Origin of the sequence: Virgibacillus sp. CM-4 (genome assembly GCF_000445495.1) — a bacterium.
In the GTDB taxonomy this organism is placed as follows: Bacteria; Bacillota; Bacilli; order Bacillales; family Amphibacillaceae; genus Virgibacillus; species Virgibacillus salexigens.
On record NZ_AUQA01000003.1, the window covers coordinates 115,343 to 173,013 of the forward strand.

The following is a 57,671-nucleotide window of genomic DNA, read 5'->3' on the forward strand; positions in this document are numbered from 1 at the left end:
TCCGCTTGGAAGACAATATTGTCTGGTTGATTTGTAACGGAAAAAGAGAAGGTCGGCTTTGGGTTCATTGTAGGTTTTTCTATTCGCTTGATTTTATGCAACTTTTTCTCGCGACTTTTTGCTTGCTTGGCAGTAGAAGCTCGAGCTTTATTTTTTCGAATATACGTTTCAAGTTTTGTAATTTCTTCCTGTTGCTTCTGGTATTCCAAGTGTATTTGTCTTCTTCGTAAATCATAGGCTTCTAAAAATTGTTCATAATTACCGGTATATTTAGTTACCTTCTTATGTTCCAAATGATAAATAATTTGCACCACATGATTCATAAAAGTCGTATTGTGTGTAATTAAGATGAATGCATTTGGATAGTCGGTTAGATATAAAGTCAACCAGTCAATATGTGAAACATCTAGATAGTTCGTCGGTTCATCAAGTAATAATACATCTGGCTGCTGTAATAGTAGTTTTGCCAGTAATAGTTTTGTCCTTTGCCCACCACTTAATTTACTTACATCTGTATCTAAGCCTAATTGCGTAATTCCAAGTCCTGCAGCCACTTCTTCAATTTTTGCTGGGATACGATAAAAATCATGGCGGTCCAGTTTTGCTTGTAATTGACTGTAGTGATGTAATAATTGTTCAAGATCTTCTGTGGATGTACGCATTTTTTCGGTTAATATCATCATTTCGTTTTCGGTATCAAATAAATCATGAAAAGCCCCTTGAAGAAATTCCAGTATCGTCTTTCCTTGACTTAATTGAATATGTTGATCTAATGTTCCAATTCGTGCCTTAGGATGCCAGGTTATTTCCCCTTCATCTGGTACGAGCTTTCCAGATAGGATTTGAAAAAGTGTCGATTTTCCAGCACCATTTGCACCGACAAGTCCGATATGTTCGCCTTTTAACAAACGAAATGAAAGATCACGTAAAACAACTTTATCACCAAAAGCATGGGATACATGGTGAACGTCTAAAATACTCATCTTTATTCTCTCCTTTAACCCGAAAATCGTCCTTTTGCCTACAAGTACAAGGAGAGCAAACACCTTTTACCTTTTTAAGGTATAAAAAGAGCAGAGCGCAACGCCCTGCTCCACCAATTAGATGTTGACATAAATCTGCCATCCATATTTTATGAGTTCAGGTGTTAATCCGCTGCTTGTAACTTGCATAGGCTTGTTAAAAATGGACAGACTTCTCCCATTCTTAAGCACAAACAAGTTGAAGCAGAACAGATAAAAACATGGATCACCTTCACTCCTTTTGATGTTAGAATAATCAATCTTATTTATGAATATACCATGTAATCGCTCGTAAAGCAAATGAGTAAACATAAGAAATAAATTGTATGTTATAGTAAGTAAAATATTTGCTAGAAAATATCACACTACTGTTGATTGAAAAGAATGACATGCTAAAATAAATACATTTATTCGTGAGTAGACGTTTATGTAAACATAATTGAGAAAAAGGCAAAGAATGAAATGATTGGAGGCTGAAGGAATGAGTGATAAAACATTTATTAATAAAATTCAGGTATCTTCTGGGCGGGAGCTTGCTGATATTGTGATAAAAAATGGAAAAATCGTCAATGTTTTTAGCTCAGAGATCATGGAAGGCGATCTAGCAATAAAGGATGGCTATATTGTAGGTATAGGTGAATACGAAGGAAAAAAAGTAATTGATGCAAATCATCGTTATATATCACCAGCGTTTATTGATGGACATGTTCACATTGAGTCTTCTATGGTAACTCCCAGTGAATTTGCTAAGGTTCAACTCGTTCATGGGGTAACTACAATGATTTGTGATCCGCATGAAATAGCGAATGTGGCAGGAGTTAAAGGCATTGAATATATGCTGAAAAGTGTACTTGATTTGCCATTTGATTATTATTTTATGCTGCCATCCTGTGTGCCAGCAACACCGTTTGAACATGCAGGTGCAACCGTTACATCAGAGGAGCTGCTTCCTCTATATGATTATGATCATGTACTTGGCTTAGCTGAAGTAATGAATTTCCCTGGGGTGGAAAATGCCGACAAAGATATGATTGATAAATTAGTTACTGCTAAAAATCGAGGGAAGAAAATTGATGGTCATGCAGCAGGGCTTTTTGGAAAACAGTTAGATGTATATATGACTGCTGGAATTCGCACGGATCATGAAGGTACAACAGTTGATGAAGCTAACGAACGCTTGCAAAAAGGAATGTATGTCATGATTAGAGAAGGGACTGCAGCAAAGGATTTTAGGCAATTAATACAAGTAGTAAATGAAAGAAATGCACGGCGCTTTTTGTTTGTAACAGATGATAGACATTTGGATGACATTATAAAAGAAGGAAGTATCGATCATATGGCAAGAATGACGATTGAAGAAGGGATAGATCCTATTACTTCCATTCAAATGGCTACGTTAAATGCTGCTGAATGCTTTGGTCTTAATGAGCATGGAGCAATAGCACCTGGTTATAAAGCAAATTTCCTGTTTCTTGATGATTTATCAAGTTTACACATATCTTCCGTTTATAAGGATGGGATATGCGTGGTTAACAATGGGGAAATTAAAGTAGACCTAGAATCGGTATCTCCACCTTCTGAATTAATGGATAGTATAAACTTTCATCCTATAAAAGAAGCAGATCTATCTATTCCATTGCTGGGAGAATCGGCTAATGTCATTGAACTTATCCCAAATAGCATTGCAACAAATCACCTGATTGAGTCTGTCCCTACTAATAATGAGCAACATTTTATTCCCTCCATAGAAAGAGATTTATTGAAATTAGCGGTTGTTGAGAGACATGATGCAACTGGAAACATTGGGTTAGGTATCTTAAAAGGACTAGGTTTACAGGCTGGAGCAATTGCTACCACCGTTGCTCATGATTCTCATAATTTAATTATTGCGGGAGCGAATGACCCAGATATGGTACTTGCTGCTAAAACAATTCAAACAATACAAGGTGGATTAGTAGTTGTAAATGCTGGAGAAGTAATAGCAACAATTGCATTACCGGTTGCGGGATTAATGTCATTGGATTCGTATGAACAAGTAAATACCAAGCTGGAAGAGATCTCCCTTGCCTTACAATGGATAGGTGTAAAAAAAGACTTTAACCCTTTCTTAACGTTAAGCTTTTTAGCATTACCAGTGATACCAGAATTGAAGCTGACAGACCAAGGGTTATTTGATAATCGTAAATTCAAACATATATCGGTTGATGTATTAAATCATCCGATCGAGTAGTCTATAATAAAGAGGGTGGCTTATTTAAAAGGCCATCCTCTTTATTTCGAAAGTATCATTATCTATTCAAATTTAAAAGAAAGCAGGATATAAGGAGGAAAAAGGATGCGGACAGAAAGTGAAATGCTGGATTTGATCTTACGCTTAGCTAAAGAAGATGAACGGGTACGGGCTGTCGGTATGAATGGATCTAGAATAAATCCAAATGCACCTGTAGACCCATTCCAAGACTTCGATATTGTTTATTTAGTAAATCATATGCAATCATTTATTGAAGACCCAGAATGGGTTGATGTGTTTGGAGATCGATTAATAATGCAGACACCAGAAGCAATGGCGTTATTCCCTTCTGAACTTGGGGAGAGGTTTTCATATTTAATGTTGTTTACAGATGGAAATAGACTTGATCTGATACTCGCCCCAATTCAAGAAAAAGATATGTATGAAAAGGAAGATTCATTAACGATCCTATTACTAGATAAAGATGATCTACTCCCAGAAACATCCGCTCCAACAGATCAAGATTATTGGGTGAGCGAACCAACCGGCATTCTTTTTGACAATTGCTGTAATGAATTTTGGTGGGTATCAACATATGTAGCAAAAGGTTTATGGAGGAAGGAAATTCTTTATGCGTTGGATCATATCAACTTGGTTCGTAACATGCTAATAAAAATGCTAGAGTGGCGCGTTGGATTCGAAACAGATTATAGCGTCAGTATTGGAAAAAATGCAAAGTATTTAGAACAATTTGTTGATAAACAAACATGGTTAACATTGTTGTCCACCTATCCACCGGGAGAATATGAAGCGATTTGGGGATCTTTATTTAAATTATGTGAATTATTCATTGAAACAGCAACATATGTTGCAAATTCGTTACATTTTGACTATCCATACAGTACCGAAAGGAATGTAATGCAGTATTTACGCCATATTAAAGATTTGCCTTCGGATGCTACTGTTATTTAAAATCAATTGTGGAATTAGAAAAGAGTTATCATACTCTTTAAAAAATGAATATCTTTAGACCTAAGGACAATCAGATCATTTAATTCAGAATATTGATAATTATATTGACAAATTAAATGGTGTATTGTAATGTCAAGAATGAAGAATAATTCCAGGAAAATATAAAAATTTGAAGATTTATTTCTTCATTAGAATTTATTTCGAATGGAGGGGGTTTCTATGTTCCAGTACACAAAACATAGAAAAGTATCATTAATTTATTTAATCCTATTACTATGTTTCATACTAGTAAGTATAAGTCCCCAGGTGTACGCTACAGAGAACGAAACAAACATATCCGTGTACCCAACGCCCAAAAATATGGATGTCAAAAAAGGCTTAAGATTTCCATTAACACCAAAAGTCGGTGTTGTTGTTCCTAATGAATATGATCCAACGGTTTTAAAAGAATTAGAACAAGTACTGAAATCCTTCAATGTGAAGAAAATACAGAAATTCACTCCTCATGATAAAGTAACCACACCAGTAACTATTTATTTAAGCAGTAATTTGAAAGCCCCATACATTGTTACCCAATTAAACACATTAGATATAGAACCCCAAAGTTATCCTGCAGAGGGTTATCTCTTGGCATCAGGAAAAGGAAATGATGGAAAGAAAAAAATAATAATTGCAGGCGAAGATTGGGATGGAACTTATTATGGAGTGAAAACCCTTAAGCAGATTATAGAACAAAATTCTGGACGGGCCAGTGTTCCTGAACTAGTAGTAGAAGATTATCCAGAAATGGAATATAGAGGAGTAATTGAAGGGTTTTACGGTACGCCTTGGTCACATGAAGAGCGGGTTGATCAACTAAAATTTTATGGTGATAATAAGATGAATACTTACGTCTATGCTCCAAAGGACGATCCTTATCATCGGGATGCATGGAGAGAGCCTTACCCCACTGGTAAACTGAATGAATTGGCGGAGTTAGTGGACATTGCTAAAAAAAATCATATTGATTTTGTATTCACAATTTCTCCTGGTTTAGACATTTGCTACTCGGATAATCAAGACTTTAACTTGCTTTTTGAAAAAGCGCAAGCATTATATGATGTAGGTGTTCGTGATTTTGCTATTTTATTCGATGATATTTTCATGGAGATGAGTTGCAAGATGGACGAGAAAATGTTTGGAGATGAACCTAGTCCTACAGCAGCAGCACAAGCATTCTTACTTAATAAATTTCAAGATAAATTTATTGAAAAAAATGAAGGTACAAACCGTTTAATAACTGTACCGACCGAATATTACCAAGAGGGCACTAGTCCCTATAGAGAGCAATTTGCAGACTTGGTAGATTCCAGTGTTCTTGTTTATTGGACGGGTATTGGAATTACAACTGACACTATTACAAACGAGGATGCACAAAGGATTTCAGATATATTTAAGCATGATTTATTAATTTGGGATAATTATCCTGTTAATGACTTCTCTGAATACCGAATTTTTTTAGGTCCGTTAACCGGAAGAGATGCAGGCCTAACAGAACATGGTGTTCATGGTTTAACTGCAAATCCAATGGAACATGCAGAAGCATCAAAAATTCCGTTATTTACTATTGCAGATTATACATGGAATCCAAAAGACTATACTTCTAAAGATTCATGGGATGCTAGTATTAATGATTTCACAGGATCTTATACGGAAGAGGTAACAACCTTTGCGGAAAATGTATTATCTTCACCCTTAAACCAAAGTGAATCGAGAACGATAAAACCAATAATTGATAAGTTTTGGGAAGGTTTTAATGGAAGAAATGATTTTCAGGAGATTGCAAGTAACTTATATAATGAGTTTTTCATACTTGAAAATTCTGCTGACACTTTAGAAGAAGATTTTACAAATAGGGGATTCATAAAAGAGATGAACCCATGGATAGATAAAATGAGACATTACGGCATAATTGGAAAGTTAGCAGTACAAATGGTACGTGCAAATTATAATGGTGATACGGAATTAGCCGAAAAATATAAAAATCTGCTTGAATATGAGCTAGAACATGATACAACGGATGTTGTCTATAGAGAAGATCAAATAGCTTCAAGGCAACTCGATGGGATTAATAAGGAGAGGGGCTGGGCTGAGTTCGTAATGTACACTCCGGAATATGGAGAAAGCACGCAAACAAATCAGTGGGGATTTGAAATCAAAGTGATAGATGGAGAGGTTACCGATGTGGGAGGAAATAATTCAACTATCCCATCTGATGGCTATGTCCTAAGTTTACATTCTGGTGGAGATGGTGACTGGTTAGCTAATAACTCAATCGTTGGTGCAAGCTCTTCTATTAGTGAAAACATTGTTACATTAGAAATTGAAAAAGGTGAATATGATATACCTAATGAAGCGAAATATGGATTTAATGTTTTTGAACCATTTATTAATCAAGCACTAAAAGTGGTTGATTAGAAGTCGTTTGTAGTTTTACCACTAATAGAAATTAAACAAAGTTTGTCAGATGAAACATTTGACAAGAGGGCTTTGTGAAAGCAGTAGGATTAATGAAAAAGACGAGTAAGGATGATCTTAAAAATGACGAAGCCGATAAAAGAAATCATCAATCGTTCCTTTCCAATATTAACAAATTCCGAAAAAAAAGTAGCAGCATTTGTATTAAAGAATTTAGAAAATGTAATATATTATTCGATAACTGATCTAGCAGACAAAGCTGGCGTTGGTGAAACAACGGTTCTACGATTCTGCAGAAAAATTGGTTTAAAAGGATATCAAGAATTTAAACTTACTATTGCGCAAAATATACCAGAGGATAATGCGAAAGAAAATTCTGGGTCTATAAATCTTATTCAATCCATCTTAGTAAATACTACAAAAGCCTTAGAGAATACCACCACAATGATAAACGATGAGAAACTAAATAATGCAATTGAGTTACTCCATCATGCGCGTTCGATACACTTTTTCGGAGTTGGAACCTCAGGTTTAACAGCTCAAGATGCAAAAAGTAGGTTATTGAGAATTGGAATCATTTCAGAAGCAATTACAGATCCACATCTACAAGCAATGTCAGCTGCAACATTAACGAGTGAGGATGTTATTGTAGCACTTAGTGTATCTGGTAGCACAAGAGATACATTAGAGTCCCTTGAAATAGCCAAGAAATCAGGAGCAAAAATTATTGCGATAACTTATTATCACCGATCACCAATTACACAGTTTGCAGATGTCGTTTTACCAGGGGGTGCTATGGAATCCCCACTAGAAGGGGGGTCATTAACGGCTAAAATCTCTCAGCTTTTTGTAATTGATTTACTATACACAGGATTAGCTTTAATGAAGAAGGATAAAGCGCTTGAAATGAAAAAGAAAACAGCAGAAGCAGTTGTAAATAAAATCTATTAAATTAAAGGAGGTGAATTACAATTTCTGTAAGAGATAGACAACTATATTATTAGTAATAGGGTGTTATAGAAGAAAATAGTATAAAAATATGGAGGGACAGTAATGAAAAAGTGGCTTCATATCCTACTGACAGTAATTATTGTTATGACAATGACAACTCCAATTCAAGCTGCATCAGACAAAGGCCGAGAACAGGTACTATCAAATTTAGTTAAAAATAAAAATATGAAAGGCCGAGTACTTTGGTATGATCTATCAGCAAATATTCACAATCTAAATACACCCGAAAAAGTTTCAGAAGTTGTCCAAAAAACAGCGAATGCAAATATTGACACGATTGTATTAGATGTAAAAAATTACACAGGTTTCGTAGGTTATAATAGTGAGATCGCTCCTCATATGAGTGAAGCAAATATCTCTAATTACAGTGATTTTCCAGCTGGATATGATTTATTAGCTACTGTTATTGAGGAAGCAGATAAGCATGGGCTTGAGGTTCTTGCCAATGTAAACGTATTTTCTGAAGGGAATAATACTTACAAAGATGGTCCTGCTTTCGACCATCCCGAGTGGCAATCTCAATTTTATACAGCTATTAGGGTAGTAGAAGCAGTAAATGGTGAGTCAACAGAAATTGACGGTATCAATACAGATAGAGGTAAGGACCAGCTTGTTCTTTATACGCCAGATCAATATGATCAATCTCCTTCTAATAGATGGGGCGTGGAGATTCAAGTTGTTAATGGAGAAATTACTGCGATTGAAGATAGATCGATAACTGGAGCTGACCCATTAGAAGTTCCTGAAAATGGGGTGTTGTTATCTGCTCATGGAGAGTCGCGTAATTGGGTATTAGAGAATTTGAGAATTGGAGATAAGATTGACCATGAGAAGACAGAACAAAATTTTATTCCAGCATCTGAATACCCAGCTTCATCGGTGTTCATTAACCCAATTAGAGAAGATGTTCAAGAATATGAACTCAGTATCATTGAGGAGATTATTACAAATTATGAGGTTGATGGTATTGTATTAGATCGAGCAAGATATGCAAATGAGCATGCAGACTTCAGTAATTTAAGTCGTGAAAAATTTGAGGAATACATTGGCGAACCAGTATCGAATTGGCCAGAGGATATTTATGAAATTCAATTAGACGGGTCAGAGAAAACAATTGAGGAAGGTCCACAATACAAAGAATGGATTGAATTTAGAGCGCATAATATACAGTCTTTCTTTACAGAAGCTGAAAATCTGATCCATTCTTATGAAGAGGATTTGATATTCACTACTTATGTCGGCTCCTGGTACCCACTTTATTACAATGAAGGGGTAAATTGGGGAAGTCAAACATATCAGCCTGATTACGATTGGGCAAGTGAAGATTATCATAAGACTGGCTATGCAGAATACCTTGATTTTTTAATGACAGGCAATTATTACTATGAAGTAACTGAAGAGGAATTAGAAGGATCTGGACTGCCGTATTGGTATAGTGTGGAAGGCTCAGCTCAATTGGCAATGGAGGTGGTCAATTATGCGACACCATTATATGGCTCCCTTTATCTTGCGCAATATCAGGATGATCCCGAACAGTTTAGAAAAGCAATAAGAGCCGTAGAGGATAATACTCATGGAACGATGCTATTCGATTTGGTGTATTTAGAAAACTATGACTGGTGGTCTATTTTGGAAGAGGAATTTGCCAATAATACAAACGCTCCTCATCAAAATCCTGGAATATTGAAAATGATTAGAGAAGACAACTAGCATATACGAATAATTAATTATCTTTATTTTATGGACTGGGTAATCCAGTCCATTTTTTAATAACGGATTAACTCGCTGTAATGGCATGAAAGTAATTCATTTTAATATTAATAAGTTTAAAAATTATTTTTAAAATTAAAAATAAAACAAAAATATTTTTTAAAAAGCATTGATATATGTTGATTGACCAATTAAGATATACATAAGAAAGCGTTTTCTTGTGTGTATCAAGCTGACTATTAATGAAAGGGAGGAAAGGGAAAATGGGGGAAAGTGTCAAAAAGATCACATTAGCTTTACTTACGGTATTACTTTCTATCGGGTTAGTAGCTTGTAGTGACGGAGAGGAAGATGCAGGGGCGGCATCCGATTCTGGTTCATCGAATGAGCTATCAGGAGAAGTCACGATGTGGACCGCATCTTTATCAGGGGAACCGTTTGATAGTTATTTTGCTGATTTGGAGCAACAGTTTGAAAAAATCCATCCAAACTTAGACGTGATAATTGAAGATATCCCACAAGGGGAAATTGAACAAAAGGTATTAACTTCTCTTACTACAGATGATGTCCCCGATCTTGTTAACTTAGCACCCCGATATATGGTTAGTATTGCAGCTCAAGGCGGTCTTTTGGAATTAGATGATTTAGTTAGTGAAGGAACAAAGCGCTCTTTCTTAGAAGGTCCTTTTGAATCAGGGTATTTTGATGATCATTTATACGCTCTTCCATGGTACTTAACAACAACTGTTAGTTGGTATAATGACAATCACTTCGAACAGGCCAATGTAACTAAACCTCCTCAATCTACTAAAGAAATTTACGATACAGCAAAAACAATTACAGAAGCAACTGGAAACCCTTCTTACTATCAAATTATTAATGAAGGAGACACGGTTATTCAAAAGATGATTACACTTGCAAATGGGGAACCAATTGTAGAAGAAGGTAAAACAGTGTTAGCAGATAATGAAGCTATTGTAGAGTTCTTTACTTTAACACAACAAATGTACGAAGAAGGTATTATGCCTCAAGAAAATGCCGAAGGTTCGTTCTCTACTGCACAAGAATTATATATGGCAGGTAATCTATCTTTGCTTGAGAGCGGTGTTACTTTCCTAGGTCCGATTGAATCTGGTGCACCAGAAACCTATGAAGTCTCAAAAGCTGGGCAACCGTTAAATGATCCAAATGCACCAGTTAATGTTGCTGTAATGAACTTCTCTATCCCTGCGAAAACAAAAAATCCAGATGCAGCAGTTGCATTAGCAGAATATGTAACAAATGCTGAGAATCAGCTAGAATTTGCAAAAGTTGCAGGAACCGTACTGCCTTCAACTAAAGAATCATTAGAAGCTGATTATTTTACAGATCCAGGTGATTCACCAAAAGCATTGGGAATGCTTGAAGCGTCAAAGACGCTTGAACGGTCAAAAGTATTAATTCCACCACTTGAAAATAGTGCAGAACTACGTGAAATCGTAAAGATGGCTTTTGTTAAAAACTTACAAGGGGAAGTAACATCGGAAGAAGCCTTAAAAGAAATCGCTGAAAAATGGGATACATCTTTTGAAGAAACGGGTATTGCACCGACATTTTAATGTGGAAAAGATGAGACTAGCAATATTGCTAGTCTCTATATATAGGAGTGAATACGATGAGTAAAATCACCTTTTCGCTAACAAAAAAGAGAATGATAAAAAACATCACCCCATGGTTGTTTTTACTTCCATCCATTGTGATTCTGGTGACATTTTTAATTATACCAATTGTTGAAGCTTTTCAATGGAGTTTTTTAGATTATAAGATTATTGCTGGTACAAGCGAATTTGTAGGATTTTCTAATTTTAAGGAAATATTTTCAGATGAATTATTTTGGAAAGCACTGGTTAATACAGTTTTATATGTGGCTATTGTTTTACCCTTAAATGTATTTCTTCCAATGATCTTAGCCGATTTAGTCAATCAAAAGGTGCGCGCAGTAGGATTGTTTCGTGTGCTTTATTATTTACCAGTTGTTACTCCAATCGTTGTCGCTGCTTTGATGTGGAAAATGTTGTACTCACAAGACGGGGCTTTATCAAACTTCTTAGTAGGGATCGGGATCATTGATGATCCAATTAATTTTCTTACTAATTCAACAACTGCATTAATGGTTGTCGCTTTTATCACAGTTTGGAAAGGTCTTGGATATTATATGATTATTTACTTAGCCAATCTACAGTCCATTCCAAATCAATTATATGAGTCTGCCAGTATCGATGGGGCAAATAGTATTCAAAAATTCACAAAAATTACAATGCCAATGATGGTACCTTCAATGACGTTGGTTTCGGTTTTAACAATTATAAATGGACTGAAAGTGTTTGAAGAAATTGCATTAACTACTAATGGTGGTCCAGCTGGGGCAACGACAACGCTTGTTATGTATATATATGATAAATTTATGAATCTGGAAGTTTCGATTGCTTCTGCTGCTGGCTTGGTGTTATTGGTATTAGCTATTGTGGCATCTTTACTCCAAATGAGGTTAACTAGCAAACGTGAAGATGATTTGAGGGCATAAAGGAGCTGGAAAAATTGGGTTCTACGAAGTGGAGAAAACTATTGGTTTACAGCTTGATGATTTTTATTACTGTTATTACGGTAGGTCCTTTTCTATACACTTTATTTATTGCTTTGAAGTCTTCAGGTCAAGGAATATATGATGGGATACTACCAACTGATCCGACCTTTACGAATTTCGTCTATGCGTTTAATCAAACCGATTTTCTGCAATATTTATGGAATACCGTAATTGTTACTGCAATTGCAGTTCCATTCAACCTGTTATTTAGTAGTATGGCTGGTTATGCACTTGCTCGAATTGACTTCAAAGGAAGAAGTATTGTACTAACCATTATTATCTCTACTATGACAGTACCATTTCAACTTTATATGGCACCACTCTTTCAAAGTGCTGGGGAATTAGGTTTACGGAATACTCATGTTGGACTAACAATCTTACAAATTTCAACAGCCTTTGGTATATATTTTATGCGACAAGCATTCTTAAATGTTCCGAAAGATTTAGAGGAATCTGCTTATTTGGATGGAGCTAATCGTTTCCAAGTTTGGTTCAATGTTGCTATACCGCTTGTGAAACCAACACTAATTTCTCTCGCAATCTATACCTTTACTTTTACTTGGGGGGATTACTTATGGCCATTAATTAATACAACTGAAAGTAGCATGTATACCCTGTCCATTGGGTTAGCTCAGATGTCACAGAACTTTAATGGTGGGAATTTGAAATTAATTAGTGCAGCATCTATTTTAACCACCATACCAAGTTTATTAATATTTGTATGGTTACAAAAGTACTTTATTTCAGGTCAGACAGATGGTGCATTAAAGGGATAATGGAAGATTGTACGTTGTCTAAAAAACTACTTTTAATGAATAATAAATACATAGGACTAGACTCCCTATTCTTAACTTAATATAGGAATGATAGGGTCCATTTTTAAGGAGAGGTAGCATGAGAAAATTCCTAGCAATAGATATTGGGGGTACGTTTATTAAATATGGTGTACTTACTGAAATGGGTAACCTTATTAACAAAAATGAAATACTAACAGATGCTCATCTAGGGGGAGCAGGAGTATTAAGAAAAGTAAAAAAAATAGGTAAACAATCTTTGGAAGAGCATGATCTAAGAGGAATTTGCATTAGTACAGCTGGTCAAGTGGATTCTAAGAAAGGGGTGATCTTGTATGCTTCGTCCCTTATCCCTGATTACACAGGTATGTCAATTAAGAAAGAGTTAGAAAGTTATTTTGGCTTGCCTGTAGAGGTTGAAAATGATGTGAATTGTGTTGGATTAGCAGAATCATGGGTTGGAAAAGGAAAAGACGTAAAAAGCTTGTTTTGTCTAACTATTGGAACAGGAATCGGTGGGAGCTATATTATTGATAATAAGCTACATAGTGGTCATAGCTTTAGTGGAGGGGAAATTGGTTATATTCCAATAGAAGGAAGCCAATTTGAAGAACTTGCATCTACAAGAACACTTATTAAAAATGTAGCCATTAAAAAAGGCATACCTGAAAAGGCAATTGATGGGAAGCAGATCTTTGAGTTAGCAAGAGATGGAGATGAAATTTGTAGTCAGGAAATAGAAAAACTGGTTTATTTTTTATCGAAAGGAATTTCTACTATTGCTTATATGATGAATCCAGAAATGATTGTTATTGGAGGAGGAATAACCCATCAAAAAGATTATTTGTATCCATTAATCATGGAAGAATTAGAGAAAGATCTTATTCCTTCCATTCTCCGTAAAACAAAAATAGAAATTGCAGGTAACCTTAATGATGCAGGAATGATTGGAGCATTACGTCACTTTCTAATACAGGAATCAATGAAACCATTTAATCGAATTACAACGTTAATTGAATCAAATAAACATAAACTCACAAAAGGAGAAGGAAGAATAGCAAAGTATGTCATGATGAATCTTAGTGATGTGCCAAGTAAAACAATCTCAGAAATGGCTGATAAGATAGAGGTTTCTGAATCGATGATAACCCGATTTTGTAAAAAATTAGAAATTGGTTCATTTAATCATCTTCGTTTAATGGCTAAGGAAGCAATTGTAGGTACACGAATACATGACAAAACGGAAACAAGTAGTTTAATGGAGATAAAGCAAAAGTATATTAATGTACTAAATAAACTCGAAACATTAAATCAACCAAAGGATATCTCAAAGTTGAAAAACCAGTTTCTAATAGCAAAACAAATATTAATATATGGTTCAGAAGGAATGGAGTTTGTTATTAACCAAATAAAATACAAATTAATGCAATTTGGAATTCCTGTGGACGCTTTTTCGACTAAGTTTCAAATGGAGATGTCAACGCATTTAATGCAACCAGAATCTATTGTTATTGGGATTAGTATATCGGGATTTGATTCAAATATTATAAACATACTACAAAGCGCGGAAAGTAAAAATGCAATTACAATTGGTGTTACGAGTCAACGTGATTCCCCAATTTCAGAGGGGGCCGATATTTCGTTTCTAATTCCATCGTCAAACGATTTGGAAGCGGATGTATGCTCAATTCATGAGGTATCGGTATTTTATTTACTGGATATTTTTTTAAAAGAATTTCAACGTAAAATTCAGAAAGAGGTGATATAAGATATTGTTCATAAGGCTATGTGGTAATTGTTAAAATTAAATAAGAGGGTGAGAGCCTGTGAGAATTATCTATATTCCAATAGATGAAAGACCTTGTAATACGGAAATTGTTAAAAGAATAGCGAATTCAACACCTGAAATTAAACTAATTTTACCGCCAAATGAATTTTTTGGAAACAAAAAATCTCCCGCACATACCGAGGAGCTATGGGAATGGCTGAACGTGGAGGCAAAGAATTGTCACGCACTTATCCTTAGCATCGATATGCTCATATATGGCGGGTTGATACCATCCCGTCTACATTATTTGTCTGAAGATACAGGTATGAGATGGTTGAACAGATTGCGTTCATTCCATAGAAACCATGCTAACTTACCCATTTATGCATTTAATTTAATTATGCGCACACCAAGTTATAGTTCAAGTGATGAAGAGCCGGATTATTATGAGGATTGGGGGCGTGAGATATTTTTAAACTCGTATTTGCATAACAAGAGTAAGCACGAAGATTTATCTCAGAAGGAATTAATTCAATTACATGATGTGCAACTTCGATTACCAGAAAAGTATGTTGAGGACTATGAAACTAGAAGGGAATATAATCTTCATATTAATGAATCGATGCTTGAACTAGCGAATGAAGGGGTTTTCACCTTTTTAGCTATTCCTCAAGATGATAGTTCGGAATATGGCTATACAGCAAAGGACCAAAGAGTGATTCTATCTAAACGAGAATCCTTACATTTATATGAGAAGGTATTAATTTATCCAGGAGCAGATGAGGCAGGTGCCACATTACTGGCACGTGTATATAACGATTTAAAAGATTGTTGTCCTAAAATATTCCCAATATGGAGTAGTATACATGGACCACAAATCACCCCCATGTACGAGGATCGAACATTTGAAGAGAGCATGAAATTCCATATACGAGCTGCTGGCTGCTTACTGGTAGATGATGCTAATAGTGCAGATCTAATCCTTGCTTATAATACACCTGGACTTGTAATGCAGGAATCTTGTGATCAGTATAATAAGGATGCAACTTATACTAGTTTTCGAGATATGAAGGAATTTGTTAGCCAAATGAAGCGTTATATTCTTCATGGGAGAAAGATAATTGTAGCGGACTCGGCTTATGCAAACGGGGGGGATTTTGATTTAATAACGCTAATGGATGAAGAAGGGATTCTCGATAAAATAGTATCTTATAAAGGGTGGAATACAAACTGCAATACGTTAGGTACGACACTTTCACAAGGGGTTATCGGACAGAATGGATATTCAGTGCGGTTACAGGAAAATATAATATATCATTTATTAGATGATTACTTCTATCAAGCTGAAATTCGTAAGGAATTGACAACTAAATTCCTGCCAAATCATAATTTGAGTTATTTTGATCTAAAAAATAAAGCTGATTTAGTAAACAAGGAAAGAGATAGACGAATGATTTGCTATTTTACAGAAAAGATTAAAAATAGTTTTCCTCAGATTAATATTGAGGAGTTGTACACATACGCCCCATGGAATAGAATGTTCGAATGTGGCGTTCGATTGAAAGTAAAGTTTCTAAGATAGTATGAATAATGTACTGCTCAAAAACATTTTGGATTGAATTAAAAATAGAAACGAGGGAGATCGTTTTGTTGACTCAAGATAGTGCTGACGTAATTATTGTAGGTGGAAGTCTGGGGGGCTGTATGGCCTCTTTAGCAATTGCTAAAATGGGATTAAATGTCATCATGACTGAAGAAACAAATTGGATTGGTGGTCAGCTTACAAGTCAAGCAGTACCTCCAGATGAACATCAGTGGATCGAAAAATTTGGTTGTACTTCTACATACCTGGAATTTAGAAATCGAGTTCGTAACTATTACAAATCTAACTATCCGCTAACGAAATCTGCAAGGGATAATGAGTTGATAAACCCTGGAAACGGATGGGTTAGTCGATTGACCCATGAACCAAAGGTTGCGTTACAGGTAATTGAAGATATGCTATCCCCTTATCTTAATAGTGGCAGAATTCAGATACGCTTAAACTTCAAACCAGTAGATGCCAGCATGATTAAAGATAACATTACTTCTGTTATTGTTCAACATGTATATAATCATATAAAGGTAGAATTAACAGGTAAATACTTTTTAGACGCAACGGAATTAGGGGATCTTTTACCATTAGTAGGTGCCGAGTATGTAACGGGAGCAGAGTCCCAAAAAGATACTGGAGAACCTCATGCATTAGAAGAAGCGAATCCATTTGATACACAATCGATTACACATGTTTTTGCTGTTGATTACGTAGAAGGTGGGAATTTTACAATAGAGGAACCTGAGCAATATAATTTTTGGAAGAAATTTGTCCCTGAATTTTCTGATATGCCGCTATTAAGTTGGTATACCGTAAATACAAAAGATACAACAAAACTAAGAGAATTTACTTTACTCCCGAATGATAAAGGTATTCCTTCTTTATTTACCTATCGCAGAATACTAGATGTGATGAATTTAAAAGAAAATCTATATGAAGGCGATATTTCGCTCATTAATTGGGCACAAAATGATTACTTTTTAGGTTCAATTATTGACGTTTCTACAGAAGAAAAGGAAAAAAACTTAAAGAATGCGAAACAACTTAGTCTCTCTCTTTTATATTGGCTACAAACCGAAGCTCCTCGTTTAGACGGAGGAAATGGATATCCAGGATTACGACTGAGGAAGGATGTCCTAGGTACAGAAGACGGTCTAGCTAAATCACCATACATTCGTGAATCACGCAGGATTAAAGCCGTGTACACGATTACAGAACATAATGTAAGTCGTGAGTTAATAGGTAATAAAGGGATACATAGCTACTTTGACAGTGTGGGAGTAGGAAGTTATCATTTAGACTTACATCATACGACAATAACAAATCGAGCGTTTTATATTCCCTGTTATCCTTACGAAATCCCATTGGGGGCATTCCTGCCGATTCGAATTAAAAATCTATTACCAGCATGTAAAAATATCGGGACGACTCAAATCACCAATAGTTGCTATCGCTTGCATCCAACAGAGTGGAATATTGGAGAGTCTTCTGGGTATCTAGCAGCTTATTCAATCCTTAATAATATAGATGCCCATGTAGTCCGGCAAGATCAGAGTCATTTATCAAAATATCAAAATCTATTAAACAAATTTGGCATCCAAATCCACTGGCCAGAAAGTTTAGATTTGTCCGGGTTAACAGAGGAAGTAAAGACTCATAACTCACCTTAAACAAAAAAGAAAAAAGGTGTGGGAATCATTCTGTAAGAGGCCTATACTTATTGAAAATACTTTTAAAAAAACGGGTTGGGAAAGGGATTTTGATGTTGTGAAGAAATTTGAAAAGGTATTTTATAGTGAATTTCTAAACAAGAATTTTGATTACTATCTCTTAACATCCGATGATACAGTTAATGCATATGTTTTGTATATGCAAGATGGCAAAGATTATTTAGAATTAGGAGGATTAGAGAACACCGTAGAGAATATAATAGAATCCTATCCTGAATTAGCTAAAAAGCTTGTTTTTGTTTTAATACACCCTGGAGATTCCCTTGAGAGATGGCATTCCTACCATCATAGTGGCAACAATTTTTGTATGTATATTCAGTTCATGAACGATGAGTTCATTCCTGAAATTGAGGCTTCGTTAAAAAGGAATGTTGTAAAACGGGGGATTCTTGGGAGTTCACTAGGTGGGAACGTCTCGTTAAATATTGCGATAAAGGAACCTAGTAATTGGACACATCTGTTACTCCAATCTGCAGCAATTTCAAAGAAAGACATTGCTGTTATAAACAATGTCGCGACACTAAATTGGAATATTTATCAAACCGTGGGGATAGACGAGGAACAGTTTGTTTCTCCCATTACCAAAGAAAATCTATATATTCTAACGAGAAATCGTGAGTTATATCATACGTTTCTTAAGCAAGAAGCAACAGTCCAGTATAAAGAACAAAAGGAAAGACATGAATGGGCGTTTTGGGAAAAGGATTTAACTAGTGTTTTAGATTTTTTTATAAATACCCCGTAATGAGTTATAGCAGAGCCAAGCAGTTTATTAACTGCTATAAGGTTATATAGCATAAAAACTAAATTTTGTAATGTATCTAGTAGCTTCTAAAAATAAAAAAGTAGTAAAAAACCTCCATAAACATTTAATGGAGGTCTTTTACTACTGGGTTTGTTTTTCTTTGATAAAAGGTAATTATTACCTATCAAAAAAGTTGTCATTAATTAGCCCAACCATGAAAGCGCTAAGAAGGTTAGTATATTGCTAATAAGTCATTTTATCCCAATTTTTACTACCTATATTCTGCCATATTTTATTCATTAAATGTTCATTTTTTGTATGATAAAACTTGAACATTTTCTGACATCCAACACATCAATATTGTTTTTCAATGGTTATGGTATTAATATTGATGATGGATTTTGTGAAGTGTGTAACAAAAGTATTTCAATATATTTTCATTTAAACAACATGCAGGGGAGGGTATCTCTTATGAAAATGAAATGGGTGATGCTAGCATCGTTATTCACATTATTAGCGGTTCTTACTGGTTGTGAGCCATTATTAGTATTAGACCCTGAAGGTCCGCAGGCTCAAACCCAGGCGAATGTCATCTGGATATCAATTGCTATTATGTCTGTTATTGTAATTGTGGTATTTGCTATGTTGGCTTATATCCTATATAAATACCGCGCATCAAAACAATCAGACTCATATGAGCCACCGTATATAAAAGGGAATGTTATAGTTGAATCACTTATTGTAGGGATTCCGGTACTTATCGTAATCGTACTATCTGTAATTTCAGTTCAAAGTAACTATAAAGTAGAAGCTACTCCAGAAGGATATGAGAATGATGAGCCACTAGTGGTTTATGCTTCTTCTTCAGATTGGAAATGGCATTTTAGTTATCCTGAACAAGATATTGAAACGGTTAACTATCTTTATGTTCCAACTGATAGACCACTAGAGTTTAGACTTTATTCTTATGGACCAATTACAAGCTTTTGGATACCGCAACTGGGCGGTCAAAAATACGCAATGTCCGATATGATAACTACGCTGCATTTAGCCGCAGATAATGCTGGAGAATTTATGGGTAGAAATGCGAACTTTAGTGGGGAAGGTTTCGCTGAGAATACATTCAGCGTAGAAGCAATGCCGCAACAAGAATTTAATGATTGGGTGAAAGAAGTCAAACAAACAGCAGATCCACTAACGGAGGATAAATTTAATGAATTGCTTGAGCCCGGTCATCTTGGTCAATTAACCTTTACAGGCACACACTTAGAATTCAACCCTCCACCACAAGGGCATCATGAAGGTCATGGTGCTGGTTCGGAAGGTGAACATAATGATGAATCTAGTTCAGAACACGATGCACATGGTGAACATGAATCAGATTCCGGTCATGCAGATGAAACAGAGGAAAACACAGAGCATCAACATTAAGAATTAGTACATCTGGGTTATCCGGAAAGGAGAAATAAGAATGGACTTTTTTGAACGATTTCTAATTCCGCATCCGAGTCCAATTATTTACGCATCGATGGCTGCTATTGTTCTTACTACAATAGCAATCATCGTCGGTCTTACCTATTTTAAAAAATGGGGATATCTATGGCGTGAATGGCTTACAACGGTTGATCATAAGAAAATAGGAATTATGTATTTAATCTCTGCCTTGCTCATGTTGTTTAGAGGTGGAGTAGACGCTATCATGATGAGGGCGCAAACATCCATGCCAGAGAATACGTTATTGGATGCACAGCACTATAATGAAATATTCTCTACGCACGGTGTTGTAATGATCTTCTTTATGGCAATGGGATTCATTATTGCTTTAATGAACTTTGTTATTCCTTTACAAATTGGTGCAAGGGATGTAGCATACCCACGGTTAAATGCTGTTAGTTTCTGGCTGTATTTTATGGGAGCAATGTTATTTAACTTGTCATTTGTAATTGGAGGTTCTCCTAGTTCTGGTTGGACGTCCTATTTTCCACTGGCGGGTAGTGAATTATCGCCTTCGGTCGGAACGAATTATTATATGCTTGCACTACAAATTTCTGGTCTAGGTACGTTAATGACGGGTATTAACTTTATTGTTACCATCCTAAAAATGCGTGCCCCTGGCATGACCTTAATGAAAATGCCGATGTTCACATGGTCAGGACTAATTACAAATATTATTATTGTATTTGCTTTCCCAGTCTTAACCGTAGCATTAGCGATGGGAACGATGGACCGTTTGTTTGGAACCAATTTCTTTACAACCACAGACGGTGGTATGGATATGCTTTGGGCTAACCTATTCTGGGTTTGGGGACACCCTGAGGTCTATATTCTAATTTTACCGGCCTTCGGAATTTATAGTGAGGTTATCTCTACCTTTGCTAAAAGGAATCTGTATGGATATAATTCCATGGTCGCTTCGATGGTCGTTATTTCCTTGTTATCCTTTGTTGTATGGGTTCACCATTTCTTTACAATGGGGCAAGGAGCAATGGTAAATAGTATTTTCTCTATTACAACGATGGCAATTGCCATTCCAACAGGAATTAAGATCTTCAACTGGCTCTTGACCCTTTGGAAAGGAAAAATCGTGTTCACGGTGCCGATGCTCTATTCATTAGCATTTATCCCGATCTTTACGATTGGTGGAGTTACCGGTGTGATGCTTGGAATGTCAGCAGCAGACTATCAATATCATAATACGATGTTCTTAGTGGCTCATTTCCACTTAGTAATCATACCAGGTGTTGTATTTGCAATGCTTGCAGGTCTAACTTACTGGTGGCCGAAAATGTTTGGGTTTATGCTTAATGAGCGTATTGGTAAATGGGCGTTTAGTTTCATTTCAATCGGAACTTGTGTAGCATTCTTCCCAATGTTTATTTCTGGATTAGATGGGCAAGCCCGTCGTATGTACACGTACTCTGAATCGACTGGTTTTGGTATCTGGAATATGATTTCCTTTATTGGTGCAATCGGTCTGGCCATTGGATTTATCCTAATCGTATACAATATCTACTATAGTACGCGTTATGCTTCTAGAGATGTTGGAGACGACCCTTGGGATGCACGTTCCCTTGAGTGGGCAACGCATAATCCAGTACCTGAATACAACTTTGCAATTACACCACATGTTAATTCTAGTCAAGCATTGTGGGATTCGAAGAAAAATGGTCATACGTTATTTAGAGATGGACTGAAAGAAATCCATATGCCAAACAATAGTGGTGTCCCATTTGTTATGAGTGTCTTCTTCTTTATCTTTGGATTTTCATTTATCTTTAGTATGTGGATCACAGTCATAGCTTCTCTAATTGGTATTTTTGCTTGCATGCTTCATCGTTCGTTTGAGAATGATCATGGGCATCATATTTCCGTAGAGGAAATTAAAAGAACAGAATCGGAAGTGCGGGGTGCTAAAAATGAATAATAATAATACGCAACCGCTTGAATACAGTACAGAGCAAGGACGTATGAATATACTTGGTTTCTGGATCTTTATTGGAGCAGAAATCATGCTGTTTGGAACGTTATTCGCTTCGTATTTCACATTAGAAACCCGTACAGGATCGGGACCAGCTGGTGCGGAGATTTTTGAACTGCCACCAGTTCTTGCGGAAACACTTTTATTATTAACGAGTAGTTTCATTATTGGTTTAGGTATCCATGCAATGCGGCTCGGCAGAAAAAAGGCAATGATGACATTTTTCATCATTACGCTTATTCTAGGAGCAGCCTTCTTAGGTTTTGAGATATATGAATTCATTCACTATGTTCATGAAGGTGCTAGTCTACAAACAAGTGCTTTCACGTCCATCTTGTTAACAACCTTAGGAACGCATGGGTTGCACGTTACGTTTGGCTTAGCGTGGGGGATCGTTATTCTAATTCAAGTAATTAAACGAGGATTAACTCCGCAAACAGCCAATAAGTCATTCATATTCTCTCTTTACTGGCATTTCTTAGATGTTGTTTGGATCTTTATTTTCAGCTTCATCTATTTGAAAGGAATGATGTAAATGAAAGAATTATTCCCAGCTAAACACGTCATGGGCTTTATATTTTCACTAGTGTTAACTGGTGTTGCACTATCTGTGTATTTCTTCGATATGTCATTTTTCATGGGAATGACTATTCTGCTTGTTACAGCATTTGCCCAAGCTGCATTGCAGTTAGTGCTGTTCATGCATGCCGGTGAATCTGAAGATAAGAATACGATTTACACCAGTGTATATTATGGGATCATTATAGCTGTCATCACTGTACTAGGTACGATGCTAGCAATGATCTGGGGTTATGTATAAAATAAAAAAGCAATCGGCGAGAAATATTGTCGATTGCTTTTTTATGTTTTTTGATCACAGCACAAGTGACACATTTCTTTTGTTTGCTTCATTTTTATTTATGAAAGGGTTCTTCCATTTTCTTATTACGCTTTTCTAGCATTTCCTCTGTAGCAACAAAGAATATTCCCATTAGAAAGATAAACACTGCCCCCATGATTGTACCAATGCCAATGCCGGTAATTGTGCTGTATCCGCTTACAAAAAATCCATATAAAAACAATGCAATTCCGATCAATAATACAGTTGCCCCTACATACGTAACAGCATGAAGCATTTTATCATTCTTTTTCATCTCGCTCATCCTCCTTATACATATATTATTCACATTGTTCACAAAGTTGTCAAATACTTTACAAAAAATTGTTAAAAAATCCAATTGACATAATTAGTTCACTCTCATAGACTATAATCAAACAATCAAATAATTATTTGACTGAGGTGACGGTATTGATGAAAGACAATGTTCAAATGAAAAATGATACATGTGAAACATTCTGTTTTGATGAAGATAAAGTAAATCGAATTCAACCGAAGATAAATAAAGTAGAAGGTGTTGAACAGATCTTTAAAGCACTTTCAGATGCAACTCGTTTAAAAATCGCCTATGCACTCACACTAGAGAAAGAACTATGTGTTTGTGATGTAGCTAATATAATCGGTTCTACAAAAGCCACAGCATCCCACCACCTTAGACTTTTGAGGAATATGGGTTTGGCAAAATATCGAAAAGAAGGGAAGCTGGTTTTTTATTCGTTAGAAGATGAACACATTCATCAATTAGTAACGATAGCTACTGTTCATGCTAAAGAGGGTGTAGCAAGTGAAGGAAAATAAACAAGTTTATCGTTTAGAAGGCCTATCATGTACAAATTGTGCTGCGAAGTTTGAAAAGAATATTCGCGCTATCGATGCAGTTGAAGATGTTCAGTTGAATTTTGGGGCATCCAAAATAACGGTTCAAGGGGAAGCGACCATTGATCAACTTGAAGAAGCTGGTGCTTTTGACGGAATTAAAGTTTATCCAGAACGTCAACGAATGGCTCCGAAGAAACCTTTTTGGAAGAAACGTGAAAATATAACGGTAATGGTTTCGCTATTATTAACAATGGTTGGGTATGGTTTTTACTTCCAGATAGGAGAAGTCAGTCCGATAACGATTGGTATATTTGCTGCAGCGATTCTAATTGGTGGTTATGATTTATTTAAAGTTGGATTTCAAAACCTTATTAAGTTGCAGTTTGATATGAAAACACTAATGACGATTGCTATCATTGGAGCTGCTATTATAGGTGAATGGGCAGAAGGTGCAGTTGTCGTATTTCTCTTTGCCTTAAGTGAAGCATTGGAAGGGTTTTCGATGGATAAAGCAAGACAATCCATCCGCTCCTTAATGGATTTAGCACCAAATAGAGCAACGATTCGTCGTGGTGATACTCTTATTGAAATCGATGTTGAGGATGTCCAGATTGGTGATATTATGGTCATTAAACCTGGACAAAAGATTGCGATGGATGGTGAAGTTGTAACTGGACAATCTTCCATTAATCAATCTGCTATAACTGGGGAGTCGATTCCTGTGTATAAGTCGATTGGAGATGAGGTGTTTGCTGGAACAATTAATGAAGAAGGTTCTATGGAGATTCGGGTTACCAAGTATGCCAAAGAGACAACGATTGCTAAGATTATTCATTTAGTAGAAGAAGCACAAGCTGAGCGAGCTCCTTCTCAGCAATTTGTTGACCGATTTGCAAAATACTATACACCTGCGATCTTAATCATCGCTTTCTTGGTTGCAGTTATCCCACCATTATTTATGGGTGCTGTTTGGTCAGAATGGATCTATAGTGGTCTAGCTGTTCTTGTTGTTGGTTGTCCTTGTGCATTAGTAATATCAACACCTGTGGCAATTGTAACGGCAATCGGTAATGCAGCAAGGCAAGGTGTATTGATTAAAGGCGGTATTCATCTAGAACAAGCTGGTAAGTTAGATGCTATTGCATTTGATAAAACAGGCACACTTACAGAAGGAAGGCCTGTAGTTACAGATGTCATTCCGGTAGGTAATATGACAAAGGAGGATGTCCTTGCTACTGCTTCAGCAATCGAAGCCTATTCGCAGCACCCACTTGCTTCAGCGATTATCCGTAAAGCCAAAGAAACAGGAGTAGTGCGATGTGTGGCTACTGATTTTCAGTCTTTCACTGGTAAAGGGGCAAAAGCCTTTATCCAAGAAAAGGAATATATCATTGGCAGCCCCTCTTTACTCAGTGAAAAGCTAAATCGTTTAACTGAAGTGGAACAAACCGTTCAACACATGCAATTAGAAGGAAAGACAGTCATGTTGCTTGGATCAGAGGTAGGTATTGAAGGTATCATTGCTGTTGCCGATGAAATTCGCAGAGGCAGCCCAACTGTTATTCAAAAACTAGTCCAATTAGGTAAGAAAACGATTATGTTAACCGGAGATAATCAAGCAACTGGGCAAGCAATTGGGAAGCAAATAGGTATTTCAGAAACAAGAGCAGAACTTATGCCAGAAGAGAAACTTAATGCTATTAAACAACTAAGTAAACAACATGGAAGTGTAGCAATGGTGGGAGATGGAATTAATGATGCTCCTGCTTTGGCTGCGGCTGACATTGGAATTGCTATGGGTGGAGCGGGAACGGATACTGCTATGGAGACTGCAGATATAGCGCTTATGGCAGATGATCTCGGTAAGCTTCCATTTACGATGGATTTAAGTAGAAAAACATTACAAGTAATAAAGCAAAATATTATTTTTGCTCTAGGGTTGAAAGTTATTGCCTTGCTTCTGGTTATTCCAGGTTGGTTGACCTTATGGATTGCTATTTTTGCAGATATGGGTGCGACATTGATTGTCGTCTTAAATTCATTACGGCTGATGAAAACCAAGGTTAGTGAGTAATGGTAAAGTGTAACCTCAAGCTTTGAGAGGGTTACCTCTTCGGATTAAAGATACTGCTTAATGCTAGTTACAACTGATATAAAAAACTTTACAAAAATGTTATTGACAATGAGAATGAATCGGAGTAAATTATACTTTATCATAGGCACTTATTCATCGTAAGGATCAGTGATAGAGGCTACTGATAAACGCAGATTTTTGCCATGAACATGCAGAGCATAAACGGAACTTCGTTCTTTGATTCTGTGTGATGTTGAATGTTTAATAAAATAATGAATATCCAAACCTTTTAATCGCTTAATCTCAATGAGCGGGGGAACCATTTTTTGATAAGATGAAATACTTATCTAGGGGTGAATCTTACTTGCTAGTAAGATGGGATACTCTCAGTCCCTAATCCGACAGCTAACCCCGTAAGCGTCCATAAACACGAGAGAAAGGTCCAAGGGGTTACCTTTAGACCATTCTATTTGTAATGGTCTTTTTTATTACCATTATTTAATGAACTGTTTTTGGATAGAATGATAAAGGTATTTGCGATGGTTACACATGGGGAGGATATAGAAAGAAGGATGCAACTTGGGAAAACAATTTGCGGTTATTGGTCTAGGGAGATTCGGAAGTAATGTTTGTAAAGAATTATACCAGCTAGGACATGAAGTATTGGCAATTGATGCGAACGAAAATATTGTAGATAGATTAAAACATCATTCTTCTCATGCGGTAGTTGCGAATGCGACCGATGAAGCGATTCTGAAATCACTTGGTTTGAGAAATTTTGATTATGCAATTATTGCTATTGGTGAACATATTCAACCGAGTATTTTATGTACATTGATATTAAAAGAAATGGGTATCAAACAGGTATGGGTGAAAGCGCAGAATACACAACATCATAAAGTGCTGGAAAAAATAGGTGCAGATCGAATTATTCAGCCAGAGAAAGAAATGGGGATGCGAATTGCACATCAACTGGATTCTGAGAAAATCATTGATTATATTGAGCTGTCAAAAGAATACAGCATTGTGGAAGTCGTTGCTACTGCTAAGATAAGTAACCGCACATTAGTAGAAGTCGATGTTCGTAAGCGATTCGGCTGTACAGTTTTAGCAGTGAAACGAGACGAACAGGTTAATATATCTCCATTACCAAATGATTTTATATACGAAGGAGATATATTAGTTGTAATGGGGCATAAAAATGACATCAAACGATTTGAGAATAAAGGAATGTAAGCAATGATTAAAATCATTTCATTGCATCCATTAAGAGGAAAAACCATCCGTTTAAGCCCGCCACAGATTCTAGCGTTAGGATTTTTAGTATTTATTATAGTAGGGACGCTTTTATTAAAGTTACCATTTGCTACTACTGTTTCTGTTTCATGGTTAGATGCCCTGTTTACGGCAACTTCTGCGATTACGGTCACTGGTCTTGTTGTCGTTGATACAGGCAGTGCTTATAGCTTGTTTGGCGAGATTGTCATTATGAGTTTGATGCAGCTAGGCGGTTTAGGATTAATGACATTTTCTGTTTTGTTATTAATGATGCTTCGGAGAAAGGTTGGATTGCATCAACGGATTCTGACGCAGGAGTCATTAAATTTAAATGAGGCCTCAATTGGTGGTTTGCTTCGATTAGTAAAACTATTATTTGTTTTTTCTATTGCCATAGAGGCTATTGCCTTTGTTTTATTATCTATACGCTGGATTCCTGAATATGGCTGGTCAGAGGGGATACATCAAAGTGTTTTTCATAGTATTTCTGCCTTCAATAATGCTGGTTTTTCGCTTTGGTCTGACAGCCTGTCTGGTTATGTTGGAGATCCTTTGGTTAATATTGTAATTACGGGATTATTTATTACAGGTGGTTTAGGCTTTACCGTTTTGGTGGATATCTGGGATAAAAAGAGCTTTCGAAAGCTATCGTTACATTCGAAATTAATGCTCGTCGGTACATTTATTATCAATATAACCGCGCTATTAACGCTATTTATTTTAGAGTTTTCAAATCCTGAAACAATTGGTAGTTTTTCATTTACAGATAAGTTATGGGGTTCTTATTTCCAAGCAGTTACCCCCCGTACTGCTGGATTTAATTCACTACCTATAGCGGAAATGACAGTACCATCCATCTTATTTCTGATGTTACTAATGTTCATTGGCGCAGGAAGTGGTTCAACTGGAAGTGGAATTAAAGTAACGACATTTATCGTCATGTTATTAGCAACTGTCTCCTTTTTACGAGGTAAAAGCGAAACGACGGTATTTAATCGAATGATTAAGGTGCATACAATTGTGCGTGCACTATCGATTATGATTATTAGTATCTTAGCTATCTTTATCGCTGTTTTTATCCTGTCCATTACAGAAGCTGCACCGATTATGGAGATTATTTTTGAAGTGATATCTGCTTTCGGTACAGTTGGGTTATCAATGGGGTTAACAACAGATCTTACTTCATTTGGGAAATGCATTATTATGGTTATGATGTTTATTGGAAGGCTGGGACCACTAACATTGGCTTTTGTATTTGCTAGGCAGAAGCAATCATCTATTCGTCATCCGGAGGAAGAGGTGTTTACCGGTTAATTCAAGGTTTACAAAATAATCATACTTCAGTACAATAATAAAAAGTTTTAGCTAAAAGCAATGATGAGAAGAGTAGTTGAATAAGAGCTTCTGCAGAGACCTTCCATATGCTGAAAAGGAGGGAGTATCAAGTTCATTGAAACAAGTCTCGGAGCTGCACACAGGAGTTTTCTAATAGAATTGGAAGAGGATGGTGTGACGGGATCTCCCGTTATTGAGATAGAGTATAAGCATGCGATATTTTAGCTGCCGTACTTGATAAGATTTCTGTGGCGACACAGAAATAAACTGGGGTGGCACCGCGATTTTGGATTCCAAATCTCGCCCCCAAGACGATGTTCTTGGGGGTGGGGTTTTTTATTTTGATTTACTAGATGATGAATAACTTAGGGGGAATCTAAATGCGGTTAAAAGGATTGGTTCAAACTTGGCGCTATCCTGTTATCTTATTGTTCAGTATCGGCATTTCCGGTGTGGGGAATTGGGTTTATTTTATTGCTCTAAATCTTATCGTTCTAAACATGACAGGATCTGCACTTGCCGTTTCTGTTCTATATATTGTTAGAGCTTTGTCGACGGTATTCACTACCATTTGGTCGGGAACATTAATTGATCGTTTAAATAAAAAATACCTTATGATCATACTAAATGTATTCCAAACGGTGCTAATTACGATATTACCTTTTGCGTCTTCTTTCGTGTTCATTTATTGTATGGTATTTATTATTACCATAGCTAGTTCTATGTATCATCCAACATCTATGACATACATTACGAAGTTAATACCGTCCAAACAAAGAAAACGATTTAATTCTTTACGCAGCTTACTTGATTCTGGAGCCTTTTTGACTGGTCCAGCAATTGCAGGCATGTTGTTTACCGTTGGTACCCCTAATATGGCTATTTTTATTAATGCTATTGCTTTGTTCCTATCAGCCTTATTTACACTAGCAATGCCTAATTTGGAGAAGTCTAGACAACTAGAAGGAACGATAAATAAAAAAATGTCGTTAGTGAAAGCTGATTGGAGTATTGTAATAAGCTTTAGTCTTCAAAACGTATACCTTATGATTGTCTATTTTTTATTTAGTGTCATGATCGTTATAATGACAGCTACAGATTCGTTAGAAGCAGCCTTTGCAACCCAAGTGCTGTCTTTATCTGAAGGAGAATACGGGGTTTTAGTCAGTATTGCTGGTGCGGGAGTATTCGTAGGTTCTTTCATAAATACCATCGTAGTCGAGAAGATACCAACTTCTTGGTTGATTAGTGTAGGATCAATCATAACCGCAATTGGTTATGTTGTCTTCTCGATGTCTGTAACATTTTTGATTGCCTCCGTCGGCTGTTTTGTTTTATCATTTGCTACTGCTTTTGCAAATACTGGCTTTTATACATTTTATCAAAATAATATACCGGTCGATATGATGGGAAGAGTAGGAAGTATCTATGGATTTGCTGAAGCCTTTCTAATTATTTTAGCCACTGCCATATTTGGAGTTGCTGCTGAGCTTATACCAATTAGATGTATTGTTGTTTTTGGAGCTACCCTGATGTTGTTCGTAGCAATTACCCTATTTATTTGTGCAATTCGATCATCAAAAGCAGGGTATTATCAAAATGTTACAGCAAAGGCAGAAGAAATATAAGTATCTTTTGGCTCCTCAGTATATAAGTGTAGTTCGGGTAACCACAGATAGAATGCATCCACCTTGAAACAGGCTTACGTTCACATGGTTCAAGGTGGATCAGAAATTCAATAAAATGAAAAATAGCTTTGGAATAACAGAAGGAATACATGAATCCAGTCTGGGAAGTAATTGGACCATGTATATGATTAGTAAGTAAAAACTTATTTGGTTATAGGAGCAAGTTCATCTTCTGTTACCCATTTGTGGTTTTTAACCGCCTCTCCATCTGTTGTGGATTGATAATCAACCATGTATACCGTTGTTTCTTTAGCTGAAGTTATCGTCGCAGTTGCTCCGACCATTCCTTCCATATGTGACGCGTTTATGGTTGCTGTTGAACCAGCATTAATCGGCTCTTGTTCTACATCAGCTAGCTCTTCACGAATAACCCATTTATGGTCTTCTACTTTTTCACCACCATTGGTTGGGGTGTAGGTTATTGTATATACGGTAGTATCATATGCGCCAGAAATGGTTGCTTTTGCACCATTCATCCCTGCCATGTGATCCGTTTCAATGGTGGCTTTACTTCCAACTTCATACTTTGGATTATCTGCCTCTTTCAAATCATCTGGTACCTCTCCAGAACTAGAATGATTCATACCTTCATGTCCATCGTGTTCACTAGAGGTAGCTTCTGTTTCTGTCGTTTGCTGTTCACCTGAATTATCTGGCTCATCCTGACTATTGGAACAAGCGGTGAGTACGATGAGAGACAATAGGGAGATCAAGCCAATTACGTAAGCTTTTTTATTCATGCCGATAGTTCCTCCTGTGTTTATTTTGTCTATATTATTCTAGCCAATAAATTTGCAGATTATCTGCACTTTATATGACACCTTTTCTACAACAATAGGAAAATATATTTGCAAATATGCACAAAAAATTGATAATCAAGGATTAGTATAGATTATAGTTAAAGCAGATGAAGGGGATAGGAAAATGTTTAATAAGCTCTCTTTAAAGGTAGGGATTCTCTTCTTTTTCGTTATTGTAATTATTGAAGGGTTCCTTTATTTTGTTCTTTATATTAATTTAGCTAATGAGCGGATCGATGAAGTAATTGGAAATTTATTAGCTAGAGGGAACACACATCGTGAGGTATTGGAGGATAATTTCACACAAACCACCTTAGAACATGTTGGTTTAATGGAATCAGCCTCTGATTTTGTCGTTGTCATTACAGATCCAGTAGGTGAGGTTATCGTGAACTCAGATCCTATTGATCCAGAAATGACAGAACTGATTCATAGCATAAATTATGATAAGATACCTACAGAGGGTATCGTTATAGAGGATCGTTGGAAGGATGAGCCATTTATTGCTACGGATAGTCCAATAAATATAAGTGGAGAACATCGTGGTCATGTGTTTATGTTTGCAAGTACCAATCAAGTGAAGAAAATCTTGAATCATCTAAGTGATCAATTTACCTTAATCGGATTAATTACAATTGGTTTGACCATCATTACGATTTTTTTACTCACACGGTTTATTACCCGTCCCTTATTAAATATGAAACATGCAACTGAACAATTAAGTAAAGGTAACCACCAAGTTGTATTACATACAGAGCGGAATGATGAACTTGGAGAACTTGCAAAATCAATTACATCATTATCAAATGATTTGGATCGAATGAAAAAGGAGAGGAATGAATTCCTTGCAAGTATCTCACATGAACTGCGAACACCTTTAACATATGTCAAAGGGTACGCAGATATTGTTCAACGTCAAGATCTAAAAGCTTCCGATCGAGAAGCATATTTGGAGATTATTAGGGAAGAAACAACCCGGCTTTCCATGTTAATCAAACATTTGTTTGAATTAGCTAAAATGGATCAGCATACATTTACCATTCATCGAGAAAAGGTGCCTTTTCATCTGATATTAAAACCAATTGTTGATTTAATAAATCCTGTACTGACGAAGGAGAAATTAACCTTGGCGATTGCATGCCCTGAGAGCATAGAGGGAATTGTAGATCCAAACAGATTTCAACAAGTATTGTTAAATATTCTTGATAATGCAATAAAGCATACACATGAACACGGACATATTTCTTTGGAAGTAAAGCAACAAAAAGATCGCCTTGACATTTCGATTTCAGACAATGGCGAAGGTATACCGGAAAAGGAATTACCCTATATCTTTGATCGATTGTATCGAGTAGAAAAATCACGATCCAGAAAAAGCGGAGGCACTGGTTTAGGGTTAACCATTGCCAGAGAAATAGTAGAGGCACATGGTGGTACAATTGATGCTTTCAGTAAAAAAGGTGCTGGTACAAGAGTAATAATTAAACTACCAAGGAGTGAGGTTGATGAATAGCATATTATTAGTTGATGATGAACAACGAATGTTAGATTTATTAGCTTTGTACTTAAAACCTCATGGTTATGTCTGCGCAAAGGTAAAAAGTGCCATGGAGGCACTAAACTATTTAGACAAAGAAAACGTTGACATCATACTGCTGGATATTATGATGCCTGAAATAAACGGGTGGCAGTTATGCCGAACCATTCGAGATTTTTCTGATGTTCCTATCATTATGATTACCGCTAGAGATCAACAAGAGGATATTGTTAAAGGTCTACGATTAGGGGCGGATGATTATATTACCAAACCGTTTGATGAATCAGAGTTATTGGCCAGAATAGAAGCTTTAATAAGAAGGACAACGTCGAAGGCGCTTATTGAAGTAGACGGATTATTTTGGGACAAGGATCGGTTTGAGATTACCTATGATAATCAGGTCATTCCATTAACACCAAAAGAATTTCTGATGCTTGGTCATTTAATGAACCATCCGAATATCGTTGTTACTCGGGAGCGTTTCTTTGAATTCATTTGGGGGCTGCATGCAAGCACGGAAGCACGTACGATAGATTCTCATGTTCGTAATATACGAGATAAATTGAGAAAAGCAGGTTTCCCTATTGACCTTTACCTCAAAACAGTTTGGGGTATTGGCTATAAGTGGGTAGTACCCAAAGGGAAAACAGATCGCATCTAATGCGATCTGTTTTCCTTCATTACATTAAGCTGCTTTGCATGCTTCTGCACAAGTAAAGCATTTTTCTGCGCAATGCTGACAATGATTATGTGCATGTTTCTTGCATTCTTTTCCACATGCTTCACAAATAGCGGCACAAACATTCGTTAGTTCAGATAAGAATGGGGTACCTCTTGTGATTGCTTGTTCTACATAACCACAAATATCTGCGCATTCTCTATCTAATTGAATACATGTTGTCATCATCTTTATATCTTCCTCCTGAAGACATGCATTATAACAATGATTACATGCTGTCATACATTCATGCAATGTGCTAATAAGTTCTTGTTGTTGGTGTGGCATTCGAATCCTCCTGTTTTACTTTATCATGAATTAGGATCCCCTAGAATTTTATAAATAACCACACAGATTATTCTGTTAGACTTAAAGAAAAAGAAGCGTGAAGGAGGAATGTTAAGGTGAAGGACCAATGGCTGAAGTGGGCTCAAAGGATACAAGCATTATCACAGGCTGGGCTAACATTCTCAAGGGATGCATTCGATCGAGAACGGTATGAAGAACTTCGGAAGATTAGTAAAGAAATGATGGCGTTACAATCAGAGCTAACGATGCAACAGCTAAATCTTTTGTTTGATAAGGAACAAGGATATCCAACTCCAAAAGTTGATGTTAGAGGGGTGGTATTTAAAGACAATACAATATTAATGGTTCGTGAAAAAATGGATGATAAATGGTCTCTGCCGGGAGGTTTTTGTGAGGTAGGGCTTTCTCCAAGTGAAAATATTGCAAAAGAAATAAACGAAGAATCCGGCTATCATGTCGTTCCAATTAAATTACTCTCCTTATTAGATACGAATAAACATGAACATCCACCGCAGCCATTTCACTATTATAAAATATTCATACAATGCGAAATAGTCGGCGGATCGCAGCAGATTGGAATAGAAACCAATGATATTGCTTTTTTCTCTGAGAATCATTTACCGAATCTTTCGTTACGAAGAAATACACAAGAACAAATTCACATGCTCTTTGAATTTTATCGTAATCCTAATAAATCAACAGTTATCGATTAAAATAGCAAATCAGAGATTCGAGAAAGGTCATGCAGGGAACAAATAAGTAATTGTAGAAATTATACCTAAAACAATATTAATTGAGGGGGAAACAAGATGGGTTCCGACGTTTTAATCGTAGGTGCAGGTCCTACTGGTCTGGCGTTGGCTTTAAGTATGGCAAAACAAGGTGTGTCCACAAAGATTATTGATAAAGCAGCAGGACCTGGTACTGCATCTCGAGCAATGGCTGTTATGCCGAGAACATTAGAGTTTTATGATCAATTTGGATTTGCGGATGAAATGGTTACAGAGAGTATTAAAATAGAAAATATCAACCTTTATGTAGATGGTAAGAAACGAGCCAGAATGCATGTGGGATCATTAGGGGAAGGAATAAGCAACTACACGTCACCGTTTAGTTTTCCGCAAGATGAGCATGAGAAATTATTGCTGAAAAAACTAAGCTCCTTTGGGGTTACGGTAGAGTGGAATACAGAGTTGATTTCTTTTCAAGAAAGACAGAATAATGTTACAGCAACCTTACAGAGTTACGATGAAACGGTGGAGGAAGTGTTTTTATATGTATGTGGTTGTGATGGTGCTGGAAGTGCTGTTCGCCAAGAAATACAAGCAGATTTTCCTGGAGGAACTTATGAAGAGAAGTTTTATGTAATGGATATTAAAGCTACAGGAAAACCCGTAGGGTCTCATAATTTGTCTTTATGTTTGCGTGATAATTCGTTTGTAGTTCTATTACCCGTAAGGAGCACTGGTACAACCAGAGCAATTGGTGTGTTCCCCCCACAAATGTCCATGCAATCGGATGCTGGTGACAATGAACAATTGGTGTCATTTATTGAAAAAGCATATCAATTGCAAGTCAGCGATGTGAATTGGTTTTCCTCTTATAACGTTCATCATCGAGTTGCTAGTCATTTTCGAAAAGGGAGAGCATTCCTCGTCGGTGATGCTGCGCATATTCATAGTCCTGCGGGTGGACAAGGAATGAATACAGGGATTGGCGATGCAATGAATCTTGGCTGGAAGCTTGCAGGGGTGATACAGGGAAAAAGTAACCTTAAACTTCTGGATACTTTTGAACAGGAAAGAAAAAGCTTTGCCGAACGATTAGTGAATACTACGGATCAAGCCTTTACTAGAGTTGTATCAAAACGCTTGTTGGACCGTGTTTTACGCAAGCAACTGGCACCTGTTGCTATCCCTTTTATTAATCGTTCCAACCGAATTAGACAAGGCCTATTTCGGGTTATCTCTCAGACTCAAATTTCATATCCAAATAGTTCGATAAGTAAGGGGGAAGTTGGGGATATTCAAGCAGGGGATCGACTCCCATATACAAAGGAGAATTACAAATCATTACAAATGGTTGATTGGCAAGTTCATATTTATGGTTCTGCAACTTCGAAAATGCAACATTTTTGTTATGAAAATGGGATAAAGCTCTATACATTCAGTTTTGATTCGATTGCAGAAGGGAAAGGATTACAGAAAGAAGCAATATACTTAATAAGACCAGATGGCCATATTGGGTTTACCAATTCCCATCAAGATATTAATAAACTGAAAGCTTACCTTGATCACTGGGGTATCATTCCATTTCGGAAAACAAAATCAAATAGTTAAAATATGGAATTGAGCCCTTTTATTAAAAGGGTTCAATTTTATTGTTTGACAATTACCTTAGGGGGGTATAGTATTTGTGTATAGGATTTATATATAAAATAATAATAACTTATTAAATAGAGGAGGCTATATAATGGAACACGAGAACCATAACCATACAAACCATCAACATCACGATAGTGTAGAAAATGAGCATTCACACGGACATCATCATGGTGGACATGATCACAGCCATATGGTAGATGATTTTAAAAAGCGGTTTTTTATATCAATTGTTATCACGATTCCAATTCTTGCATTATCTCCGATGATCCAGGGGTTTCTAGGTGTAGATTGGCGTTTTCCGTTTGATTACTATATTCTATTTGCGTTATCTACCTTTGTCTTTTTCTATGGTGGATGGCCATTTATTACCGGAGCTATCGATGAATTAAAAGATCGCAGTCCTGGAATGATGACATTAATTGGGCTTGCGATTGTAGTTGCTTATGGTTATAGTACTTTAACCGTATTTGGCTGGGAAGGTAAGGACTTCTTTTGGGAATTAGCAACGTTAATTGATATTATGCTCCTCGGTCACTGGGTAGAAATGCGCTCGGTAATGGGAGCCTCCAATGCACTTGAACAACTGGTTAAACTAATGCCTAATGAAGCGCATAAAATAGATGAAAATAATGACAACGTACAAGATGTGCCTTTGGCCAATTTAGTAAATGGCGATTATGTATTAGTGAAACCCGGAGAAAAGGTACCGGTAGATGGATTGATCATTGAAGGGAAATCTGCCGTTGATGAATCCTTACTAACAGGTGAATCTGTACCGATAGAGAAATCGAAAGGCGATGAAGTTATTGGCGGCTCCGTGAATAAAGAAGGTTCATTAACAGTCCAAGTAGAGAAAACAGGAGAAGATTCATTCTTATCGCAAGTTGTTACTATGGTAAAAGAAGCTCAAGAATCCAAATCAAAAACACAGGATCTGACAAATCGAGCGGCAAAGTGGTTGTTTTACTTAGCGCTATTTGCTGGATTTGTAACCTTAGTTATTTGGCTGCTATTAGGGTATCCGTTTGATGTTGCTATTGAACGAATGGTGACTGTGATGGTTATTACATGTCCACATGCTTTAGGTTTAGCTGCTCCTTTAGTTGTTGCGGTATCGACATCAATTTCAGCAAAGAAAGGTTTGCTTATTCGTAACCGAGCTAATTTCGAAGGAGCAAGAAATTTGAACGCTGTCGTATTTGATAAAACTGGAACATTGACAAGGGGTGAGTTCGGTGTAACGGATATTGTTACTAACGATTCACATCAAGAGGAGGACGTAATAGCATATGCTGCAAGCATTGAACAACATTCAGAACACCCGATAGCTACAGGTATTATTCAGGCAGCGAAGGATAAGCAAATAACTTGGAGTAAAGTGGCTGATTTTGAATCGATTACCGGCAAAGGAATTCAAGGAACGGTAGATGGAAAGGTTGTCAATGTTGTTAGTCCTAAATATGTTCAAGAGAAACAATTTAAATATGATAAAGAGGTTTTCGAACAACTTTCTGAGGAAGGTAAGACAGTTGTATTTGTGTTAGTAAATGAATCGATAATCGGAATGATTGCATTGGCAGATATGATTCGGGAAACCGCAAAAGAGGCAGTTGCATCACTTAATAAACAAGGAATTCATCCCATTATGCTAACAGGTGATAATCAGAAAGTAGCCAATTGGGTGGCTGATCAATTAGGGATTGATGAGGTATATGCTGAAGTAATGCCAGATGATAAAGCAAATCAAGTGAAAAAAATTAGACAAAAGGGTTGGAAAGTCGCTATGACTGGTGATGGTGTTAATGATGCTCCAGCACTCGCTACAGCTGATTTAGGAATTGCAATTGGGGCAGGCACTGACGTAGCGATGGAGACTGCTGATGTCGTACTTGTAAGAAGTAATCCAAATGATGTTGTTGCCTTAATGGACTTATCGCAAAAGACATATCGAAAAATGGTCCAAAATCTTTGGTGGGCGGCAGGATATAATATATTTTCTATCCCGCTGGCAGCAGGTATACTGGCTCCAATTGGTATTATTCTGAGTCCAGCTGTTGGGGCTGTACTAATGAGTTTAAGTACTATCATTGTTGCCATTAATGCCAAGTTATTAAAGGCGTAAGAACAGAAAATCGAGTGATGCACAAAGCTTTTAGTTTTAAAACTTGCATAAAGAAGAGCCAAGACTTGAGCTTGGCTCTTTGTTTATTCTATTCTAATATTTTATCTACAATACCATATGCTTTTGCCTCTTCAGCGCTCAAAAAGAAGTCTCTATCTGTGTCTTTAGCTATTTTTTCATATGGCTGGCCGGATTTTTCAGCAATAAATTGATTAATCTCTTTCCGTTGATTAATGATTCGCTTGGCATAGATATTCATATCGGCTGCTTGGCCTTTCATTCCGCCATGTGGCTGGTGAATCATAACTTCTGAATGCGGAAGTGCGATTCGCTTACCTTTTGTACCACCAACAAGTAGGACTGCAGCAAAGGATGCTGCCATTCCCGTACATATAGTTTGAACATCTGGCTTAATATGAGTCATCGTATCTAGGATAGAAAATCCAGCAGAAACAGAACCCCCTGGACTGTTTATATACATAGATATATCAGCTTTAGCATCTTGAGATGCGAGAAATAATAATTGTGCTGTGATGCTATTTGCTAACGTATCATCGATTTCAGAACCAATAAATACAATTCGGTCTTTTAAGAGCCTTGAATAAATGTCATAGCTTCGCTCACCGTGATTTGATTGTTCCACAACATATGGAATTGGTACGCTCATTTGTAAAAACACCTGCCTTTTTTGATAAAAGGTCATTGAAAAAGGATGAAATTACTGTGAGTTTCTCATATGAATTAAGCAGCCATTTTGCATTCCATAGGAGTAGTAGTTGTTTGTTGTTGGGCGTATAATGAACGAACGGTAGCATTGTCTGTCAATAAGCTGGCCAGTAACTGCGTATCTTCTGTTTGTAGAGCAGTTATATAAAGCTGCACGCGAAGTACTTGATCCTCTTCTATAGGGGGGTCCATGTCAATATTTTCTCTAACATGAGATTTAACCTTTTGACGTGCTCTGAAAAGATTGGCCTTCACTGCACCAACACTTAAATTTGTTAATTGGGCTACCTCTTTTAGACTACAATGACAGACGTCTGCTAATAAAAATACAATTTGTTGGTTAATGGTTAATGTTGAGGCGAGCTGATTTAATATGGGAACAAGAGATATACTTGCGATGTTATCTGTTTGTTCATCTACGGGCTGCTCATCATCTTGATATGGTATCGTAGTATGTTTTCTTTTACGGCATTCGTCGATCCATGTATTTCTGGCAATTGTTGAAAAATAAGCTTTTGTTAATGAGCCCTGCTTTTTCTTTTGCCAATACGTAAACGATTTTAGCCAAGTGGTTTGCATTAAATCTTCGGCCTCATAAGAATCCTTTGTGTAAAATAAACAAGCTTTCCATATCGAGGGTGCATACTCTCTCCAAGCATGATGAAAATACTCATTCATGAAAAACACTCCTTTTTCAATTTCCCCTTTCATTTATGTAAACGAAAAAAAGGCAGAAAAAGATACGTATTAAAATGAAAAATGTAAGGCTGACGGTAAAAAAGAGGAGGTAAGAAGTGAGGAAATAGAAAATACCTGTTGCACCGAGGATAGAAACATGGTATGATTAACAGGTTACGAACAAAAATAATATAACTTATATGTATATCCAATTATATTATAACCTTTTCGTTTTGTAAAGTCAATACAAATGATCAAATTGATTTGAATGGGGTTGGTAAATGTGAGCAAAGAAGGTCAAACTTGGCAAATAGAACAGCGTCGGGTGGATAAAGTAATTAATGAAATTAACAAAAAGGAAGATCAACTTGCATTACGCGCCACCGATTTAAAGGATAGCGTTATTGAGTTACGTGAAACATTTTGGGATGATGTAACTGTTAATTTAGATGAACCAGATGATGTGATTGAAACAGAAGCAAGTATTAAACAGCAAGCTGAGCTATTAAAACAAAAAGAACTGGTTCACGGAAATATAGATGACGAACGTAAAACCTTGAAACAATTAAAAGATAATCCATATTTTGGGAGAATTGACTTTAAAGAAGATGATGAGTCAAGTAAAGAAGCGTTGTATATTGGAATTTCTTCGTTAATGGATGCTGCTGAAGAAGATTTTTTAATTTATGATTGGCGTGCTCCTATATCAAGCCTGTATTATGATCATTCACTAGGTAAGGGTTCATACGAGACCTTAGATGGAGAAGTTACCGGAGAAATTACTTTAAAACGACAATTCATTATCCGAAATAGTCAAATAAAAGGTATGTTTGATACAGGATTAACAATTGGAGATCAATTATTACAAGAAGCTTTAGGGAATAATGCAAGTACGACAATGAAAAGTATTGTTTCTACCATCCAAAAGGAACAAAACAAAATTATTCGAAACGAACAAAGCAAATACCTACTTGTTCAAGGGGTTGCTGGAAGTGGTAAAACATCTGCTGCCTTACAGAGAATTGCCTACCTCATGTATCGTTATCGAAAAGAATTGAATCCAGAAAATGTTATGCTGTTCTCACCTAATCCGTTATTTACAAGTTATATCAATAATGTTCTACCAGAGCTAGGAGAAGCAAATGTGAAGCAGGTAACTTTTTTTGATTATTTGCAAGACAAGATAGGGAATAAGTTCACAATTGAATCTCCTTTTGCTCAAATGGAATATACGTTAACGAAAACAGAAGACATCCATTTTAATCGTCGATTATCTAACATTGGGTATAAGTCAACGCTAGCATTTATGAAATTAATTGATGAATACTTGTTCTCGCTGCTTACAGAAGGAGTTCAATTTAAAAATATCTCTTTTCGTAAGGAAGTTCTTATCTCCAAACACCGAATCAGCGAGTATTTCTATTCATTGGATAAGCAAATGACTTTGCCTAATCGACTAGAATTGGTTGTGCGATGGTTGGTTAAAGAGCTGCGTCCATTCCAAAAAGCCGAAGTGAAAAAGGATTGGGTAGAAGAAAAAATCGAGCTTTTAGATAAAGAAGCCTATGTGAAAGCTTATTATGAATCACAGAAACAGGAGAATGAAAGTGCTGCGAATGAAGAGTTGATTTTAAGGAAAGTCGTCGTCGCAAAGATGTTTGGTTCGTTAAAACAACAAATTCAACAGTTTGCTTTTGTAGATGTGTCGGGTACGTATTATCAGATGTTTGCAGATTGGAAATCGGATAATAAGCCAGAAGAGTGGCAATCCCTTGCAAAACAAACGAAGAAAAATTTGGAAAAGAAACATTTATATTGGGAGGAAGCAGCCCCGTATGCTTACTTTAAAGGGAGATTACTTGGGCATACTTCTGACCGACAAGTGCGCCAATTATTTATTGATGAAGCACAAGATTACGCTTCTTCTCAATTCGCTTATATACAGCATATGTTCCCTTACACGAATATGACGTTGTTAGGAGACATTAATCAAGCAATTTATGTTCAAATGACGAAGGAAAACCCGTTAATCCCAAGTTTGGCTGGTAGGAATGCAGAAAGAATAACGTTAACAAAAAGCTATCGATCAACAAAGCAAATCGTTGAATTTACAAAACATTTTGCTCCAGGGAATGAAGAAATTGAGCCATTTGAAAGAGAGGGGAAGAAGCCAAGAGTTATCATGGTCAATGACAATGCGGAGGTAATAAAAAGGATTAACGAACAAGTAAACAAATTAACAGAACAAGGCTATGAGAGCACAGCTATTATTTGTAAAACCATGCAAGAAAGTGAGATTATTTATTCTGCATTGAAGGATCACATGGATGTAACGTTATTATCGGAGGATACCTATTCATTAACTAAAGGGTTACTTATTGTGCCGATATATTTAGCAAAAGGGATAGAGTTTGATGCAGTTATAATTCCTGACGCTTCGTCAGAACATTATACGTTATCGGAGCGTTCTTTGTTTTATACAGCATGTACACGAGCGATGCATGAGCTTGTAATAATAAATCCAATGTCTCCCAATGTGTTTATTAAAGAGGCAGTAACGTCTACGTATGAGCAAATTATTCGATAGCTAAGAAACCCTAACTATAAAAAAGTTAGGGTTTCTTAGCTATCCTGTTCTTTAATTAATTTTAAGTAAAAGTGCTTGATTTATTCGTGAATATACTATAGGTTTACTTTGTGCAACATTTATACATTCGGGAAATTATTATTCCTTTAGGTAATTAAATTTCCTGAAGGAGTAACAGCGATGATTCAGGTAATTCAATATGCTCTTCTGGGGTGGTAGCCGGAAGAGCACCCCTTTTTATAGAAGTAATTCATGTTATATCTATAATCGATTAAGATGCTAAAAAAGAAGGAAAGTAGCTATTACAAAACATATACGATAAGCCATGCCTGAACAAAGTATTTTCTGTTCAGGTTTTTTCTTGTAGAAAACGGATAAAAGAGCAAATATAGTTGATCGAAAATGTTAAAAAACTATTTGACAAAGTATACCTTTTCCCATAAAATTTTAGATGATATTAATAATCATTCTCAATTAAAATAAATCTAATCTAGAAAGAGGAGGCGTTATTTTCTGTTTTTTGTTGTTTTCATTAGTTAAAAGAGAGAAGGAGTAAAAAATGAAAGCGAAATTATTTATATTTACGATTGTATGTCTATTATTAATTGTCTTATCTGCTTGTGGTAGTAGTGCTAGCAGTGATTCGGAAGAGTCTGCTGAGAATAATCAAAAAAATACAGAAGCAAGTATTGGAAATGAAGAGGAAAAAACAGTTACATATTTAGAAGAAGAATATACGGTTCCTTCTGAGACAGACAAAATTGCTGCAGCCAGTTTAGAAGCGATGGAAGATGCAGCTATGTTAGATGTACAACCGATTGGTGCCATTACTTATGCGGGAGAATTGCCAAGTTATCTAGCAGAAGATCTTGAGGGTGCGGAATCAATTGGAGAAAAAACCCAGCCTAATTATGAAACATTGTTAAGTATGAAACCGGATGTAATATTGGGGAGTTCTAAGTTCCCTGCCGATGTAACGGAACAATTAAACAAAGTTGCAACGACGATTCCTGTCTCACATATCTCTACGAACTGGGAGAATAACTTAAATTTAATGGCAGAGTTAACAGGAAAACAGGATGAAGCAGAAAAGGTTATTAACGGTTATAAAGAAGATGTAGAAAAAATCTCAAGTTCTGTGGAATCAATGGTTGATGAAAAAGTACTTGTGATTCGAGTGCGCAGCGGTAACTTATTTGTTTATCCACAAGATGTATATTTAAATCCTGTCTTATATAATGATTTAGGAATTTCTGTGCCTGAGGAGATTAAATCTGTAGAAGCGCAGGAGATGATATCCTTAGAACAACTAGCGGAAATAAATCCGGATCACATCTTTTTACAATTTGCAGAAGATGAAAATGCGGACCAGCCAAATATGTTGGAAGATTTAAAAGAGAATCAAATCTGGAAAAGTGTAAAAGCAGTTAATGAAGATAATGTCTACGTGAATACAGTAGACCCATTAGCCCAAGGTGGAACAGCGTGGAGCAAGACTAAATTCCTTCAAGGTGTACAGGAGAATTTAGCGGAATAAAACATAAGGTGCGTAGAAGTTATGAGGAAAATAAGTAATGTGCATATGCTTATATTAGGAACAGCACCTATATTTGTTATCTTAATCACTTGTTTATCCGTTATTTATGGAACAAAACCAATTGAATTAAGTACAGTTTGGGAAGCTGTAGTAGATTATGATGCTGAAAATGTTGATCATGCGATTATTATGACGTCGCGTATACCTAGAGCGATCGGGGCAATTGTAGTAGGGGCATTTCTAGCCATATCGGGAGCTGTGATGCAGGGGATGACAAGAAATTATCTTGCGTCCCCTTCCATTATGGGAGTAACAGATGGTTCTGCGTTTGTAATAACAATTTGTATGGTATGGCTTCCAGGTATGTCGTCTATGCAAATGATTCTTTATTCAATGGTAGGGTCATTAATAGGTGCCGCCATTGTATTTGGATTCGGTTCACTTATCCGAAATGGTCTTTCGCCTGTAAGGCTAGCAATCATTGGAACGGTTATTGGTACTTTTTTAAGTAGTATCTCTTCAGCTATTTCTACGTATTTCCAAGTATCCCAAAATGTTAGTTTTTGGTACAATGCACGACTACATCAAGTTGATCCAGAAATGTTAAAATTAGTAATCCCCATTGGATTAACTGGGATTCTATTAATAATTTTTCTTTCTAAATCAATTACGATTCTATCGCTTGGTCATGAGGTCTCTGTAAATTTAGGTCAACGGACAAAATTTGTAAAAGCCTTTGCTATTTTAGCAGTGGTTATGCTGACAGGGACGGCAGTAGCATTAGTAGGGAAAATTGGCTTTGTCGGGCTTATTATTCCACATATTACGAGATTCCTAGTTGGTGTAGACTATCGATGGATTATTCCATGTGCAGGAGTTATTGGTGGTATTTTCTTAGCACTATGTGATTTATTAAGTAGGTTTGTTAATTATCCATTTGAGACACCGATTGGCGTTATTACCGCTTTTATTGGTATTCCTTTCTTCCTTTATTTAATACGAACTAAAGGAGGAGAGAAACATGCCTAACTATTTGAACGGTCGTTTTATCCTCACCATTTTTATTATGTTATGTCTTATTTCGGTGGTCTTTTATATAAGTATTACGAATGGGTCGTTTGATATAAGTGTGTCAAATGTAATTCGTACGATATTACGAATCAATCCGAATGAAGATTATGATTTAGTCATTTTTGATTTTCGTCTCCCTCGTATTGTGATTGCTGGATTAGTAGGGCTTGGTTTTGGAATGGCAGGGGCAGTTATTCAAGGGGTAACTCGTAATGGGCTAGCTGATCCGGGAATTCTTGGGATTAATGCCGGAGCAGGTGCAGCGATAGTTGCTTTTATGTTTTTCTTCCAAGGAAATATGAACGGTACGGATCTTCTTTCTATTATGATGCAGCCAATCTTTGGTTTAGTTGGAGGATTACTAGCAGCTGCCATTATTTTTCTATTTGCATGGAAGAATGGAAAATTGGACCCACAAAGGCTTATATTAACTGGAATTGCTATTGGTTCCGGATTCGGCGCTTTCTCTTTGTATTTATCATTAAAAATGAAGGCATCCGATTTTGAAATGGCCACTGTCTGGATCTCAGGCACAATATATAATGCAAACTGGTATTATATTCTTTCGATGCTACCTTGGTTAATTATATTTATTCCCATTATTTATAAAAAGGCATATTCTCTCGATCTACTTCAATTGGAAGAGACGAGTCTGAAGAGCTTAGGAATGGCAGTTGAAAGAGAAAAGTCCTGGCTATTGATTAGTGCAGTAGCAATAGTTAGTGCGTGTGTATCTGTATCCGGTAGTATTGGATTTGTCGGATTGATGGCCCCGCATATTGCTCGAAGACTAATCGGACTGAAACATAGGTATATCCTGCCAGTAAGTGGTTTGCTAGGAGTATTGCTTGTTATGGCTTCTGATTTTGTTGCTAAAACTGTATTTGCTCCAGCTGAATTACCAGTGGGTATTGTAATATCACTAATTGGGGTTCCATATTTTCTATATTTACTAGTAAAAACAAAGGCGTAAGGAGGGGGAGCAAATGAATAGTTTACGAGTAGAAGCGTTAGCATCAGGTTATGAAAAGTACACGGTCTTCGAGGATTTGAATTTGCAAATTAAAACAGGCGAGATTACCACGATTATTGGGCCAAATGGTTGTGGTAAATCAACTTTATTAAAGACAATGGGAAGAATTCTTAAGCAGCGTAATGGCAAGGTCTTTTTACAGGAAAAAGACTTGAACCGTATTCCGACAAAGAAAATTGCTAAACATCTTTCATTGCTTCCACAAAATCCTATTGCTCCTAATGAATTAAAAGTGGAAGAATTAATAACCTATGGTAGGTATCCGCATCGAAAAAACGTAAATAAAATTACGAAGGAAGATCAAAAGATAGTGGATTGGGCCTTGGATATTACAAGGACAACAGGGTTTCGAGATAGAGAACTTGGTAACTTATCAGGTGGTCAACGACAAAAGGTTTGGCTAGCAATGGCGTTAGCCCAAGAGACAGATATTTTGCTTTTAGATGAACCAACCACGTATCTTGATTTGGCTCATCAGTTAGAGGTGTTACAAATCGTAGAGCGGCTTAATGCCGAGCGTGGTTGTACGATTGTAATGGTTTTACATGATATTAATCATGCGGCTAGGTTTTCAGATGAATTAGTTGCTATGAAAGCTGGAGAAATTGTATCCGTTGGTCCTCCATCAAGGATTATCACGAACCCCGTACTAAAAGAAGTCTTTGAAATAGATGCTCGTGTAATGATAGATCCACATGATAATGCTCCGGTTTGTTTTGGTTATGATAGTATAGAAAAGTAATGGTAAGGAGGAGTTACGCATGGTACAATATACAACATCTCCAGTAACTACTTGGAGAGCAGAGAATTGGTCTATGACTTCAAAACAAGGGCATTCTTATGAAATGTATATATCCATCCCCAAACAACCGGCTCCCCCAACGGGTTATCCGGTAATATATGTATTAGATGGAAATGCTTTTTTTCACACCTTCCAAGAGGCTGTTAAAGTACAATCTGTCCGTTCACAAAAAACAGGCATTGTTCCAATGGTGGTCGTAGGAATTGGTTATCCTGTAGAGGAGGCATTTGCTTCTAGCTATCGCATGTATGACTTTACCCCACCAACAAAGATCTCCGATTTGCCAGCTAAGCCTGATGGGAATAAATGGCCAGAAAATGGCGGAGCAGAGGAATTTATGATGTTTATCAATCAAGAATTGAAACCTGCTGTAGAAGAACATGTTTCCATTAATCGTGAGAAGCAAACGTTATTTGGACATTCATTAGGTGGCTTATTTGCCTTACAGGTACTTTTCTCAAGGATGAATTCATTTCAATCATTTTTTATTACAAGTCCTTCTATTTGGTGGAATAACCGATCGATTATTGATCAAGAAAAAGAATGGTTAGATGGAATAAATGATACCGAAAACTTACGTTTATTTATGGCTGTAGGTGAATTGGAAAAGGATCATATGATAAATGATGCCAGAAATTTTTCCGGTCGACTGAAGCAAATAGAAGGCAAAGGTATCTCATCTGTTTATTATGAGGTCGAGGAAGAGAATCATGTCTCCGTCGTGCCGACCGTTTTAAGTAAAGCAATGCGATTTATAGGACAATAATAACTAAGGAATGCTTAAGTATGGCCCCCGATTTAATCAGGGGCCATATATTTGTTTGATCAAAAGCCAGAAATCCAAGGTGATACTAAAAGGCTTTGATCACTGACATTAATTGTTTGACCGATTGAAAACCCTGGGAGGTTTTGAGATCTAAAGTTAATTGGGGGAGCGTCTTGTACGGTGGCGAGACCAGTTATTCTTCCTCCAATATCAGATCCATTTACCTGATTATAAACAGCAAAGTAATAGGGCGAGTTTAAATTAAGTGTCACATTAGTTAGAAGCGGTAATGTGAATAAACCTCCTTCAATGCTTGTTGCTGTATCGGTTATACCTACAACTACTGAATCCGTATTTGAAGTTACTTCTAGTACTGCCATTTGAAAATTGCCTGTAATGCTACCGTCTTGAACGATATAAGCAGATAAATTTGAGATGGTTGAACCCTTTCCGATAGTTAATGCACCGACAGCCTGATTATTTCCTGAACCTTGATTAAATGCTATTTCGGTATCAATATCACCTATTTTTACTGTCTGATAAAAGGATGATCCACCAGTTGAAGGTCCTGTCGGCCCTGTTTCACCCGTCGGTCCAGTAATGCTTATCCCCGTAGTTCCAGTTGGGCCGGTGGCACCGGTGCTGCCAGTAACACCTGTAGTCCCTGACGCTCCAGTGGTCCCAGTTGGTCCTGTGGGTCCTATAGGTCCAGGCCCCGTGGGCCCCGTAGCCGGTCCCGTAGCACCAGTACTACCGGTGGCTCCGGTCGGACCTGTAGGTCCGGTGCTTCCCGTTGTTCCAATAACCCCAGTCGGTCCGATACTGCCAGTTGGCCCGGTGGCACCAGCGCTGCCGGTAACACCTGTAGTCCCTGTCGTTCCAGTGCTACCTGTCGTTCCAGTGAACCCAGTTGGCCCTGGGGGTCCCGTGGCTCCCGTAGCACCAATATCGCCATCCTCTCCAGGAGGTCCGGTGTTGCCTTTTCCTGAATAGTAGGTGGTATTATTAATTTGATTAATAATTTTTCCATCAATTTTATCACAACAACAAACATCATCTGGTCGTTTACAGTGATTACAAAAATGTTCAATGTTTGATGTCCGTTTATTAAAATGCTTACAGTGCATGCAGTTATATTTATTGGCGGCACAATTACACCGTTTTCGATTGTACTTCTTTCCCATTATAATTTCTCCTCTATATAAAAATGGACTTTTATATCCTATTTCAGGCAGGATGAAATCGTGTAAGCAAGAGCTTGCTTAATTGTATATAGCCTAAAAGATGAAGATAGAAATAAAAACCTGTATTACGACAAATTTCGAGTATTAGCGTGTATTTTATATGAATACGCTATAAGGTACATTTAAACGGGAGGGATCACGTTTTATGTAGACTAATCCCTGCTGATCCCTGTTAAATCAGTTTGAGAAGCAACGGGGTTTTCGATAAAATATAATATGTTGTAAAAACAAAGGAAAACATTACACATACTCTCCGAACTTTGTCGTACAAGAACCTCTTGTGTAACAGGTAGCTTGCCTGTTCAACCATTTTCAATATTTTCCTAGATTAAGGTGAATATGGATTTAGTTTCTACTCAATTTTCTTATTATTGGTATTCCAATGATTTGTTTTTATATTACCAATTAACAGAATCTATTGAGAATATATTATAAAAGGAGTAGTCATTCATGAAAAAAATACTATATTTATTTTTTGCTGCTATATTAATAGTTCTTTCGGCCTGCGGAAGTTCCGACTCGGGTTCAGCAAGTGAACAAGGCATTGATACCATTACCTTTGCAGATGCCGGATGGGATAGCATTAAGGTACATAATAGTATTGCTCAAACGATTATTGAAGAGGGGTATGGTTATCAAACAGATGTAACGAGTGGTTCAACTGCAGCTACTTTCCAGGGCCTTCGAGATGGCGATATTAATGTATATATGGAAGTTTGGACAGATAATATCAAAGAAATTTATGGAGAAGCAATGGATACAGGAGATATTGAAAAATTATCTACAAATTTTGATGATAATACACAAGGACTCTATGTTCCAACCTATGTTATCGAAGGCGATCCTGAACGTGGGATCGAACCGTTAGCACCAGACTTAAAAACGGTGGAAGATTTAAAGAAGTACCCGGAAGTATTTGAAGATCCAGAGGATCCGGGTCGAGGGCGGATTATTAATGCTCCAAGTGGCTGGGCAGTAGCTGAAGCAATTGATGCAAAATTTGAAGCTTATGGTTTAGAAGAAACAATGAATAATTTTATGCCAGGATCAGATGCCGCAATTGTTGCTGATTTAACAGATGCTTATGAGGCAGGACGTGGTTGGGTAGGTTACTACTGGTCGCCCACAGCAGTTACAGCAAAGTATGATTTAACCTTATTGGAAGAACCTGCTTATGATGAAGAAACGTGGAATGAAACGAAGGCGACGGAATTTCCTCCAAATGATGTAGTGGTTGCAGTGCATAAAGATATGCCAGAACAAGCATCGGAGGTTGTTGAATTCTTAAAAAACTATGAAACTAGCAGTGAGCTAACGGAAGAAGCATTAAGCTACATGGATGAAAATGATGCTTCAGCAGAAGAAGCTGCAAACTGGTGGATGAAAGAACATGAAGATATTTGGACAAGTTGGGTGTCCGAAGATATTGCAAACAAGGTGAAGGATGCGATGCAATAAGAAATAAGCAGCTTGCCACGTGGTTGGCTGCTTTTTCTGCTATTTTTTAAACTATTACAAGAGAGGTGAAACGACTGCTTATGCAGTCGATTAAAGATGGGAAATTTTCCAGATATACGGACACAAATTGGTGATTATGTCGACCAATTTGTAAGTTTTTTAGATACCTCATTAGAAGGATTTTTTGATTTTATCTTTTTTATATCTTCACGAACAATCAACGGCATAGCTGATTTCTTAATGTGGATGCCATGGTGGCTGTTTATCATCCTTATTGTCCTGATGGGTTGGTATTTTAAGTCAGTAGTTTCGGGTGTTTTATATGGATTATTTATCTTTTTGATTGGTACATTTGGCCTTTGGGAAGATATGATGACAACCATTTCGATTATAATAACAGCTGTCATCATCTGTTTAATCATCGGTATACCTTTAGGTGTATGGATGGCATTTAGTAAAGGTTTTTCAACCGTCATGCGTCCATTATTAGATGCTATGCAAACAATGCCAAGCTTTGTATATCTCATACCAGCAATATTTTTCTTTGGTCTTGGTAATGTATCTGCCATATTTGCAACATTGATCTATGCTTTACCTCCAGTTATTCGTCTAACAGAGCTAGCGATTCGTGGTGTCGATAAAGAGGTGATTGAATCCGCACAATCATTCGGATCATCCAATTGGCAAATGCTTAAAAAAGTGCAACTACCACAAGCCCTTCCAACTATTATGGCTGGTGTCAATCAAACGACCATGATGGCACTTGCAATGGTTGTTATTGCTTCCATGGTCGGTGCTTCAGGATTAGGAGAACAGGTGCTAGTAGCAATTAATCGAATTGATATTGCACTTGGATTTGAGGCAGGAATCAGTATTGTATTTTTAGCAATCATTATTGACCGGATAACAAATGGTGTTGCTGGAAAATTCCAAAAACATGGAGGTGCGACTGAATGACAGCGCAAATAAGAGTTGAGAATGTGTCCAAGATTTTTGGTCCTAAACCAAAGTCAGTTATTCCGATGATTAAGGAAGGCATGTCCAAAGAAGGCATTTTAAATAAAACAAATCATACGGTTGGTGTATACAATGCTTCGTTTGAAGTAGAAAAAGGGGAAGTCTTTGTCATTATGGGTTTATCCGGAAGTGGAAAATCGACACTAATCCGTTGTTTTAATTTATTAAATAAGCCAACGGACGGGTCTATCTATTTAGATGGAGAGGATATTGTCGCTTTTAACAAGAATGAACTTAAGAAAATACGGCAAGAAAAAATAGCGATGGTATTTCAGCATTTCGGTTTGTTTAGTCACCGGACAATTTTAGCGAATGTGGAATATGGTTTAGAGATTCGAAATGTTTCAAAGGAAGAACGCAGGGAAATTGCTATGAATAATATTGAAACAGTTGGATTGAAGGGGTATGAAGATAAATATCCAGATGAATTATCAGGAGGAATGCAGCAACGCGTTGGATTAGCCCGAGCACTGGCAAATGATCCGGATATTTTATTAATGGATGAACCATTCAGTGCATTGGATCCATTAATTCGTAGAGAAATGCAGCTAGAACTGTTGGACATTCAGGAGAGATTACAAAAGACGATCATTTTTATAACACACGATGTTAATGAAGCATTTAAACTTGGCGATCGTGTTGCTGTTATGAAAAATGGGCAAGTAGAACAAGTTGGTACACCAGAAGAAATTATTACGTCACCAGCTAATCATTATATCTCCGATTTTATTAAGGATATTGATCGTTCTAAGGTTTTTCAGGCAGAGCATATTATGACACGACCAAACGCCTTAGTGTCGTTGAAGGACGGTCTGAACGTTGCTGTTAAAGAAATGAAAGAAAATGGTATCTCTAGCGTGTTCGTAGTTAATCGTAGTCGTCAGGTAGAGGGCATTGTCACAATTGATGATGCTATTCAAGGAATAAAAGAAAAACAACGTTTATCTGATGTATTACGCCATGATATTACCGTTGTAAATCAAGAAGAATATATTAACGATTTAATACCGAAAGCATTAGAGTCCCAGTTCCCGTTAGCTGTTGTGAACGGGGAAAATAAATTAATTGGATTTATTTTAAGGGTACATGTGTTGTCAGGTTTAGTTTCCGAAGAAATAAATAAAAGTGAAGCATATTATGTTTAATAACAAAACCCATTGATTGATGAACTCAATGGGTTTTGTTGTAGACAAAGATCTTGATTATTTGTGGTAAGCGCCATGCATGACAGGCCCTACATATTCATTCAATTTCCATCCATGCGTAATGGCTGCAGTTACAAATTCTTTGGCGTCTGTAACGGCATCTTTTACCGATTTGCCATTCGCTATATTAGCTGTAATCGCTGCCGCGAAGGTACAACCAGCACCGTGATTATACGTTGTATCAATCTTATCTTTTTCTAATAATGTGAAGTTGTTCCCATCATAGAAAAGGTCAAGTGCTTTTTCATAATCAAAGGCCTTTCCACCTTTAATAATTACATTCTTTGCACCTAATTCATGAATTTTCACAGCCGCCTCTTTCATGCCCTCTACTGTTTTTATTGGACCGGTTTGCGCTAACTGTCCAGCTTCAAATAAATTTGGAGTAGTTACAATGGCATGAGGTAATAATAGCTCCCGCATTGCCTCCGTATTCTCTGGTTGAAGTACTTCATCGTCGCCTTTACAAACCATTACTGGATCAAGTACATAATTCGTTAATTGATAGGCTTCAATTTTCTTCGCACCTAATTCAATGATGTCAACCGATCCAAGCATTCCTGTTTTCATTGCATCCACGCCAACGGAGAGGATCGTATCTAGTTGTTTCTCTACAATATTTACATCAATTGCAGACACATTGTGACTCCAACCGTCAGGATCCATCGTTACAATGGAAGTGAGGGCCGTCATACCATATACATCATGTTCCTGGAATGTTTTAAGATCAGCTTGGATACCGGCACCACCGCTGGAATCTGATCCTGCAAGCGTTAAGGTTTTCTTCATTGTCATATATATCGCTCCAAACGTTAGATTCTCTATAAATCCTTCTTTCTATAGAATATAACAGAAATAACGAGAATGAAAGTGTTAGACGTTCTGGAATATTATTAACAAATTTAGGTATCTGAATCATATAGTAGTGGTAGTTAGAGAAGGTGGTGAGAAATATGAAAACAATCAGTTTGTGTATGATTGTTAAAAATGAAGAAGAGGTCTTGGAACAATGTCTAAGTAGTGTGGAATCTATATGCGATGAAATAATTATCTTAGATACTGGTTCTAAGGATAGTACAAAGGATATAGCTAAGAAGTTTACAAATAAGGTGTTTGATTTTGAATGGATAGATCACTTTGCAGCAGCACGTAATAAAGCTTTCAGTTATGCTACCAAGGATTTTATATTCTGGTTAGATGCAGATGATGTTTTATTACCTGAAGATATTGATAAACTAAGGAAGTTAAAGCAAGAATTACATGATGACATTGATGCGGTATCAATGTATTATTATACAGCTTTTGACGAAGAGGGAAACCCAACGTTTAAGTATCGACGAAATCGATTAGTAAAGCGAACGAATAATTTCAAATGGTACGGGGCTGTCCATGAATATCTACAAGTGGGTGGCAACGTTGTTCCATCAGAGATTGGCGTAACCCATCGAAGACAAGATAAGCCTGCTGATTCCATTAAAAGTGATCGGAATTTAAAGATCTATGAAAAGCAGTTAGCAAATAAAGAACCATTTACTCCTAGGGATATGTTTTATTATGCGAATGAATTGAAAGATCATATGCGTTTAGATGAAGCAATTGATTATTATCAACAATTTTTGGATACAAAAAGAGGTTGGATTGAGGACGAGATTCGAGCTTGTATTTATATAGCAGATTGTTTTAAGATTATGCAGCTCCCAGAAGAAGAGGTTGAAGCCTTGCTGCAATCACTAAAGTATGATCTGCCCCGTGCAGAAGTTTCGTGTCGTGTTGGCGATTATTTCAAGGAGAAAGGAATGTTTAAGAAGGCAATTATCTGGTATGTCTTTGCTCTAACATTAGAGGCTGATAATGATAGTGGATTTGCCAATATTGCTTATACTACTTGGTACCCTCATTTGCAAATGTGTTATTGTAATTGGCAGATAGGAAATAAGAAAGATTCCTATCAGCATCATTTGCAAACCAAAAAGTATCTCCCAAATAATGAGCAAGTACTTTACAATGAAGCTTTTTTTAATAGTTTAGATCAAGAAGAATTAACATAATTAAGTAATGTTGCACTTGATGGGGCTGACTTATAGGTTTGCTTTCATTCACAATTGGATTATTGGCTATTCGATCCTGCTATGGGAACCTATTTCTTGTGGGAAGAGTGTATCTTCCGATTGTATAGGTATAGAGCTAACTTTTGCTTCAGCCTCCTTTTTTATAAGCAGAAAAAATCTGAAGTTTTTGGTGTAAATTATGTACATTAGGGAATTAACTAAACAGAGATAGACAAATTTTTGTTTAACCTTTGTCAATGTTTTGTCATAGCAATGAACGTTCATCTGTACGAAAATAGTTTATACTATGGAAGATATGGAAATCTATCCCCTAAAGGAAATATATGGATGGATTTTCACTTGATCAATACTGAGCAAGTGCAATGATCGCTACATAATAAAGGAGGGATACCAATGATGACTGAGTTGGATCCAGTTCTTATGAGTCGACTCTTAACAGCATTAACATTAGTATTTCACGTTATATTTGCTACCCTTGGCGTTGGTGTTCCATTAATGATTTCCATTGCTGAGTTTATCGGGATAAAAAAGAATGATCCACATTATCTAATGATGGCACGTAGGTGGACACGTGGTTTTGTTATTCCTGTTGCTATTGGAGTGGTAACAGGTACAGCAATAGGATTACAGCTTTCTTTGCTATGGCCAGAGTTTATGCAAGTTGCGGGAAATGTTATTAGCTTACCGCTATTTATGGAAGTCTTTGCTTTCTTCTTTGAAGCAATCTTCTTGGGTATTTATCTATATACATGGGACCGATTCAAAAAACCAATGATGCACTGGTGGTTGTCGTTACCAATTATTATCGGTGGTGGTCTATCCGCAGTATTTATTACTTCCGTAAACGCCTTTATGAATACACCTGAGGGGTTTACAACAGGAGCAGGTGGATTCGCAACCGTTAATCCACTCGACGCGATGTTCAATCCGGCAACGCCGACAAAAGTATTTCATGTTTTAGCATCAGCCTATTTAACAGTAGCTGCTATTTTAGCAGCAATTGCTGCATTTAGTATGTTACGTAAAAAACACACGGAGTATCATAAAAAAGCACTGAAACTAACGATAACACTAACATTCATTTTTTCTATTTTGACAGCTATCGCCGGAGATGTTTCAGCGAAGTTCTTAGCAGAGCATCAACCTGAAAAGTTAGCAGCGGCAGAATGGCATTTTGAAACGGAAGAAGGAGCAGATCTTGTTTTATTTGGCTGGTTAGGTGATGAGAACACTCCAGCTGGTGCGCTTCGCTTCCCAGGACTTTTAAGCTTCTTAGCTTATGGTGATTTTCAAAGCGAGGTAACTGGTCTAGAAGAGTTCCCAGAAGACGAGCGACCACCATTATGGATTCACTATATGTTTGACTTGATGGTTGTTATCGGGTTTTTCCTATTAGGGGTTTCCTTACTATATATTTTAGCCTGGAAAATTAAACGGTGGAATGAGCATAATAAATGGATGCTTTGGCTTCTCGTAGTTAGTGGACCTTTAGCAATGCTAGCAATTGAATTTGGCTGGATATTTGCAGAAGAAGGCAGACAACCATGGATATTACGAGGTTATATGTTGGTTGAAGATGCTGCTACGACTTCTCCGTATGTAGGTTGGATGTTCTTATTATTCCTTGGGCTTTACACTGTATTAGGTGTACTAGGAGTGGCAGTATTGCGAAAGTTATTCAAAAATAACCCTGCTGAAGAGGAACTAGAGAAGAAGTACCCGACGATAGAAAAGGGTGATAACAAATGAGTTATGAAATAATTGGGATTACCGTTTTATGGATCTTTCTATATGGTTATTTAATTGTTGCATCGGTTGATTTTGGAGCTGGTTTCTTTGCCTATTATGCGAAGGTTACCAAAAAAGACCATATAATGAACCAATTAATTTCTAGGTACTTGTCCCCTGTTTGGGAAGTTACAAATGTATTCTTCGTGTTCTTCTTTGTTGGAATCGTTGGGTTTTTCCCCGATTCAGCTTATTACTATGGGACAGCATTGCTAGTTCCTGGTAGCATTGCAATTATACTGCTTGCCATAAGAGGGTCATTCTATGCTTTTGAGAATTATGGTTCGAAAAAGAGCAATGTGTATATGTTTTTGTATGGGGCAACAGGATTATTAATTCCTGCATCCTTATCGATTGCATTAACATTGTCTGAGGGTGGATTTATACTCGAAGAAAATGGCGTTGTATCATTGGATTACCTTGCGTTATTTACGAGCCCTTATTCTTGGAGTGTAGTTGTACTTGCAGTCGTTTCTGTATTGTTTATTAGCGCTGCATTTCTAACCTTTTATGCAGCTAGAGCAAATGACCAGGCAGCATTAAAGTTAGTTCGTAAATATGCATTGTTTTGGGCAACACCGACCATTATTGCAGCGTTAACTACATTCATCGCATTAGGTCAGCATAATGAGCGACATTACCAAAATATGTTTGATCTTTGGTGGATGTTTGGTCTTTCCGTTGGTTTCTTTATCATTGCCATGTGGTTAATTTATGAAGGGAAACGATTTGGATTGGCATTTATCAGTGTAATGCTACAATTCTTCTTTGCGTTTTTTGGGTATGGTGCTAGTCATCTTCCATATATATTGGATCCATATGTTACGATCTACGAAAATGCAACACATGAAGCAACAGGTATTGCTTTAATAGTGGTATTTATCCTAGGGTTGTTTTTATTAATTCCTTCATTAATCTTGCTGATGCGTCTATTCCTGTTTGATGCAGATTATGTGAAAGGGAAGAAATAGTGATTGATGTAACGAAAGATACTGTTGAACAGGAGCATATATAATGCGTACGATAAAAGCGTATCTGAATGCCAAAAAATTTAGCATGGTTTACCTCTTCTTCTTTGCTTTGTTAACGGGTGGAGCGATTGTTGGCCAAGCTTTTTTACTTGTTACCGTTATTGATGGTGTGTTCCTAAAAGACCAAAGGTTTCAAGAAATCCTACCATTATTGGGAGGGTTGTTCTTCATTCTTCTAGCTCGTTCGATTTTTACGTATATGAGTGGAAGACTTGGCGTACGATTAGGAGCGGAAGCAAAAAGACATTTACGTCATGAATTGCTTGATAATTATTTAAAAAATCCGGTTCAAGCATCACTGAAGGGACAATCAGGACAAAAGGTCAGTATGATGATGGATGCAGTTGATGAGGTAGATAGTTACTTCAGCCAATACATTCCACAATTGATTCGATCTTCGGTCATCCCTGTCGTTCTATTAATCGTTGTATTTAATCAACATGTGAATAGTGGAATTATTATGGTAATCACTTCTCCATTTATTCCACTTTTTATGATTATTATTGGTATGCAAACGCAAAAAAAATCCGAAGAAAAAATGGATGAATTGGCTGCTTTTTCAG

The 57,671-nt window shown here is 36.8% G+C and carries 47 protein-coding genes, 1 riboswitch and 1 other annotated feature (2 of these 49 running past the window's edge); of the genes, 39 read left to right on the plus strand and 8 right to left on the minus strand.

Going from position 1 to position 57,671, the window contains the following annotated elements; all coding sequences use genetic code 11:
* A protein-coding gene (locus tag M948_RS31745) for an ABC-F family ATP-binding cassette domain-containing protein (protein ID WP_021290496.1) crosses the window boundary here: on the minus strand, positions 1–983 show its 5' portion. 559 nt of this gene lie to the left of the window's left edge; the window shows 983 of its 1,542 coding nt (coding positions 1–983); it begins with the start codon at positions 981–983; its stop codon lies off the left edge, out of view.
* 520 nt (positions 984–1,503) lie between these two features.
* Between M948_RS31745 and ade the strand changes: the two genes are divergently transcribed.
* From ade to qoxD, 16 genes are all read left to right on the plus strand, one after another.
* Positions 1,504–3,252 (plus strand): adenine deaminase, encoded by a 1,749-nt coding sequence (gene ade / locus M948_RS31750; RefSeq protein ID WP_021290497.1) that lies wholly within the window; start codon positions 1,504–1,506, stop codon positions 3,250–3,252.
* A 105-nt stretch (positions 3,253–3,357) separates the two neighbouring features.
* The gene (locus M948_RS31755; protein WP_021290498.1) at positions 3,358–4,224 is read left to right on the plus strand and encodes an aminoglycoside 6-adenylyltransferase; all 867 of its coding nucleotides are present in this window, start codon (positions 3,358–3,360) and stop codon (positions 4,222–4,224) included.
* Between the two features lie 219 nt (positions 4,225–4,443).
* The gene (locus tag M948_RS31760) at positions 4,444–6,681 is read left to right on the plus strand and encodes a beta-N-acetylhexosaminidase family protein (protein WP_021290499.1); all 2,238 of its coding nucleotides are present in this window, start codon (positions 4,444–4,446) and stop codon (positions 6,679–6,681) included.
* A gap of 123 nt (positions 6,682–6,804) precedes the next feature.
* Complete coding sequence (locus tag M948_RS31765; RefSeq protein WP_021290500.1) at positions 6,805–7,632, plus strand: MurR/RpiR family transcriptional regulator; 828 nt, start codon at positions 6,805–6,807, stop codon at positions 7,630–7,632.
* Between the two features lie 102 nt (positions 7,633–7,734).
* Positions 7,735–9,402: an alpha amylase family protein gene (locus M948_RS42540; RefSeq protein ID WP_021290501.1), complete on the plus strand. Its 1,668-nt coding sequence runs from the start codon at positions 7,735–7,737 to the stop codon at positions 9,400–9,402.
* 263 nt (positions 9,403–9,665) lie between these two features.
* The gene (locus M948_RS31770) at positions 9,666–11,000 is read left to right on the plus strand and encodes an ABC transporter substrate-binding protein (RefSeq protein ID WP_021290502.1); all 1,335 of its coding nucleotides are present in this window, start codon (positions 9,666–9,668) and stop codon (positions 10,998–11,000) included.
* A gap of 56 nt (positions 11,001–11,056) precedes the next feature.
* Positions 11,057–11,965, plus strand: coding sequence for a carbohydrate ABC transporter permease (locus tag M948_RS31775; RefSeq protein WP_021290503.1), 909 nt, complete (start codon positions 11,057–11,059; stop codon positions 11,963–11,965).
* A 14-nt stretch (positions 11,966–11,979) separates the two neighbouring features.
* Positions 11,980–12,801 carry a carbohydrate ABC transporter permease gene (locus tag M948_RS31780; RefSeq protein WP_021290504.1) on the plus strand — a complete coding sequence of 274 codons (822 nt, stop codon included), beginning with the start codon at positions 11,980–11,982 and terminating at the stop codon, positions 12,799–12,801.
* Between the two features lie 118 nt (positions 12,802–12,919).
* The gene (locus M948_RS42820) at positions 12,920–14,587 is read left to right on the plus strand and encodes an ROK family protein (protein WP_021290505.1); all 1,668 of its coding nucleotides are present in this window, start codon (positions 12,920–12,922) and stop codon (positions 14,585–14,587) included.
* A 58-nt stretch (positions 14,588–14,645) separates the two neighbouring features.
* Positions 14,646–16,169, plus strand: a complete 1,524-nt coding sequence (locus M948_RS31785) for a DUF4127 family protein (RefSeq protein ID WP_021290506.1) — start codon at positions 14,646–14,648, stop codon at positions 16,167–16,169.
* A gap of 68 nt (positions 16,170–16,237) precedes the next feature.
* On the plus strand, positions 16,238–17,851 hold the full coding sequence (locus M948_RS31790; protein WP_021290507.1) for an FAD-dependent oxidoreductase: 1,614 nt from the start codon (positions 16,238–16,240) through the stop codon (positions 17,849–17,851).
* 97 nt (positions 17,852–17,948) lie between these two features.
* Positions 17,949–18,656, plus strand: a complete 708-nt coding sequence (locus M948_RS31795; protein ID WP_148530722.1) for an alpha/beta hydrolase — start codon at positions 17,949–17,951, stop codon at positions 18,654–18,656.
* 471 nt (positions 18,657–19,127) lie between these two features.
* On the plus strand, positions 19,128–20,087 hold the full coding sequence (gene qoxA / locus M948_RS31800; protein WP_021290510.1) for a cytochrome aa3 quinol oxidase subunit II: 960 nt from the start codon (positions 19,128–19,130) through the stop codon (positions 20,085–20,087).
* Between the two features lie 40 nt (positions 20,088–20,127).
* Positions 20,128–22,080, plus strand: coding sequence for a cytochrome aa3 quinol oxidase subunit I (gene qoxB / locus M948_RS31805; RefSeq protein WP_021290511.1), 1,953 nt, complete (start codon positions 20,128–20,130; stop codon positions 22,078–22,080).
* Entirely contained in the window at positions 22,073–22,669 is a 597-nt protein-coding gene (gene qoxC / locus M948_RS31810; RefSeq protein ID WP_021290512.1) for a cytochrome aa3 quinol oxidase subunit III, read from the plus strand. The genes qoxB and qoxC overlap by 8 nt, the downstream gene beginning before the upstream one ends.
* Positions 22,670–22,954, plus strand: coding sequence for a cytochrome aa3 quinol oxidase subunit IV (qoxD, locus tag M948_RS31815; protein WP_021290513.1), 285 nt, complete (start codon positions 22,670–22,672; stop codon positions 22,952–22,954).
* 94 nt (positions 22,955–23,048) lie between these two features.
* Here the strand turns inward: qoxD and M948_RS31820 are convergent, their stop codons facing one another.
* Positions 23,049–23,288: a hypothetical protein gene (locus M948_RS31820; RefSeq protein ID WP_021290514.1), complete on the minus strand. Its 240-nt coding sequence runs from the start codon at positions 23,286–23,288 to the stop codon at positions 23,049–23,051.
* Between the two features lie 158 nt (positions 23,289–23,446).
* Here M948_RS31820 and M948_RS31825 point away from each other — a divergent pair, with 158 nt between their 5' ends.
* The 5 genes from M948_RS31825 to M948_RS31845 all read left to right on the plus strand — a co-directional run bounded on the left by M948_RS31825 (position 23,447) and on the right by M948_RS31845 (position 30,166).
* Positions 23,447–23,830 carry an ArsR/SmtB family transcription factor gene (locus tag M948_RS31825; protein ID WP_021290515.1) on the plus strand — a complete coding sequence of 128 codons (384 nt, stop codon included), beginning with the start codon at positions 23,447–23,449 and terminating at the stop codon, positions 23,828–23,830.
* Entirely contained in the window at positions 23,817–25,925 is a 2,109-nt protein-coding gene (locus M948_RS31830; protein ID WP_021290516.1) for a heavy metal translocating P-type ATPase, read from the plus strand. The genes M948_RS31825 and M948_RS31830 overlap by 14 nt, the downstream gene beginning before the upstream one ends.
* 284 nt (positions 25,926–26,209) lie before the next feature.
* A riboswitch (cyclic di-AMP (ydaO/yuaA leader) is annotated at positions 26,210–26,361 on the plus strand.
* A 143-nt stretch (positions 26,362–26,504) separates the two neighbouring features.
* A complete protein-coding gene (locus M948_RS31835; protein ID WP_021290517.1) occupies positions 26,505–27,161 on the plus strand; it encodes a potassium channel family protein in 657 nt (218 codons plus the stop codon).
* A gap of 3 nt (positions 27,162–27,164) precedes the next feature.
* Positions 27,165–28,517: a TrkH family potassium uptake protein gene (locus tag M948_RS31840; RefSeq protein ID WP_021290518.1), complete on the plus strand. Its 1,353-nt coding sequence runs from the start codon at positions 27,165–27,167 to the stop codon at positions 28,515–28,517.
* Between the two features lie 51 nt (positions 28,518–28,568).
* Positions 28,569–28,849 (plus strand) — a binding site (T-box leader).
* 69 nt (positions 28,850–28,918) lie between these two features.
* Positions 28,919–30,166, plus strand: coding sequence for an MFS transporter (locus M948_RS31845; RefSeq protein WP_021290519.1), 1,248 nt, complete (start codon positions 28,919–28,921; stop codon positions 30,164–30,166).
* A 203-nt stretch (positions 30,167–30,369) separates the two neighbouring features.
* On the opposite strand, the gene M948_RS31850 is transcribed toward M948_RS31845, so the two are convergent.
* The gene (locus M948_RS31850; protein WP_021290520.1) at positions 30,370–30,966 is read right to left on the minus strand and encodes a YdhK family protein; all 597 of its coding nucleotides are present in this window, start codon (positions 30,964–30,966) and stop codon (positions 30,370–30,372) included.
* A gap of 184 nt (positions 30,967–31,150) precedes the next feature.
* On the opposite strand from M948_RS31850, the gene M948_RS31855 reads away from it, so the two are divergent.
* Both M948_RS31855 and M948_RS31860 read left to right on the plus strand, forming a co-directional pair.
* Entirely contained in the window at positions 31,151–32,539 is a 1,389-nt protein-coding gene (locus M948_RS31855) for a HAMP domain-containing sensor histidine kinase (RefSeq protein ID WP_021290521.1), read from the plus strand.
* Positions 32,532–33,224, plus strand: coding sequence for a response regulator transcription factor (locus tag M948_RS31860; RefSeq protein WP_021290522.1), 693 nt, complete (start codon positions 32,532–32,534; stop codon positions 33,222–33,224). The genes M948_RS31855 and M948_RS31860 overlap by 8 nt, the downstream gene beginning before the upstream one ends.
* A gap of 24 nt (positions 33,225–33,248) precedes the next feature.
* Here M948_RS31860 and M948_RS31865 read toward each other — a convergent pair whose 3' ends face one another.
* A complete protein-coding gene (locus M948_RS31865; RefSeq protein WP_021290523.1) occupies positions 33,249–33,569 on the minus strand; it encodes a four-helix bundle copper-binding protein in 321 nt (106 codons plus the stop codon).
* Between the two features lie 116 nt (positions 33,570–33,685).
* Between M948_RS31865 and M948_RS31870 the strand changes: the two genes are divergently transcribed.
* From M948_RS31870 to M948_RS31880, 3 genes are all read left to right on the plus strand, one after another.
* On the plus strand, positions 33,686–34,303 hold the full coding sequence (locus M948_RS31870; RefSeq protein ID WP_021290524.1) for an NUDIX hydrolase: 618 nt from the start codon (positions 33,686–33,688) through the stop codon (positions 34,301–34,303).
* 96 nt (positions 34,304–34,399) lie between these two features.
* Positions 34,400–35,929 carry an FAD-dependent monooxygenase gene (locus M948_RS31875; protein WP_021290525.1) on the plus strand — a complete coding sequence of 510 codons (1,530 nt, stop codon included), beginning with the start codon at positions 34,400–34,402 and terminating at the stop codon, positions 35,927–35,929.
* A 133-nt stretch (positions 35,930–36,062) separates the two neighbouring features.
* Complete coding sequence (locus M948_RS31880; RefSeq protein ID WP_021290526.1) at positions 36,063–38,096, plus strand: heavy metal translocating P-type ATPase; 2,034 nt, start codon at positions 36,063–36,065, stop codon at positions 38,094–38,096.
* An 88-nt stretch (positions 38,097–38,184) separates the two neighbouring features.
* On the opposite strand, the gene M948_RS31885 is transcribed toward M948_RS31880, so the two are convergent.
* The gene (locus M948_RS31885; protein ID WP_021290527.1) at positions 38,185–38,763 is read right to left on the minus strand and encodes an ATP-dependent Clp protease proteolytic subunit; all 579 of its coding nucleotides are present in this window, start codon (positions 38,761–38,763) and stop codon (positions 38,185–38,187) included.
* 74 nt (positions 38,764–38,837) lie between these two features.
* Positions 38,838–39,500, minus strand: coding sequence for an RNA polymerase sigma factor (locus tag M948_RS0121815; protein ID WP_021290528.1), 663 nt, complete (start codon positions 39,498–39,500; stop codon positions 38,838–38,840).
* Positions 39,501–39,783: 283 nt separating this feature from the next.
* Here M948_RS0121815 and helD point away from each other — a divergent pair, with 283 nt between their 5' ends.
* The 6 genes from helD to M948_RS31915 all read left to right on the plus strand — a co-directional run bounded on the left by helD (position 39,784) and on the right by M948_RS31915 (position 47,296).
* Positions 39,784–42,087 carry an RNA polymerase recycling motor HelD gene (helD, locus tag M948_RS31890; protein WP_021290529.1) on the plus strand — a complete coding sequence of 768 codons (2,304 nt, stop codon included), beginning with the start codon at positions 39,784–39,786 and terminating at the stop codon, positions 42,085–42,087.
* A 559-nt stretch (positions 42,088–42,646) separates the two neighbouring features.
* A complete protein-coding gene (locus M948_RS31895; protein ID WP_021290530.1) occupies positions 42,647–43,624 on the plus strand; it encodes an ABC transporter substrate-binding protein in 978 nt (325 codons plus the stop codon).
* 21 nt (positions 43,625–43,645) lie between these two features.
* Positions 43,646–44,653, plus strand: a complete 1,008-nt coding sequence (locus M948_RS31900) for a FecCD family ABC transporter permease (RefSeq protein ID WP_021290531.1) — start codon at positions 43,646–43,648, stop codon at positions 44,651–44,653.
* 37 nt (positions 44,654–44,690) lie between these two features.
* Entirely contained in the window at positions 44,691–45,668 is a 978-nt protein-coding gene (locus M948_RS31905) for a FecCD family ABC transporter permease (RefSeq protein ID WP_369759847.1), read from the plus strand.
* A gap of 13 nt (positions 45,669–45,681) precedes the next feature.
* Complete coding sequence (locus tag M948_RS31910; RefSeq protein ID WP_021290533.1) at positions 45,682–46,470, plus strand: ABC transporter ATP-binding protein; 789 nt, start codon at positions 45,682–45,684, stop codon at positions 46,468–46,470.
* A 19-nt stretch (positions 46,471–46,489) separates the two neighbouring features.
* A complete protein-coding gene (locus tag M948_RS31915; protein ID WP_021290534.1) occupies positions 46,490–47,296 on the plus strand; it encodes an alpha/beta hydrolase in 807 nt (268 codons plus the stop codon).
* A gap of 59 nt (positions 47,297–47,355) precedes the next feature.
* Here the strand turns inward: M948_RS31915 and M948_RS43935 are convergent, their stop codons facing one another.
* Positions 47,356–48,480, minus strand: coding sequence for a hypothetical protein (locus M948_RS43935; RefSeq protein WP_021290535.1), 1,125 nt, complete (start codon positions 48,478–48,480; stop codon positions 47,356–47,358).
* 510 nt (positions 48,481–48,990) lie between these two features.
* Here M948_RS43935 and M948_RS31925 point away from each other — a divergent pair.
* The 3 genes from M948_RS31925 (at position 48,991) to M948_RS31935 (ending at position 52,160) form a co-directional block, all read left to right on the plus strand.
* Positions 48,991–49,998: an ABC transporter substrate-binding protein gene (locus M948_RS31925; protein WP_021290536.1), complete on the plus strand. Its 1,008-nt coding sequence runs from the start codon at positions 48,991–48,993 to the stop codon at positions 49,996–49,998.
* A 96-nt stretch (positions 49,999–50,094) separates the two neighbouring features.
* Positions 50,095–50,955, plus strand: a complete 861-nt coding sequence (locus M948_RS31930) for an ABC transporter permease (protein ID WP_021290537.1) — start codon at positions 50,095–50,097, stop codon at positions 50,953–50,955.
* The gene (locus M948_RS31935; protein ID WP_021290538.1) at positions 50,952–52,160 is read left to right on the plus strand and encodes a quaternary amine ABC transporter ATP-binding protein; all 1,209 of its coding nucleotides are present in this window, start codon (positions 50,952–50,954) and stop codon (positions 52,158–52,160) included. The genes M948_RS31930 and M948_RS31935 overlap by 4 nt, the downstream gene beginning before the upstream one ends.
* A 57-nt stretch (positions 52,161–52,217) precedes the next feature.
* Here the strand turns inward: M948_RS31935 and pdxK are convergent, their stop codons facing one another.
* Positions 52,218–53,015 carry a pyridoxine/pyridoxal/pyridoxamine kinase gene (pdxK, locus tag M948_RS31940; protein WP_021290539.1) on the minus strand — a complete coding sequence of 266 codons (798 nt, stop codon included), beginning with the start codon at positions 53,013–53,015 and terminating at the stop codon, positions 52,218–52,220.
* 158 nt (positions 53,016–53,173) lie between these two features.
* Here pdxK and M948_RS31945 point away from each other — a divergent pair, with 158 nt between their 5' ends.
* From M948_RS31945 to cydD, 4 genes are all read left to right on the plus strand, one after another.
* Positions 53,174–54,268, plus strand: a complete 1,095-nt coding sequence (locus tag M948_RS31945) for a glycosyltransferase family 2 protein (protein ID WP_021290540.1) — start codon at positions 53,174–53,176, stop codon at positions 54,266–54,268.
* A gap of 417 nt (positions 54,269–54,685) precedes the next feature.
* Positions 54,686–56,038 carry a cytochrome ubiquinol oxidase subunit I gene (locus tag M948_RS31950; RefSeq protein WP_038246115.1) on the plus strand — a complete coding sequence of 451 codons (1,353 nt, stop codon included), beginning with the start codon at positions 54,686–54,688 and terminating at the stop codon, positions 56,036–56,038.
* Positions 56,035–57,048 carry a cytochrome d ubiquinol oxidase subunit II gene (locus M948_RS31955; protein WP_021290542.1) on the plus strand — a complete coding sequence of 338 codons (1,014 nt, stop codon included), beginning with the start codon at positions 56,035–56,037 and terminating at the stop codon, positions 57,046–57,048. Before M948_RS31950 ends, M948_RS31955 begins: the two co-directional genes overlap by 4 nt.
* 43 nt (positions 57,049–57,091) lie before the next feature.
* Positions 57,092–57,671, plus strand: the beginning of a protein-coding gene (cydD, locus tag M948_RS31960; protein ID WP_021290543.1) for a thiol reductant ABC exporter subunit CydD. It continues 1,157 nt past the right edge of the window; only the first 580 of its 1,737 coding nucleotides appear in the window; its start codon is at positions 57,092–57,094; its stop codon lies off the right edge, out of view.

What these genes read in the sequence shown, in the direction of transcription:
- M948_RS43935 (WP_021290535.1), bottom strand. Translation starts at nt 48,480, where the DNA reads ATGGGAAAGAAGTACAATCGAAAACGGTGTAATTGTGCCGCCAATAAA.
- qoxD (WP_021290513.1), top strand. Translation starts at nt 22,670, where the DNA reads ATGAAAGAATTATTCCCAGCTAAACACGTCATGGGCTTTATATTTTCA.
- M948_RS31865 (WP_021290523.1), bottom strand. Translation starts at nt 33,569, where the DNA reads ATGCCACACCAACAACAAGAACTTATTAGCACATTGCATGAATGTATG.
- M948_RS31955 (WP_021290542.1), top strand. Translation starts at nt 56,035, where the DNA reads ATGAGTTATGAAATAATTGGGATTACCGTTTTATGGATCTTTCTATAT.
- M948_RS31885 (WP_021290527.1), bottom strand. Translation starts at nt 38,763, where the DNA reads ATGAGCGTACCAATTCCATATGTTGTGGAACAATCAAATCACGGTGAG.
- M948_RS42540 (WP_021290501.1), top strand. Translation starts at nt 7,735, where the DNA reads ATGAAAAAGTGGCTTCATATCCTACTGACAGTAATTATTGTTATGACA.
- qoxC (WP_021290512.1), top strand. Translation starts at nt 22,073, where the DNA reads ATGAATAATAATAATACGCAACCGCTTGAATACAGTACAGAGCAAGGA.
- M948_RS31775 (WP_021290503.1), top strand. Translation starts at nt 11,057, where the DNA reads ATGAGTAAAATCACCTTTTCGCTAACAAAAAAGAGAATGATAAAAAAC.
- M948_RS31935 (WP_021290538.1), top strand. Translation starts at nt 50,952, where the DNA reads ATGACAGCGCAAATAAGAGTTGAGAATGTGTCCAAGATTTTTGGTCCT.
- M948_RS0121815 (WP_021290528.1), bottom strand. Translation starts at nt 39,500, where the DNA reads ATGAATGAGTATTTTCATCATGCTTGGAGAGAGTATGCACCCTCGATA.
- M948_RS31915 (WP_021290534.1), top strand. Translation starts at nt 46,490, where the DNA reads ATGGTACAATATACAACATCTCCAGTAACTACTTGGAGAGCAGAGAAT.
- M948_RS31900 (WP_021290531.1), top strand. Translation starts at nt 43,646, where the DNA reads ATGAGGAAAATAAGTAATGTGCATATGCTTATATTAGGAACAGCACCT.
- M948_RS31755 (WP_021290498.1), top strand. Translation starts at nt 3,358, where the DNA reads ATGCGGACAGAAAGTGAAATGCTGGATTTGATCTTACGCTTAGCTAAA.
- M948_RS31840 (WP_021290518.1), top strand. Translation starts at nt 27,165, where the DNA reads ATGATTAAAATCATTTCATTGCATCCATTAAGAGGAAAAACCATCCGT.
- M948_RS31845 (WP_021290519.1), top strand. Translation starts at nt 28,919, where the DNA reads ATGCGGTTAAAAGGATTGGTTCAAACTTGGCGCTATCCTGTTATCTTA.
- M948_RS31945 (WP_021290540.1), top strand. Translation starts at nt 53,174, where the DNA reads ATGAAAACAATCAGTTTGTGTATGATTGTTAAAAATGAAGAAGAGGTC.
- M948_RS31895 (WP_021290530.1), top strand. Translation starts at nt 42,647, where the DNA reads ATGAAAGCGAAATTATTTATATTTACGATTGTATGTCTATTATTAATT.
- M948_RS31880 (WP_021290526.1), top strand. Translation starts at nt 36,063, where the DNA reads ATGGAACACGAGAACCATAACCATACAAACCATCAACATCACGATAGT.
- M948_RS31825 (WP_021290515.1), top strand. Translation starts at nt 23,447, where the DNA reads ATGAAAGACAATGTTCAAATGAAAAATGATACATGTGAAACATTCTGT.
- M948_RS31860 (WP_021290522.1), top strand. Translation starts at nt 32,532, where the DNA reads ATGAATAGCATATTATTAGTTGATGATGAACAACGAATGTTAGATTTA.
- pdxK (WP_021290539.1), bottom strand. Translation starts at nt 53,015, where the DNA reads ATGACAATGAAGAAAACCTTAACGCTTGCAGGATCAGATTCCAGCGGT.
- qoxB (WP_021290511.1), top strand. Translation starts at nt 20,128, where the DNA reads ATGGACTTTTTTGAACGATTTCTAATTCCGCATCCGAGTCCAATTATT.
- M948_RS31930 (WP_021290537.1), top strand. Translation starts at nt 50,095, where the DNA reads ATGGGAAATTTTCCAGATATACGGACACAAATTGGTGATTATGTCGAC.
- M948_RS31770 (WP_021290502.1), top strand. Translation starts at nt 9,666, where the DNA reads ATGGGGGAAAGTGTCAAAAAGATCACATTAGCTTTACTTACGGTATTA.
- M948_RS31850 (WP_021290520.1), bottom strand. Translation starts at nt 30,966, where the DNA reads ATGAATAAAAAAGCTTACGTAATTGGCTTGATCTCCCTATTGTCTCTC.
- M948_RS31910 (WP_021290533.1), top strand. Translation starts at nt 45,682, where the DNA reads ATGAATAGTTTACGAGTAGAAGCGTTAGCATCAGGTTATGAAAAGTAC.
- M948_RS31855 (WP_021290521.1), top strand. Translation starts at nt 31,151, where the DNA reads ATGTTTAATAAGCTCTCTTTAAAGGTAGGGATTCTCTTCTTTTTCGTT.
- M948_RS31905 (WP_369759847.1), top strand. Translation starts at nt 44,691, where the DNA reads ATGTTATGTCTTATTTCGGTGGTCTTTTATATAAGTATTACGAATGGG.
- M948_RS31925 (WP_021290536.1), top strand. Translation starts at nt 48,991, where the DNA reads ATGAAAAAAATACTATATTTATTTTTTGCTGCTATATTAATAGTTCTT.
- M948_RS31820 (WP_021290514.1), bottom strand. Translation starts at nt 23,288, where the DNA reads ATGAAAAAGAATGATAAAATGCTTCATGCTGTTACGTATGTAGGGGCA.
- M948_RS31765 (WP_021290500.1), top strand. Translation starts at nt 6,805, where the DNA reads ATGACGAAGCCGATAAAAGAAATCATCAATCGTTCCTTTCCAATATTA.
- ade (WP_021290497.1), top strand. Translation starts at nt 1,504, where the DNA reads ATGAGTGATAAAACATTTATTAATAAAATTCAGGTATCTTCTGGGCGG.
- M948_RS31760 (WP_021290499.1), top strand. Translation starts at nt 4,444, where the DNA reads ATGTTCCAGTACACAAAACATAGAAAAGTATCATTAATTTATTTAATC.
- M948_RS31875 (WP_021290525.1), top strand. Translation starts at nt 34,400, where the DNA reads ATGGGTTCCGACGTTTTAATCGTAGGTGCAGGTCCTACTGGTCTGGCG.
- M948_RS42820 (WP_021290505.1), top strand. Translation starts at nt 12,920, where the DNA reads ATGAGAAAATTCCTAGCAATAGATATTGGGGGTACGTTTATTAAATAT.
- qoxA (WP_021290510.1), top strand. Translation starts at nt 19,128, where the DNA reads ATGAAAATGAAATGGGTGATGCTAGCATCGTTATTCACATTATTAGCG.
- M948_RS31950 (WP_038246115.1), top strand. Translation starts at nt 54,686, where the DNA reads ATGACTGAGTTGGATCCAGTTCTTATGAGTCGACTCTTAACAGCATTA.